The sequence below is a fragment of the Micromonospora sp. DT53 genome (genome assembly GCF_049841535.1).
Taxonomy (GTDB): domain Bacteria; phylum Actinomycetota; class Actinomycetes; order Mycobacteriales; family Micromonosporaceae; genus Micromonospora.
Genome location: NZ_JBNCKM010000003.1, coordinates 170763 through 228199, shown reverse-complemented (window position 1 = coordinate 228199; position 57437 = coordinate 170763). Strand labels below are relative to the sequence as shown.

Here is a 57437-nt window from a genome sequence, read left to right as displayed (position 1 = left end):
TGACGACCGGGCCACCGCCCTTGCCGTCGTTGCCGACCCAGCCGCTCCACATGTGGTAGCGGTTCGGGTCGGTCGGCCCCATCAGCGAGCAGTGGTAACTGTCGCAGACGGTGAACGCGTCGGCGAGCGCGTAGTGGTACGGCAGGTCCTGGCGGGTGTGGTAGGTCATCGCCGTGACGCCCTTGTTCGGCACCCACTTGTCGAACCGGCCGTCGTTCCAGGCGGCGTGCCCGTCGTTCCAACCGTGCGGCGGGTCCGGCAGGAAGGTCTGACCGAGATCCTTCACCTCGGGGCGGAAGGGCAGCAGCTCGTCGGTCCCGTTGGGCTGGTGCCACACGTCCTTGCCGGACGGCAGTGTCGCCGGATGGGGGTCACCGAATCCGCGTACGCCGCGCATGGTGCCGAAGTAGTGATCGAAGGATCGGTTCTCCTGCATCAGGATGATGACGTGCTCGACGTCCTTGATCGAGCCGGTCCGGTTGTTCGCCGGGATGGCGAGCGCCTTGCTGAGGTCCATCGGGAGCGCCGCGCCGATCGCGGGAACTCCCATCGCCTTGAGGAACGTACGACGATCCACCGTGCCCATAATTCCGCCTTTTGTGCGACCTGGTCGGGAAACTGGCGACCGGACGCTACCGACGACGGGTTGACGGCAGATGACCGTAGATCATTGGTTTTGCGACCACTCGTCGACCGGCTCTGGGCCCTGAAGAGCACCGGTCAGGCCGCCGGAGCGTCGACCCGGGTGAGTCGTCGATGTCCGCTCGGGCTCATGCCGTGCACACGTTTGAAGGCCGCGCTGAAGCCGAACGCGTCCGCGTACCCGAGGTGACGCGCGACGGCGGCGACCGTCGCGGTCGATTCGGCAAGCATGTCGGCGGCCAGGGTCATCCGCCAGTCGGTCAGGTAGGTGAGCGGCGGTTCGCCCACCAACGCGGTGAACCGTTTGGCCAGTGTGGACCGGGAGACTTCGGCCTGCGCGGCCAGGCTGGCCAGGGTCCACGGCCGCCCGGGCCGACCCGCGTCGAGCTGGGCGTCCAGGTAGTCGCGCAGCGCGGCGCAGTCCTGGTCTTCGGGCACGACGAGCACCGGCGGCAGCGCGCCCAGCAGTCGCTGCGGCACCCGACCCCGGACGTGGTAGGCCCCGACCAGCAGCACGAGGCGCGCTCACCTTCGCCACGGCGCTGAACGGCTGTTCGCCGGGATGCGGGCGGGTCACCTCGCCGCGCCGACCGACGGGGTACGTCGGGTTCTCGGACGGGACCCGCTCGACTTCGACACCTACGTCACCCAGGCCGCGGCGGCGGGCGCGTGGTCGTAATCGGCACGGCGGGTGGCACGAGGCGCGGCGTGAGAGCGGCGTAACAGGTGATCTGCCCGCAGACCGCGCGTACCCCGACGTACCGTGAGATCGTGCCGACGAGAGAGACACTCACCAAGGCTGACCTCGCCGAACTTCGCCGCTCGGCGCTCGGGACGGCCGATCCGCTCGGCGTCGCCGCCGACCTCGCGGAGGCCGCCGAGCAGGGCCGGCTGGAAGATCCGGACGACGCCGGCGACGCGCTGACGCTGGCCGCCGAGATCGCGGAGATCCGAGCCCGGCCCGAGGCCGCGCTGCGGTACGCGGAGCAGGCCCTGGCGGCGTACCCGTCCGGCGATGACCCCCGGGCCGGGTTCGCCCGCGCGCTGCGGGCCCGCGCCCTGTTCCGGGCCGGCGGGCGCGACGACGAGGCGATGGCGGAGTTGACCGCGTTGCGCCCGTTGCTGAGCGTGCAGCCCGACGCCCCCGCCTACGTCAGTGCCGCGCTGGACGCCGGTGGGCGTTCGTCGACCGCCGAGACGTGGCTGAGTGAGGCTGTCGACACCCTGCTCAGCGACCGCGCGACCGCCGCGTCCGGGCCGGCCAGCACCGCGATCGACCCGGTGGTCGATCTCGGTCCGCCGGACGCGCCCGGTGTCACCTTCTTCCTGTTGCAACAACGGCATCGGGTACGCCGGAATCTGAACCTGCCGCACGACCGGCAGGACGACCTGGCGGACCGGCTGGAGACCCAGCTCGTGCGTCGGGCCGGGGAGCGCAGGGACGCCGGGTCGGATCTGCTCTTCTGGCCGCGGGCCGAGTTCGATCGCCTGCTCGCCGAGCATCCCGCCCTCACCGAGGTGTACGGGCCGGACTGGGACGCGCACCGGGGCCGGTTGGAGACGGAGTTGGTTCGGCTGCGGGGTGCCGGTCAGGCCGGGTTGGGCGTGTTCGGCGCGACAGTGGCCGGGTTGACGGCGTTCGCCGGTCGACGTGGCGGCGATCCCGCCGACGCGGCGGTGCGGGCGGGCTACGCGGCCGAGGTGTCGGCCCGGCCCAGCGCACGGATCGCCTGGCCACCGGAGCGCAACGACCCCTGCTGGTGCGGCTCCGGTCTCAAGTACAAGAAGGACTGCCTGCCGCGCTCCCGGTAGCCGGTTGGCCTGGCGAGGATTCGCGCTCGGCCGGACGACAAGGGCGTGCGGGCGATGGCGGACGCCGTCGACCTTGCCGCGCTGGGTTGCGGAAGGTGAGCGATCGACGGGGATGACAGGCCAGCGCGGTACCGATAACGTCCCTCCGTGGACGATCAACGTCCAGACCGATGTCACCAGAGGAGACGCCGATGTTCGAGGAGTTCATGGGCATCCCGGCCCACCCTCTGCTGCTGCACGCCGCGGTCGTGTTCGTGCCGTTGCTGGCCCTGCTGACTGTCGGTTACGCGTTCGTCCCGCTGATCCGGCCGCACACCCGGTGGGTGCTGGGGCTGCTCGCCGTGGGCACGCCGCTCGCCGCCCTGCTGACGAAGCTCTCCGGCGACGCCTTCCTCGAGCGGATGCGCGCCGCCAACCGGGTCACCCCCGAGTTCCTCCCGACGTTGGAGGCGCACCAGGAGTTCGGCGACATCACGTTCTGGGCCAGTATCGGGTTGGGGATTGTGGCCCTGGCGCTGGTGCGGCTCGTCCCGCCGCGACCCGCCGAGGGTGCGCGCCCCCGACTGCTGACCCCGGCGTTGCAGGTGTTGTCGTTGGTGGCCGCCGCCGTCACCGTGTATTACGTGTATCGCACGGGCGACTCCGGCGCGAAGGCGGTCTGGGAGGGCCAGTGATGGTCAGGCCACCTCGTCGCGCGCCCGCCAGGAGAGCGCCACGAGCCACCCCGAGATGAGCGGATCGACACCGCGACACGAAACGGTGGTGCGACCCGGCCGGAGCCGGGCCGCACCACCGCGTCGACCGTCAGCCGGCGTGGTACGCCCGGATGATGGTCTGGTCGATTCCGCTACCGCCGTTGGCGGCGGCCTTCACCCGCAACGACACGGCCTGCCCGGCGGCGGCCGTCGGCAACGCGACCCGGTAGCTGTCGCCGCTCCCGGTGACCCGGGCCGACTTCCAGGTGCCACCGTCGTCCGTCGAGGTCCAGACCTGGAACGACGTCACCTTCTGCGTCTTCACACCGTGCGCCTGCCGGACGGTCAGCTCGGCCGTGCCGTCGACCGGGTGGTTGTCGTGGTCCATCGGCAGGGCGTAGTCGACCGCGAGCAGCGGCAACGGCACGCTTCCGGTTCCGTCCGGGCCGGCGGACCGGAACGTCCACGACGTGTTGAGCTTGGTCGAGATCGGCAGGATCAGGCTCGTGTCGACGTCGAGGGTCACCCGGTAGTCGGCCATCGACTGCGGGACGGTGAAGTCGCCGAACGGGCCGGACCGCTCGTCGACGAGCTTGCCGTCGCGGAACACCGACAGCTTGCGCTTCACGCCGATCGCCTCGCCCTGCAGACAGTCGGCCCGCTGGTGCTTGTCGGTCAGCGACACCAGGTCGAGGTGGAGGTTGCCCCGGGTCCGTGACGGCGCGGTGGCGCAGCTCCAGTCGGCGCCGGCCGGGTCGTCGTACCAGTCGGAGTGCAGGGGCTGACGCGCCCAGATCTTGGTCTGCCGGCTACCCGGCTGGTAGCTGCGGGGCGCCTCGTCCGCGGCCAGCCCACCGTAGACGCCCTGGTCGGCCCAGAGGATGTCGGGCGAGAGGTAGTCGGTCCGGTGCGGCGGCAGGTTCCCCTCGTGGGTCTGGGTCACCGCCACCCCGTCGCGGGTCATCCCGGTCCGGACCAGCTGGGTGAACATATCCGGTGAGTCAGTCTTGTGGAACCGCTCGTCGATCCGGGCCAGCTTCGCCTGCTCGGTCTTGTTCACCCGGAAGGCGGGGTCGGCCGGTACGCCGCCCGCGTACTCGTGCACCAGGTTGTAGCGGTACGGCTCGGCGGTGCCGGCCGGCGAGTCCAGGTTGACGGCCGCCCAGGTGCGGCGGGAGCCGATGGTGGGCTTGGTCAGCGCGGTGGTGCGGACTGTCGTCTTGGTCCCGTACCCGCTGATCTGGTGCCACCAGGACAGACCGTTCGCCGCGGTCTGCACGTTTGTGAAGTCGGTCCGGGTGGGCGTGGTGGGCACCCCGTCGACAGTCGCCGTCACCGGCTTGGCCCGCGCCGGGTCGAGCGTCACGCTCCGGGCGCCGCGCACGTCCAGGTCGGCCTCGGCGGCGAGCGTCGTCTCCAACACGTCACTGTCGACGTAGTACGCGACGGAGGAGCCGAGGATCGCGTACCGGCCGGCCGGCACCCGCAGGGTGAAGGTGTCACCGGGCGTGCCGCCCGCACCGCCGTAGTAGATCAGCGGGTCGGCGAGGTTGGTGACCATCAGGTTGATCCAGCTCTCCGCCCCGTCCTTCAGGCCCGGCAGTGGCTTCGTCTGGATCGTCAGGTCGTAGCTGGGCTGCTCGACGTAGAAGCTCACCGGAGTCGTCGCGACCAGCTTGCGGCCGCTGCGGGCGGTGACGGTGGCGAGGTAGAAGCCCGGCCGGGTTGCCAGGGCCGCACGGTTGACCCGGAGGGTGGCCCCGGCGGTGGTGCCGTGCTTGAGCGTCAGCCGGCTGGTCGAGAGCGTCGCCGCGCCGCGCGGCACCGGCTGGCCGTCGTGGTTGACGATCGACACGTCGAGGTCGAGAACCGCATTCGACTCACCGGTCCAGCTCAGCTTCGTCTCGCTGGTCCCGGACTGCGGGTAGGCGAAGGTGCCGAGGTTGACCACCGGCTGGTTGCTGGTCGGGCCGCCGAGGGCCCGGGCCGCGTTGAGCCGGCCGGCGCCGACGGCGTACGGGTCGATGCCGGCGAGCGGGTCGGCGGCGCCGACGAGGGCGGCCTTGAGCCGCTCACCGGTCCAGTCCGGGTGGCGCTGGGCGAGCAGCGCGGCGGCGCCCGCCACGTGCGGGCTGGCCATCGAGGTGCCACTGATCGCCTCGTAGTACCTGTCGATCGGGGCCTGGAGGTTGGTGCCGGCGGCCCGGGCGGCGACGATGTCGACACCGGGGGCGACCACCTCCGGCTTGGCCGCGTTGCTGGTGACCAGCGGCCCACGGCTGGAGAAGTCGGCGAGCTTGTCGTTGCGGTCGACCGCGCCGACGGTCAGCGCGCTGGCGGCGGACCCGGGCGAGGAGATGGCGGCGCCGCTGTTGCCGGCGGCGATGACGAACAGCGTGCCGGTGGACTTGCTCAGCCCGTCGACGGCGAGCGACAGCGGGTCGGTGCCGTCGTCCGGGTCGCTGCCGCCGAGGCTCATGTTGATGACGTCGGCCCGGGTGGCGGCCCACTCCATGGCGGCGATGATGCCGGAATCGTCGCCGTAGCCGTGGTCGTCGAGGACCTTGCCGATCACCAGCTTGGCGTCCGGCGCCACGCCGCGACGCTGACCGTGGGCGGCCGCGCCGGTGCCGGCGATGGTGGAGGCGACGTGCGTACCGTGGCCGTTGTGGTCGACGGCGTCACCGCCCTCGACGGTGAAGTCGGCCCGCTCGGCGACCCGGCCGACCAGGTCCGGGTGGGTGAAGTCGGCGCCGGTGTCGAGCACCGCGACCCGGACGCCCTTGCCGGTGTAGCCGGCCTTCCAGGCGTCCGGCGCGGCGATCTGACCGAGGTTGCGGTCCAGGCCGGCGGGTCGCCCAGCGCCGGTCAGGGCGGTGGCCCGGACCTTGCGGTCGAGCCAGACCTTCTTCGCGCCGGCGAGCAGCGAGTTGGTGGCGAGCTTCGCGGTGGCCGGGCTCTTCTTGGGTACGCGGCCGGCGACCGCACCGATGCTGGGCAGCGACAGTACGTCACCGAGCGCGGCCACCCGGGCGGACGCGGTGGCGGGCTGCACGATGAGCGGCAGCTCGGCGGAGTTGTCGTCGTCATAGCCGTCGGCGATCAGCGTCGTGACGTCGAACAGGTCGGGGTCCAGGACCGGGCCGATCTGGGACGCGACGTGGGCGGGGATGACGTGCAGATGACCGTCGGGGCCACAGCTTTGGCGGATCACCGCGTTCTCGTCGGCCGGCCGCACCGTGGCCTGTGGGCAGCCCGATCCGGTGTCCCGTACGGTCACCACGTCCCCGGTCAGCAGGGTGACGGTGTGCGTCTTCCCGTCGGCCGTGGCTGCGGGTGAGCCGGTCTGACCGATGCCGTTGGGGCCGGCCGTGGCAGCGCCGCCCGGTAGGGCGGTCAGCGTCGTGGCCGTGACGGCGACGGCCAACAGCCACCGCGTTTTCCTGAGCATGTTGCTCCTCGTCTAATGTGGACGAAACCGCCTCTTCGGACGACTTCGGCAAGATCATATGCAGGTAACGGATCATCAGGGCACCCCTTGACGAGGGGTTTTCCCCGCCCCCGCGCCGAGGATTTCGGCGTTGTTTCGCCTCGGGGCTCGGTTCGATGTCGTTTCGATTGCCGCCCGGCGGACCGGCGGACGACAGATGCCTGCCCGACCCAAGGGATCGACGGGACGCCGACCCGGACCTAGCATGGCGACGAATGGATCTTCGAGATCGACCCTGCCGACCCCCGGCGACCAGCCCAACCGAAGGGAGACGCGCATGCGTCGACCCCGTCATCTGGCACTCCTGAGCGTCGGCGTGTCCGGCGCTCTGGTCCTCAGCGCAGCCCCACCAGCGGCCGCGGCTCCGCCCACGCCCACCACGCCCACAGGCATCGTGGTCAGCGACGGCATGACCCAACCGGTTTTCTCGCTCGCCGACGCCATCGAGGAGCGGGTGTTCGTCCAGACCCCGGTGGACACCGACCACGACGGTCGACTCGACCGGGTGGCGATCGACATCTCCCGTCCCCGGGAAACCGCAACGCAGGGCTTCAAGGTGCCCGTCATCTTCGAGCACAGCCCGTACCGCAAGGGCACCTGGGGTGACGTGCCGTACCCGAGCGTGCTGGTCGACGACCTGCCGCAGAACGGCCTGACCGACCGCTCCGGGCGTCGCGCGCTCGACGCCGGCGCACAGCGAGCACAGGCGAAGGCCAACCTGCCGGGCTCCCTGGACGACTACTACGTGCCCCGCGGTTACGCGGTGGTGCTCGGCCAGAGCGTCGGCACCGGCGACTCGGACGGCTGCCCGACCAGCGGAGACCAGGCCGAGACGCTCGGCACCAAGGCGGTCATCGACTGGCTCAACGGCCGGGCGAAGGCGTACGACGCGAACGGCGCACCGATCACCGCCGGCTGGACCACAGGCGCGGTCGGCATGACCGGTGTCTCCTACAACGGGACGCTGCCCAACCAGGTGGCCACCACGGGCGTCAAGGGCCTCAAGACCATCGTGCCGGTCTCCGCGATCAGCAGCTGGTACGACTACTACCGGGCCAACGGCCTGGTGGTCGCGCCCGGGACGTTCCAGGGCGAGGACCTCGACATCCTGGCCCAATACACCGCCGGGCAGGCACGCGCCGAGGGGCCCTGCGCCGACGAGCTCGCGGAGATCACCGCGGAGCAGGACCGGGTCACCGGCGACTACTCCCCATTCTGGCGCGACCGCGACTATCTCGACGCCCGCGACGTCAAGGCCAGCGTCTTCGTCGTGCACGGCCTCAACGACTGGAACGTGAAGACCGAACACTTCGCCGGCTGGTGGGACCAGCTCGCCAAGCGCCACGTGCCGCGCAAGATCTGGCTGCACCAGGGCGGCCACGGCGGCCCGGGCAGCAGCGCGTCGGTGACCCTGCCGAGCGGTCAGACGTGGACCTACAAGCAGACCGAGAACCGCTGGTTCGACTTCTGGCTGTGGAACGTCCGCAACGGCATCATGGACGAGCCGACGGCGGTGCTCCAGCGCGAGGACCGCGCCTACACCACGTACACCAACTGGCCCGACCCGGCGGCGCGGGAGGTCGGCCTGCGGCTCGCGGCCACCGACACCACCGCACCCGGCGCGCTCACCACCGGCAAACCGCCGAAGGCCAAGGTCGAGCAGAGCTTCGTCGACGAGGGCCGGACCATCCACCCGGACACCCTGGTATCCAACCCGGACACCGCGAGCGCCAACCGACTCGCCTACCGCTCCCCCGAGCTGACGCAGAGCGTACGCATCTCCGGCCGTCCCGAGATGCGGCTGCGGATGGCGATCGACAACAAGCCGGACGCGAACCTCACCGCGTACCTGGTCGACTACGGCCCGGCCGGGTCGACCGCCGCCCCGACCGTGGTCACGCGAGGCTGGATGGACCCGCAGAACCGCAAGAGCGCCGCGCGCACCGAACCGGTGAAGCAGGGCAAGCTGTACGACTACCGGTGGACCATGGAACCGAAGGACTACATCTTCCCTGTGGGGCACCGAATCGGCGTGGTCGTCTTCTCCAGCGACCAGGAGTACACCCTGCTGCCGCTGGGCGGCACCGAACTGCGGGTCGCGCCGAACGACAGCGAACTGCGGCTGCCGGTGGTCGGCGGTCGGGCCGTCCTCGGGTTCTGATTTCCTCCCAGTACGCCCCCGGGTGGGGCAGTCCGACGCGTTCGGGCTGCCCCACCCGCCGATCGAGGCCCGGCTCCGCCACTGCGGATCCGCGCAGGGGCGCCTGATCCACTCGACTTCCTTTGATGTCGGGGTATCCCCAGCACCAAGACACCGCGACTTCAATGAACCCGAGTCGATCACGCCGTTCGTCCGCCGCGCCCGACCCACACGGGCACACCGACCCCGCGTCTGACCAAGCGCGTCCAACGCTCAGCCCCTCGGACCAAGCGCGTCCAACGCTCAGCCCTCCTCGGACCAGCGCCCAACGCTCAGCCGCCTCGGACCAGCGCGCCCAACCGCTCAGCCCTCCTCGGACCAGCGCGCCCGACGCTCGGCCTCGCCCCAGGCCGGGCCGAGGCGCGCGAACGGCGCGGACGGGCATGATCCACTCGCGTTTCAGGAAGTCGGGCCATCCCCGGCACCAGGACACCGCGACTTCAAAGAACCCGAGTCGATCACCCCGTTCGTCCGCCATGCCAGGGCCGGCAGCGGGCGGGTTGTCCGGTTTCGGCTCGGATGTCGGGTGGTCGGGGCCACCCCGGCGGCGGAATCGGCGCCCGGCCCGGGTCGTTATACCTGGCAGGCCACCGCAGTCATCGAAGTGGCAGGCCACCGTGGCCATCGAGTCGCGGTGCGCGGCAGCCGCCGGGAACACCCGCCACGCCGCCCCGGTTACACCCCCCCGCACCGCCGAGGACCACAACCCGGCCGCCCCGGGAACACCCGGCAGGCCACCCCGGTTACATCCCCCGCACGGCCGAGCACCACAACCGGCCGCTCACGGGTTGGCGGAATGACCCGCCACCGCAGCCCGTTACACCCTGCCCCCGACGCGACCCCGTTCGCGGGTCACCGGGCAGAACCCCCTCGAACTTTCCCGCACCACCACCACACCCCCGAGGTGGTGCGGGCACACCCCCGAATGCAGAGGAGCACGCCATCATGCGTACCGATCTGATCCGTAAGACCGCCCTGACCGCCGCTGGCCTCGCCTTCACCGGCGGCGCCATCGCCGGCCCCGTCACCACCGCCTTCGCCGCACCCACCACCGGCAAGCCGACCACGCAAACCCAGACCGACCGCAAGGGCCACGGCGAGCGCGAACTGGGTGTGCGCTACGAAGCCCAGCCGAACTTCTACTACTGCGGCCCCGCCGCCACCCGCAACGCCCTGTCCGTGCAGGGCAAGAACATCAACGTCGACGACATGGCCAAGGAAATGGGCACCACCGAAGCCGGCACCAACTCCATCAACGACATCACCCCCGTCCTCAACAAGGAAACCGGCAAGACCGACGCCTACCGGTCGGTCGAGATCAGCAACCCCGACGCCGACGCCAAGCAGACCGACACCCTGCGCGCCGACATCGTCAAGACCGTCGACGACGGCCGGGCCGTGGTCGCGAACATCGCCGGGACCAGCACCGACACCGACGGCGTGAGCCACTCCTACGAAGGCGGGCACTACATCAGCGTCGTCGGCTACCACGACAACGGCAACACGGTGAAGATCGCCGACTCCGCCGACCCGAACACCGCCTCCTACTGGATCAGCGTCGAGCACCTCGCCGACTGGATCGCCACCCGCGGCTACGCCACCAGCTGACCCCACACCGCACGAAGCGAAGGGCCGGACCCCCACCACGGGGCCCGGCCCTTCGTCGTCATTTCCACCAACTGCGGCACGTATTGACAATTGTCGACTTCGGGATGAAGCTGGGTCGGTGAGAGCGCTCTCTCGCATTGGCCCAAATCGGCCACCACCCAGTCTGGCCAGGCACAACTCCGATGCCTTCGGCGGCGGCGCCGGAGCTGTCCCTGACCCGTCCCCGACAGGAGTCACGATGGACAGGGCCGCACCCCTCTCCGGCATCCCCCGCCGACTGCGCCTCGTCACGGCGATCGGCGCGCTGCTGGTGCTACTCGGCACGTACCTGGTGTCGACCACGAACCGGGCCGACGCCGCCCCCGGCCGAGCCGGCGCCGACTTCGGCGTCAACGTCATTCGGGTCGCCGAGTTCCCCGCGGACTGCACCTACAGCCACCGGCTGCCGGACGACCCGATCGTCTTCCCCGGGCTGCCGGGGGCGTCGCACATGCACAGCTTCTTCGGCAGCACGGTGACGAACGCCAAGACCACCCTTCCCGACCTGGTCAACTCGCCCACCACCTGCAACCCGCTGGTGGACGTCTCGTCGTACTGGGTGCCGACCCTGTACCGGGACAACGTCGCGGTGGAGCCGGCGATCGCCACGTTCTACTACCTGGGCGAGGGCGTACGCGCCGACGTCGTCGCGAACACCCAGCCGTTCCCGCAGGGGTTGCGACTCGTCGCCGGCAACGCGAAGGCCACCGGGCCGAACGACAGCATCGCCCGCTGGTCCTGCCTGCACGCCGGGCAGGTGCCGCCGTCGAAGGACTTCGTCAACTGCCCGTCGGGCACGATGCTGGAGTCGTACCTGGACTTCCCGCAGTGCTGGAACGGCCGGGACCTCGACTCGCCGGACCACAAGAGCCACCTGGCGTACCCGGTGAACCAGGCCTGCCCGAGCACCCACCCGGTGCACGTGCCGAAGTTGCGGCAGGTGCTGCGGTACCCGGTGACCGGCGACCCGTCGCGGTTCCGGCTGGCCTCCGGGCCGGGCTACACGATGCACGGTGACTTCTTCAACGCCTGGCCGGTGGCGGAGCTCGCCCGTCGCGTCCAGGACTGCATCCGCCCCGTCATCAAGTGCGGTCACGACGGCCGACCGATCTGAGCGACTGGTTCACACCACGGCGGCGGGTCCGGTCACGCCGGGCCCGCCGCCCTGGGCGGAAGGGAGGTCGGATGCGCCAGCCCATGGCGTCCACCCTGCTCGTCGCCGTGCTGCTCGTCGCCGGCTGCGGCGCCGGGCCACGGGGCGCGGCCAGCACCGCCACACCACCCGCTGCCGCGCCGTCGGCGACGACCGCACCGACAGCCATGGGTACGGCGGGATCGTTCAACCCCACCGACATCGCCTGGCTGCAACTGACGGTGGCGATGACCGAACGCCTGTTGCCCGTACTCGATCTGGTGCCGACGCGGACCACCGACCCGGCCTGGCGGCGGGCGGCCGCCCAACTCGCGAGCGCCCGGCGCGCCGAGCTGGACCGCGCCCGCCGGCTACTGGCCGAGGCTGCCGCGCCGACGACGAATCCGCACGAGGGGCATGACATGCCGGGCATGGTCACCCCGACGGAGATGACCGCGCTGCGGTCGGCCACCGGGACACCGTTTCATCGCCTGCTCGCCGGGCACCTGCGGGCGCATCTCGCACAGTCGGTCCGGATCGCCGAGGCCGAGCAGCAGAGCGGAGTCCAACCGGCGACTGTCGCGCTGGCGGCGGCTGTGGCCCGGAACGGCACCGTCGACCTCACCCGAGTCGATCACCTCGACCCCGCGTAGCGGCAGGGCGGACAGCGCGCTCAGCCCCGAGCGCTGACGATCTGGTCGAGCAACGCGGCCAGCTCGACCGGACGGGACAGCAACGGTGAGCGACGATCACGCTGCCGGCGTAGATCTTGAGATCTTCCGCCGGAACGGCGGAGACAGGGTCCGCCGTGACGACGAGGAGCGCGCCTGCGGCACCCATCGCAGCGAGCCACCGCCGGGCGGATTGCGTGAGCATTACTGGAGTCTCCCCGACGGTCGGCCGGTGGCGAGCCCGCGGATCTTATCGACCTGCGCGGCTCTGCCGCTGCCCCCATCGGCCCTCCGCAGGGGAGAGAACGACCACCCGGCCGGGCAGATCCTGACCCGGTCAGGCCGTCCGGGCACCCGATCGCAGCGAGTCGATGGTGAGGTCGAGGACGGCTTCGAGGTGGTCGATCTTTCCGGTGGAGAGCAGCAGCAGCACACCGCCCTGGATGCCGGCGAGCAGTGCCGCCGCGGCCCGGTCGGCGTCGAGGTCGGGGGCGATGTCGCCGGTCGACTGCATGTGCCGGATGCCCTCGGTGATCGCCTTCTGCCAGCGCCACATGAGCCCGGTCGTGATCGCCTGCGCGCCGGGCGACCGCCGGCCCGCCTGGCCGAGCAGTCCGTTGAGGGGGCACTTCACCCCCTGCGCGAGGTATCGCTCGATCAGTCGGTCGCGCCAGGCGAGCCAGGCCGGCCACGATGTCAGGTTGCTGAGCATGGGCTCCTGGTCGATGAGCACCTGGTCCGCCTCGTGCTGGGCCACCGCGAGCAGCAACCCCTCCTTCCCCTCGGGGAAGTAGTGAAAGAGCTGACCCTTGCTGGTGCCGGTGTGGGCCATCACATCCTCGAGGCGTACCTCGTCGACGCCGCGCTCGCGGATCTCGGCGGCCGCGCCGGCGACGATCCGCGCCCGGGTCGCCTCGCCCTTGCGGGTCAGAGCCCGTGTCATGAAACCTCCTGCTCGGGACCTGCGGTCCGACTGCTCGGGACCTGCGGTCCGACCCTACCTCGGCTTCTGGACTTGCGGGTCCATTTTTCCCGAGCAAAGGTCTGGAACGCGCGGCCCGCAGCGGGCCGACACCACGATCGGGAGGACGCAACGATGAACCACTACTACCTGCTCGGGCGGTCCGGTCTGCGGGTGAGCCGGCTGGCGCTCGGCACGATGAACTTCGGCGTCGACGGCTTCCACGCCGCGTACGGCAAGACCGAGGAGGAGGCCGAGCCGATCTTCCGGCAGTACCTGGAGGCGGGCGGGAACTTCATCGACACCGCGGACTTCTACACCGCCGGGGAGAGCGAGAAGATCCTCGGCCGCCTGATCGACCGGGCCGGCGTACGCGAACGGCTCGTGCTCACCAGCAAGTTCACCAACACCGTCGACCCGACCGACCCGAACGCCAGCGGCAACGGTCGCAAGCACATCATGCGGGCCGTGGAGGCGTCGCTGCGCCGGCTCGGCACCGACTACATCGACCTGTACCTCCTGCATACCTGGGACCGGATCACCCCGGTCGAGGAGGTCGTGCACACCTTCGACGACCTGGTGCGCTCCGGCAAGATCCGGTACGCCGGGCTCTCCGACGTGCCGGCCTGGTACGCGGCTCGGGCCCAGAGCTACGCCGAGGCGCACGGGCTGGCCCCGATGATCAACGTTCAGCTGCCGTACTCCCTGGTCACGCGGGACATCGAGGCGGAGCACGTGGCGATGGCACAGAGCCTGGGCATGGGGCTCACCGCGTGGAGCCCGATCGGCGGGGGTCTGCTCAGCGGCAAGTACCGGCGGACCGGCGAGGGCATGAGCGGGACCGGCCGCTTGACGAACCCCGACGCCGCGGGTCGGGAGATCAGCCCCAGCGACTGGCAGGTGATCGAGGCGCTGGAGAGCGTGGCCGCCGAGTTGGGGCGCAGCATGGCGCAGGTGGCGATCAACTGGGTGGCCACCCAGCCCGCCGTCGGTTCGGTGGTCATCGGGGCGAGCAGCCCGGAACAGCTCGCCAGCAACTTCGGTGCGCTCGACTTCGAGATCCCGGCCGACGCCCGCCGCCGGCTCGACGAGGCGAGCGCCCCGAAGGTCCCGCTGCTCTACTCCATGTTCACCCCGCAGTATCAGTCCTGGGTGGTGAGCCCCGGCCTCGGCATCGGCGACAAGCCGGCCGGCTACGCCCCTCCGGTGTCCAACAGCAAGTAGGACCTCTCGCCAGGCAAGATCGCGCTCGATCAGGGGAACAGTGGGCTCCGAGCACGCAGGGGCCACTACCTCCAGGATCGAGCGCGATCTTGGCCGTGCGGGCCTTGCTCAGGCGAGGGATACGGCGACCAGGGCGACGGCGGAACCACCGAAGACCGCCGTGTTGCGCAGGTGGGTCTGGGCGCGCACCCAGCCGGGAAAGGCGTTTTCGGCGGCCCTGAGGAACGATGCGACCTCGACGCGAGCCAGCTCCGGGTCGCCCTTGCGCTGGAAGGCGGCCTCGACGGACTTCACAGCGGTGCGGTTGCTGTAGACGATCACGACGTTCATCAGCACGACCAGCGAGGAGAAGATCCAGGTGAGCAACTGGGCAGGGCCAGCACCCGCGAGGTTCAGCGCCGCGACGGCGGTCATCACCACGGCGACCGTGACCGGGGCGGCGGTCTCGTGGCCGCTGGCGTCGAGCCGGAGGTTGTTCTCCTGGAGCACCTCGGGGCGGACGGCCTGACGGCGCAGCTCGGCCTCGGCGGCGGCCTTCGCGGCCGGGCCGAAGCGATGGCGGATCATCGGGATGCTGACGAAGGCGACGGCGACGAGGAGCTGCATGACGGCGGCGAGCGTGTTCATCGGGCTCTCCTTCTATTGCACTTAGTGCAAGTGCTTCATGGAGATGACCGTAGCCGAGGACTTGAACAGCGTGCAAGAGGGTTCTTGAACTTTGTTCAAGCGGGGACGTACCGTGAGGGTATGCCGCGCGACTCCCTCACCCGAGACCAGATCGTCCGCACCGCCGTCGACCTCCTCGACGCCGAGGGCCTTGAGGGCCTGAACATGCGCGCTCTGGGCAAACGCCTCGACTCGGCCGCCACGGCGGTGTACTGGCACGTCAAGAACAAGGACAATCTCGTCCTGCTCGCGACCGACCAGGTCTGGGGCGAGCTCACGCTGCCCGACATGGACGCGCTCGACTGGCGCGCGGCGGCCACCGAGATGGCCATCGACCTGTACAGGATGTTCGTCCGGCACCCGTGGCTGATACAGGCTTTCGCCGCCCACGTCCTCTACGGGGAGAGCAAGGCTCGACATGACGACCACAGCCTCGCGGTCTACGAAGCCGCTGGCTTCGACGGCGCGCGGGCCGACCAGGCCGTCTCCGTTGTCTTCACTTACGTTCTCGGCAACGCGGCGGGTGCCGCCGCGACCGCCTCGCTCACCCGGAAACTCAGCCGGGACGACGTCACCGCCGACGAACAGTTTCAGGACGCCATGGTCAAGGCCAAGGAGATCGGCATGCGCTACCCACGGCTGCGCGCCCGTCTGGAGACCCCTGCGGCGGCCGACTACGCCGCCGGGCCCGACAACTCGTTCGAGTTCGGCCTCCAGGTCGTCCTCGACGGTCTGGAGCGACAGCTTGCCGCAAAGTCCGCTGCCGGCGCCGCCGCACCCTCGTAGAGCGCGACGTACCGCCGACGCCACTCGTCGCCGTCGGGGCCGAGGTTGAGGGTGTTGTGTGCGACGCCCAACGCCTCCGGCAGGGCGTACACCCGCAGCGGCACCCCGTTCGCGTCGGCGATCCGACGCGGCACCTGGACCGCCGCCCTGAGGTCCACCACACCGTCGAGAGGGCTGATCACGACCGCCGCGGTCCGCAGACCGGTCCGCCGGGGTGGATGCGGCAGCGTACGCGCGATCGTCAGGTACTGGGTGACGGCGGCGAGGGAGTATCCGCGCGACGTGACGCGGTCGGGGAGGACGCGGCGCCCGTACAACACGATGAGCGGCTTGACCGCGTAGGCCGGCGCCTGCCGCGGGTTCGGGCCGAAGAACGGCGACAGCAACAGCAGATGCCGTACGACGTTGCCGGGCACCTGGGCCAGCCAGGCGGCCAGCACGGCACCGCCGGAGATCCCCACGACGCCTACCTCGTCGCCCAGAGCCGCGGTCACGGCCCAGCCCTGCGCGGCGTACGTCGTCAGCTCGCCGGCCTCGACCCGGTGGTGGGCCCTCCGGTCGACGGTCCCGTGCTGGGGAGCCCGGGGAATCCAGACGTTGTAGCCCCGGTCGAAGAACTCCTCGGCCAGCCCCGCGTACTGCTCGGGCGCGAGGGTGTATCCGTGCAGCAGCAGCACGGCCCGGCCGGTACGGGAACCGTGGCTCAGCAGGCGGCTGCGCGACTCTGGCCGGATCTCCGGATCTGCGGCCTCGGCGGCGATGACGGCCTCGACGGCACGGGTGGCCGTGTCGAAGTCGAGCGGCCGGGCCGGCGCGACCCGTAGCCCTCGGCGGTCCACCGGCCAGAGATAGAGCCCGGCGACCGACGCCGCGACCAGCGCCAACCCGCCGACCAGAAGCGCGATGATCTCCGGCATGGTCAGATGCTGACAGGGGCCGCGCTCGGCGCTGGCCGAGGGGGTGCGCCCGGGTGACCGGGCGCACCCGGTCAGCTATTCCTGGCCGTTCGGCGGCGCGAAGACGACCCGGGAGCGCAACTGCCGAAAGCCGGTCCGCTCCAACTCTGCCAGCACCGCCACCCGGTGGGATTCCACGTCGGCGATGACCTCGCGGGCACCACCGGCGGCGAGCACCCGGACCGCCTCGGCCAGCAGCTCGGGCCGGGCCGCCTCGTCGAGGAGGCCGAGATAGGCGAGCAGGGGGTAGCAGGCGTCTCCGGCCGTGCCGACCAACCCGACCGGGTTGCCGGCCTCCAGGGCGATGCGCCAACCCTCGGTGGTGTCTCCCAGCCAGGCCAGCGGGTCGGTGGCGAGGTCGACACCACCGACCACCCGCGCGATCTCGACGCCGGTCAGCACGTCCGGCTCGGCGACCCTGGCGACCAGGGCGTTGATCTCGGCCACGTCGGCGGGCGGACGGAAGTCGTACCGACCTGAGGACGCCGGCAGGGGTGTGCCGGTCCAGGAGCACCGGAGCCGCTCGCCCCGCTCGACCAGGCCGGCGAGCCGGGCGGCCTTCATGGGCGCCCGCACCACGGCCAGCACCTCGGGTCGGCGTCGCCAGTGCGCCGGCAGCGCGGCGTAGTACAGACCGGGACCGCCCAGCGTCTCGTGGGCGACGCGCAGCAGCTCGGCACCCACCTCCGGCTCGGCGTCCAGGTCGAACCGGTCCAGCCAGGGGGCACCGACGGCACCTGGGGGAAGGAGCCAGGCGGCCCGGCCCACCAAGCGGCCGGCGCGCAACGCGACCCAGGTGGTCTCGGGCCGGTAGCCGCCGCCGGCGATCCCATCGGCGTACGCGACCTGGCGCAGTTGGGGCAGCGGATCGGGCATGGAGTCGAACAGGTTTTCCTCGCCCGCGACGAGCGGACGGATGACCAGATCAGTCATGGGTTGGTCCTCCGGGAAGCGAGCGCCCCGGATCAGATCCGCGCGGACGCCGGAGCGCGGAGGGGGCGCAGAACATCGGACATTGTTCTGACCTCCTTCCAGCTCGACGGCGTGCCCGACGACCATACGCGGACTGGTCGCCGGCTCGCAACGGATCGTCACAGCGTCGGGTTGGTCTCCGATCCACGCTTGTGTGCCCGCTGGTCGTACACGGTGATGCCGGCCAGGATCACCGCCGCGAGGGCCGCCACGGCTACCGGCGGGAGCAGCACCATCGCCGGGGCCACCACGACCAGCGCCAGGACGCCGAAGTACAGCACCCGGCACCGGGGCGTGGTGTTGCTCGCCCGCTCCAGGGTGCTGCGTCCGATCAGGAACAGCACCGGGCCGCCGAAGATGATGGCCACCAGAGCCCAGTCGATCGGCGGGTGCGGATCCTCGATGACCTGCCCGAAGCCGACGGCGGTGCAGATGATGCCACCGACGATCAACAGCAGGCTGTAGCTCGCCCATCGCGACAGCTGGATCCCCTCACCGCTCGGGGTCGAGGCCCGGCCGGATCTGACGTGGTAGAAGTAGAGCCGCCAGAACGAGACGACCGCCACGAACGAGGCGACGAGGGCGATGGTTCCCTCGGTGGTGAAACCCGGGAAGCTGACCGCGGCGCCGGCTTCGAGCACGACCTCGGCGAGGGCGATCATGAAGAACTGGTTGTACCGCTCGGCGAGATGCTCCTGCGAGACGGTGACCCCCAGACTGGTGAGCTGTCGCTTGCCCATGCGGGGCAGGGGGTAGGTGGTGGCGGCGCCGATCAGCTCGATGGCGAGAGCGATGGTCCAGAAGACGCCCCGACCGAGACCACCGCTGATGCCGCCACTGATCCAGAGCACGCTGGACGCCAGGTGCCAGGTCAGCACCCGGAGCGAGAACGCCTGACCCGCGTGACCCCGCAGGGCGAACACCAGGAAGAGCGGTCGGCCGACCTGGATGACGACGTAGGTGCAGGCGAAGGTGACGCCGCGTTGGCCGAAGGCCTGCGGCAGCGTGACAGCCAGCACCAGCGTGCCGAACATCGTCGCCAGCAGGACGGCCTGCAGATCGGGGCGCCGAGGGTCGTAGGTGCTCGCCAGCAGGGCGTTGAGCGACCAGATCATCCACATCGCAGTGAAGAACAGGACGGTCTGACCAGCCTCGGACAGCAGCGTGTGCCGGACGATGGTCAGGTCGTCCGCGACCCGCCCGGCGAGGCGGGCGAGCGCGAAGACGTAGACGATGTCGAACAGCAGTTCCAGGACGGTCGCCGAGCGAGGGCTCTTGCTGTCCCCTAGCCCGCGAAAGTACTCGGTGCGCCTCAGCACGGACGGCGGGACAGCTCAGCCGGCCAGAGCCGCCGGCACGGGCACACCACGGTGGTGACGCTGTTGCGCTGCCATCGTCCCCGAGCCTCCTTCACCGACCGACCCCGCCTGATCCCCTGTCTGCGTACTTTATCCATCTTTATCGGGCGCTCGTCGTTGATGGCGGATACCGGGTCGGCGGTGCACCGAATGCGTCGCTGGCGAGCGGTCAGACCGCGGTGCCGAGGCTCGGCGATGATCCAGCGGGTGCCGTTCCGGCCGACGAAACCGTTATCCGGGTACGGCCGGCGAGTCTCCTGAGGTGAGGCGTTGGCGGGTTCCCCCGCCACCGCAGCATTGAGTAGTGCTGCGACCACACACGAGGAGTCGACACAATGCGCGCAACCGGCCAGGGTGAAGCGGACGCCGCGAGGGGAAACCGAGGCGTCCACGCGGAGCCCCGACGCGTGATGCTCGGCCGCCTCCCGAACGGTGCGAGGCGGCTGCTGTGGCCACTCCTGGTGGCCGCCGCGGTCGCCGTACTGGTGACGGGCGTGATCGTCGTGGTGCAACCGACCGGGCCGACGCCCGCCCCGGCGGCGACGCAGGCACTCGACACGCCGCCGCCCGCGAGCCCGCAGCCCGGCACGCCCAGCCCGACCACGCCCGCCGCCACGACGAGCCCGGCGGGGGCGACCCCGACGCCGACGCCGACGGCGAAGCCGACAACCGGGCGTCCGGTCGCTCCGGCGGCCCCGGCGGTGACCTCGAAGCGCAAGGGCGTCGGGGTGTGGACCTTCGACGGCGTCAGCCAGGCGCTGGCCAACTCCGGGGCGAGCTGGTACTACACCTGGGACGTGGCCCACTCGGGCGTCACCAGCCCGACGGGCGCCGAGTTCGTCCCGATGATCTGGGGGGCGAAGAGCGTCACCGCCGCCAACCTGCAACAGGCCAAGAAGAACGGCCGCTACCTGCTCGGATTCAACGAGCCGGACCTGAAGGGTCAGGCGGAGATGACCGTCGAGCAGGCGTTGGAGCTGTGGCCGCAGTTGCAGGCCACCGGGCTTCCGCTGGGCAGCCCGGCAGTGGCCTGGGGCGGCGACCGGCCGGGCGAATGGCTCGACCGGTTCATGGCCGGGGCGAAGCAGCGCGGCTACCGCGTCGACTTCATCGCCCTGCACTGGTACGGCGGCGACTTCAACACCGCGAACGCGGTCAACCAGCTCAAGTCGTACCTGCAGGCGGTGCACGACCGGTACCGGCTGCCGATCTGGCTCACCGAGTTCGCCCTGATCGACTTCTCCAACGGCGTCCGCTTCCCCACCCAGGCACAGCAGGCCGCGTTCCTCACCGCGGCGACCCGGATGCTGGGCGGCCTGTCCTGGCTACAGCGGTACGCGTGGTTCGGCCTGCCCGCCACGGACAAGGACCAGACCGGCCTGTTCCGCACCGGCGGCACCGCCACCGCCGTCGGCCGCGCCTACCAGGCGGCGCGCTGACCTACAGCACGTCGACGTGGTCCCGCCAGGAGTGCTGCGGCTCGTACCCCAGCACCCGGCGGGCCTTGTCGATGCTGAGCAACGTCTCGTGCTCACCCAGCTCCTTGTGGATCTCGACGCCCGGGTACACCTCGGCCATCAGGCTGGCGCTGGACCGGGTCATGACGGTGTCGCCGTTGGCGATGATGAAGACGTCGGCGCCGGGCTGGTCGTGCGCGAGCGCGCGCTCGACCGCCTGGGCACCGTCGCGAGCGTCGATGTAGCCCCACAGGTTCCACCGGCGCAGTTGCGGGTCGGCGTCGAACGAGGGGAACGGCGCGTAGTCCTCGACGTCCATGACGTTGGAGAAGCGCAGACCGACCATGACCAGCTCCGGGTCCCACCGGCAGAAGTGCCGCGCCATCTCCTCCTCCAGGGCCTTGTTCAGCGAGTACGTCGACTCGGGCCGTGGCGCGTACTCCTCGTCGACAGGCGCGTACGGCGGCGGGGTGTCGAACGGCAGCCCGAGCACCGTCTCGCTCGACGCCCACACGACCCGCTTGATTCCGGCGGCCCGGGCGGCGGCGAACACGTTGTACGTCGCGGCCGAGTTGTTCGCGAAGGTGGTCGCGTTCGACATCAGCCCAGGGGCCGGGACCGCCGCCAGGTGCACGACCGCGTCGACGCCGCCCGCGTGCTCGTCGGCGCCCCCGGTGAACGCCTCCACCACCTGCCCGTAGTCGGTCAGGTCGACAAGCAGGAACTCGCCGTTCACGTCGCGCGGATCGCGGCCACCGGCGCGGTCCACCGCCAGCACGTCGACGCCCACGGAGCGCAGGTGGGCGACCACGGCACGGCCGAGCTTGCCGGTGGCGCCGGTGACGACAACACGCCTGGGCAGTGCGGAATTGCTCATGACCACATCTTCGCCGCAGGCCGCGTCAGCCCGGCAGCCGGGTGGGCTTGGCCCGCCGCGCCGTGATCGTGATCCGAGCGCGATCGGGCGGGTGGGTGCGTAACGTGCAGGGGTAAACGTTGTCGCGACGAGGAGACCTCATGTCCAAGCCACCGCTTCCCGAGGCCGCGGTCGCCATGCTCCAGAAGCCGAACCCCGCCGTCATGACCACCCTTCGCAACGGTGGCCAGCCGGTGTCCGCCGCCACCTGGTACCTGTGGGAGGACGGCCGGATCCTGGTGAACATGGACGAGAGCCGCCGGCGGCTGGAGCACGTCCGCAACGACCCCCGGGTGTCTCTCACAGTGCTCGACGAGGCTGGTTGGTACACCCACGTCAGCATCATCGGGCACGTCGCCGAACTGCGTGCCGACGAGGGCCTCGCGGACATCGACAGGTTGTCGAAGCACTACACGGGCAACGCGTACCCACGCCGGGAACGTGCCCGGGTCAGTGCCCTGATCGAGATCGACCGCTGGCACGGTTGGGGCGCGCAGAAGGACAACAACCAGGTCGGCTGACCGCTGCCGTCCGCCGTGGCGTCCTGACGGCGACATGTCAGGGCGCCACGGCGTCAGCCGTCAGGGTGTCAGGGGGTGGCGGACCGGGCGCCGACGCGGGTCACCAGGTAGCCGAAGGCCGCCGCGGTGAAGAACATGACGATGCCGTAGACGGCGCCCGGGATCGCCATCTGGGTGTTGTCGAGTAGCGCCGGGCTGAGCGCGATCGTGATGGCCAGGGTGCTGTTGTGGATGCCGATCTCGAAACCGGCGGCCGTGGCGGCGCTCCGGTCGACACCGGCGAGCCGCGGCACCCCGTACCCGATGGCGAGGCTGAGCAGGTTGAAGGCGAGCACGGCCAGGCCGACCGAGACGAAGTAGTCGGCGATGTTCTCCCGCTCGCCGAGCACCGCGCCGGCGATCACCGCGACGAGCACGACGACGGAGAGGATCCGGACCGGGCGGTTCAGCCGCTCGGCCACGTGCGGCATCCGCGCCCGGATGAGCATGCCGATCGCGACCGGGACGAGCACGATGGCGAAGACCTGGAGCACCTTGTCGAACTGCAGGCCGATGCTCCTCCCGTCGGGGAGGAAGTACGCCGCCGACAGGTTGACCAGGATCGGCAGGGTGACCACGGCGAGCACCGAGTTGAGGGCGGTCAGGGTGATGTTCAGGGCCACGTGCCCGCCGAACAGGTGGCTGTAGAGGTTGGCCGTGGTGCCGCCCGGTGAGGCGGCGAGCAGCATCATGCCGACGGCCAACTCGGGTGCGAGGTCGAACGCGAGGACGAGGCAGAAGCAGAGCGCCGGCAGCACCAGCACCTGGCACACCAGTGCGATGACGGCGGCTCGGGGATGATGGGCCACCCGGCGGAAGTCCGCCATGGTCAGTCCGAGACCGAGACCGAGCATGATGATGCCGAGGGCGACGGGTAGTCCGATCAGAGTCACGGCGGAGTCCATGGCACAACATGGTTACCACCCGGTAACGGCGTCACAATCCCCCATCTGGCTGGGTGACTCTTGACCCCGGGCGGTGATCGGCTTAACTTCATCAATCAGATAAGTCTCTTTACTAATTCTGCTTGTTGTCTCGTGGGAGTGTGCCGATGCGACCATTCCGCCACCGCCGTCTCACCGCCGTCGTCGCCCTGGCGACCCTGCTGGTCACCGCCGCGCCACCCACCGCCGCCAGCGCCGGTGACAACCACAAGCGCCGCACCGGTTACCACCGGGTCGGCTACTTCACCCAGTGGGGCATCTACGGCCGGGCCTTCCCGGTCAAGAAGCTCGAAACCTCCGGGGCGGCGAGCCGCCTCACCCACCTCAACTACGCCTTCGGCAACGTCAGCGAGGACGGCCGGTGCTACGTGGACGGCGGGCCGGGCGAGGGCGACGCCTGGGCCGACTACCAGCGTCCCGTTCCGGCCGAGGAGAGCGTCGACGGTGTCGCGGACGCACCGGGCCAGGCGCTCAACGGCAACTTCGGCCAGCTCGCCAAGCTCAAGGCCAAGCACCCCGAACTGAAGGTGCTGATCTCGCTGGGCGGCTGGAGTTGGTCGACGTACTTCTCGAACGCGGCCCGCACCGACGCCTCCCGCAAGGCGTTCGTCGCGTCCTGCATCGACCTCTACCTCAAGGGGAACCTGCCCGGCGGTGACGGGGTCGCCGGCGGCCCGGGTGCCGCGGCCGGCGTCTTCGACGGCGTCGACCTCGACTGGGAGTGGCCCAACTGGGAGGGTGAGCCCGGCAACGTCATCCGCCCGGAGGACCGGGAGAACTTCACCAAACTGCTCGCCGAGTTCCGCCGGCAGCTCGACGCGTACGGGCGCACGACCCGTGCGCACCACCCGCTGACCGCGTTCCTGCCGGCCAGCCCGGCCACCATGGACGCCGGCTACGAGGGTCGCAAGATCTTCAAGTACCTGGACTTCGCCACCGTGCAGGGGTACGACTTCCACGGCGGCTGGGACGCGCGGGCCAACCAGCAGTCGGCGCTTCGCGTCCCGGCAGGCGCACCGGACAACCCGGACTTCTCCGTCGAGGTGGCCATCGACGGGTGGATCGCCCGGGGCGCGCCACGGGACAAGCTCGTGCTCGGCATCCCCTACTACGGTCGCGGCTGGACCGGCATCACCGGCGGCGGCAACGGCCTGTTCCAGCCGGCCACCGGGCCCGCACCGGCCACCTTCGAGGCCGGGTACGAGGACTACAAGGTGCTCAAGACCCTGGCCGGCCACGGCTACAGCGTGCACCGCGACCTGCGTGCCGGGCACGCCTGGTTGTTCGACGGTACGACGCTGTGGACGTACGACGATCCGGCTGTCGTGTTGCAGAAGACGCTCTACATCCGACGGGCCGGCCTGGCCGGCGCCATGATCTGGTCGCTCGACGGCGACGACGACAACGCCACGCTGACCAAGACGATCGGCCTGGGCCTGACGACCTGGTAGTCGAACGTGTGCCACCCGGCCCGTCGCCGGCCGACCTCGGCTGGCGGCGGGCCGTCTACTTCCCCGAAGGTGTCACCGCGCGCACCGCGGCCTCGATGAGCGCGGTCACCTGGTCCATGTCCCGAGCCCGGTGCACGTCCAACTCCGCCGACCAGCCGTCGGGCCGGCTGAGCGTGACCGTCACATCGTCGCGGCGGTGGGTCAGCCAACCGGCGATCGCCTGCACCAGCACCATGGCGGTGCCCGCGTCGCCGGCCGCCACTTGCAGTACGTCGGTGCGGTCCGCCGACATCCCCTCGGGGGACGTCGTGGTCACCCCCTTCCGCAGCCGCTCCTCGGCGCGCAGCCAGGACGCCAGTGACCGCCGAGCATCGGCGGACGGAAGATCCGGATCGACCGAGAGCGTGATCATCTCCGGCACGTCTCCTCCTCCCAACGACGACAAGCCCACGCCACCATCCTGCCAGTCCGCGTCGGAACCGGCACGCGGCGTAGTCAACTTTGTCGATCAACCCTTGACCGCCATGACGGCCGGTTCATAGGCTCCGGCCACTGCGAGGTTGTTCCCGAGAGGGGAAACACGACTCATGGCCCCATCGATGCGCCCGTTCCGGATGACCCCCGCCAGGCGGCTGGCGAGTGCCGCCACGATCACGCTCCTGCTCGGCATGACTCCCCTGCTCGGCGGCACACCGGCCGCGAGCGCCGCCCAGCCCTCCCGGTGCAGCGACGACCCGACCGCCCGGTTGGGCACGGTGCCCACTCCGGAGAACGTGCTCGGCTTCCCGCTCGGCGCGGGGCAGGAGCGGGTCGTCACCAACGACGAGGTCCGGACCTACCTCGGGGCCGTCGATCGCGCCTCCAACCGGGTCGTCACCGGCGTGATGACCACGAGCGTGCTCGGCCAGCCGTTGCCGTACGCGGTGGTGTCCAATGAGCGCCACGTGCGGCCCGCCGCGCTGCGCGAGATCGCCGACGACGTCCGCGATCTACGCGACCCGCGCCGGACCAGCGCGCGGACGGCCGCCCGCACGGCGAAGGACAGCCCGGCCATCGTCTGGGTCACCGCGAACGTGCACGGCGGCGAGAAGAGCGGCGCCGACGCGGCGCTCAAGACGCTGTACGAGTTGGCGGCGGGCCTGTCCTGCGCGGTCGCCCAACGCAACGACAACCTGGTCACCATCATCGTCCCCACCCAGAACCCGGACGGCCGCGACGCGACCCGCCGGCAGAACGAGTTCGGTTTCGACCTGAACCGGGACTGGTTCGCCCGCACCCAGCAGGAAACCGACGGCAAACTCGAACTGCTGCGCCGTTACCCGCCGCAGGTCTTCATCGACGCGCACGAGATGGGCGGCCGGCAGTACTTCTTCCCGCCCAACGCCGACCCGATCCACCACGAGATCGCCGGTGAGGCGGTGGACTGGATCAACCGGATCGGCGCGGCCAACAAGGCCGGCTTCGGCTTCAACGGCGCCTGCGACGACACCGCCTTCACCGAGTGCTACTTCAACTACGACACGTACGACATGTTCTTCATGGGTTACGGCGACACGGTGCCGACCACCGGCTTCGGCGCGGCCGGCATGACGTACGAGAAGGGCAGCGCGTCGGCCGTGGCCGACCGGGTCCAGCAGCAGTTCCACACCCAGTGGTCGACGCTCGGCTGGGCCGCCGCGAACAAGCGCGAGGTGCTGGACGGCTACTTCGACATCTGGACCGACGCGCTCGCCCAGGGCAGGGCCGGCACGTTGGAGCCGAACGAGGTGGTGCAGCCCACCAACGAGGTCCAGTTCCCGGTGCCCGACCTCACCATCCGCTCGTACTTCCTGCTGCCTGACCGGCAACTCGCCGACGTCCGCCAACTCGTCGAGCGGCTACGCCGGATGGACGTCGAGGTGTACGAGGTGCAGAAGGCCACCCAGGTGCCCACCGCCCGGGTCTTCGGCGGTCGCAGCGCCACAAACGTGACGGTGCCCGAGGGCGCGTACTGGATTCCGATGGACCAACCGCAGAAGCACTGGATCCAGGCCATCATGGGCGAGGACCCGTACGTCCCGTTCCCGTACTTCTACGACGTGTCGTCCTGGAGCAACCCGCTGCTGATGGGCATCAACACCATCTACACCGGAGACACCGTCCGGCCGAGGGCGGAACTGGTCCGCAAGCTCTCCGGCGGTCGCACCGGTGCGGCGTGGCCCTGGGGCTCGTACACGTACCCGCTCGACTCGGCCGCCGCCGCGGAGTTCACCTTCAGCCTGCTCGGCCGTGGCGTCCCCCTGGTCCGCGACCTCGCGACCAGCAGGGTCGCCATCCCGGCGGCCAAGGTGAACCGGACCGTGGACGGGCTGGCCGCATCCCTCGGGGTCACCCTCACCCCGGGCGGTCGACCCGCCGGCAGCCGCCTCGACCTGCCCGACGTGGGGTTGTTCCAGGGCACCGGCATCTCCACCACCTCCGGCTCGCACGGCGAGGCCCGCTACGTGCTCGGCAAGCGGTGGGGGCTCGACCTCACACCGGTCACCACTGCCGACATCAACGACAACACCGAAGCCTTCACCGGGCGCACCGTGCTGCTGGTGCCGGACGGCAGCAGCGCCACCGGCGGCCTGACCGCCGCCGGGCAGGCCAACCTGCGTGACTGGATCGGCCAGGGCCACACCTACCTCGGGCTGCGCAACGAGGGCACCCGGGTGGCCCGCGCCGCCGGGCTCACCTCCACCACCGAGAAGACCAAACCGGCGGACTACCTGGTGATCGGCTCGCACCTGCGGGTCGACGTCGACCAGGACAGCCCGGTGGCGCTGGGTCGCCCGGCGGAGGACTTCGAGTTCAACAACAGCGACCCGATCCTCACCCCGAGCACCACCGGGACGAACGTGCTCACCTACCCGACGGGTGACACGTTCTGGGCCAACGGTTACACAGTCGGGGCGGAGACGCTGAAGGGCACGGCGGCCGTCGTCGACGAGCCGACCGGCGCCGGTCGGGCGGTGCTGTTCGCGTTCAATCCGCTCTTCCGCGCGTACAACGAAAATGGTCTGCACCTGGTCGCCAACGCGCTGCTCTACCCGGCGAACCCGCCGGGCGCCCGACGCGCGCCGGGCACCGACGCGGCGCGCGCCAGCGCCGCCGCCGCGCCGGTGACGCCGGACCTGGGCAGCGGGTGGCGGCCGATCACCATCCAGGTGGCCGCCGGTGACCTACCCCGCACCCGGGCGATCGTCGAACGCTTCACCACCGACGCGCAGGCGTCCGCGAAGAACGGCTCGGCGTACGTCGTGATCCCGAACCCCCAGGGACTCCAGGTCGACGAGCACCCGTTCGCAAGAGATCTGGTACGCGCGCTGAATGCCGCCAAGGTGCCACTGCGGTCGGTGGTGGGCTGACGCGGCCCCGCACAGCGAAAGCGCCCGTCCCCTCGGCTGGGGGCGGGCGCTTCCGTTCGTGCTTCCGGCTATGACTTCCCGGCGACCTCCAGCCTGACGGCGGATGGTCGAGTCTGAACGTTCTTGAACGTCTCTGTCCGTTCCTGGCAACTCTAGATCCGGATGGTATAAATATGAATCGATGTGATCGGACGACGACGTGCCACCTCTGGACACCGCAGGCCGGCGAGTCCGAGGCGTCGCCTGCCACACCTTGACCGGTTGACTGGAGATCTCATGACCAGCCCTCGATCCGCTCCGCCTCGGCAGACTCCGGGAATAGCCCGCCCGCGCCGTGCCCGCGTCAGGCCCACCGCGCTGAGCATGCTGTCGGTCGCAGCGCTTGCCCTGACGTACGTGGTAGCCATGCCGGTCGCACCCACGCCAGTGGGCCTGACCATGGAAGTAGCCGCCGCCTACGTCAAACTGGGCAACCGGACCACCGGCAAGTTCATCGACGGCATGGGCCGGACCACCAACGGCGCCGCAGTCGGCCAATATTCCTCGTCGTCCAGCGACAACCAGCAGTGGACGATCGATGCCGTCGGCGACTACGTCCGGATCAAGAATCGGGCCACCGGCCTCTACCTGGACGGGATGGGCCGCACGACGGGCGGATCCATCTGCGGCCAGTGGAGTGGCAGCGGCAGCACCAACCAGCAGTGGACCCGGGAGGACTCCGGCGGCTACGCCAAGTTCAGGAACCGGGCCAACGGGCTGTACCTGGATGGCGGGGGCAGCACGTCCGACGGCGCCAACCTCGTCCAGTACGCGAACAGCGGCAGCACCAACCAGCAGTGGATCGTCACCGACGTGTCGACTCCGGGATCGGGCACGATCACGGTGGACGGCAACAACATCCGCGCTGGCAACGTCAACGGCCTGACGTTCAAGGGCTTCGGTGCGCTCAGCGCCAACAGCACCAGCGAGTTGCTGATGGATTACAAGGCCCAGAGCCCGACCGCGTACGCACAGCTGCTGCGGGTCCTCTTCGGTGGGGAGAGTCCGGTCTTCACCAACGTGAAGATCGAGATGGGCAACGACCGCAACAACTCCACCGGACCGGACCCCTCGACCATGCGTTGGGAGTCCGAGACCCCCAACGTCAAGCGTGCGCAGGGCTTCCAACTCGCGGCCGACGCGAAGAAGGTCAACCCCAACGTCAAGGTGTCCCTGCTGCGCTGGAACTCCCCCGGCTGGGTGAACAGCAACGACAAGGTCTACACCTGGTTCAAGAAGACCATCCTGAGCGCGTACCGGACCTACGGGTTCATGGTCGACTACGTCAACCCGGGTCTCAACGAGCGTGGGGCGGACCTGAACTGGACCAAGACCTACGCCAACCGGGTCAGGACCGACAGCGCCGATTTCGCCAACTCGACAGAGCAATCCCGGTACAACCAGCTCAAGGTCGTCATCTCCGACGAGGTCGGTGTCGGGTCGTTCGGCGGCAGCATGATCGGCGACGCCGGCCTGCGCGACGTGGTGGCGGCGGCCGGCTACCACTACAGCCCGGACGACGACAGCGCCGGCAACTTCAAGCGCCTGGCGATGGACTACGACAAGGAGATCTGGAACAGCGAAGCACAGGCGACGTTCGGCAACTCCGCCTTGCGCCCCAACAACAACATGCGGTCCCCGTCGGTGGTCGGAACCGGCATCGGCGGCACCAACAGCGCCCTGGAGATGGGAAACACCATCATCAAGGGATTCGTCAACTCGCGCCGGACCAACTTCATCTACCAACCGGCCATCGGGTCCTTCTACGAGGGTGGGCAGTACTCCTACAAGGAGGTCGTCAGCGCCCGTGATCCCTGGTCGGGCTGGCTGCACTACGACGCCGCCATCGACGTGCTGCGGCACTTCAGCTGGTTCGCCAAGACCGGCTGGGAGAACTCCAGCAACACGGCCGGTATCTGGCGCGCCGTCCCCGAATCCAGCTATACCGGAGCGACCGGGACGAACCCGGTGGTCGGACGCAACGGCACGCCCAGCTATCTCACGCTCGCCGCGCCCGACAGGCGCAACTTCTCCACCGTCTTCATGAACGACAGCGAGTACACCCAGTCGTACCGCCTCCAGCCGGTGAACATGGCCTACTCCGGCACGCCGGCCCTACAGCTGTGGGAAACCCGCGCGGCCGACCCCGGCCAGGCGTTCAACGCCAACTACCTGAAGCACCTCGGCAGCGTCCCGGCCGGTGACGGCGGGGTGTACTCCGTGACGGTCCGGCCGAACTCGGTCGTCACCGTGACGACGCTGGCCAACCACACCAAGCCCGATTACCTGGAACCCCTGCCGGTGGAGGGCCAGCGCACCGTGCTGGACACCGACATCTCCGGCGACGTGCAGAGCACCAGCGACAACATCCTCTACGCCGACGGCTTCGACTACTCCGGCAAGACGGTCCCGGTGATCGGCAGTGGCGGCACCATCACCGGCACGGAGGACTTCATCACGTCGCGTGGCGGCGCCAGGAGCGTCATCCCGCGCTACGCCAGCGACCGCAACGGCGCCTTCGAGGCGTACCAGCCGGACGGATCGACCAATTACGTGCTGCGCCAGCAGCTGGACGGCCCGAGCCAGGGCCTGGGCGGTGCGTGGAACGGCGGGGACGCGGTCACCAGGATCGGTGACAGCCGGTGGCTCAACTACAAGGCCAGTGTCGACGTCTCCTTCGAGAACAGCAGCACCCAGAACGGCGCCAACCACGCCCGGCTGGGCATCCGCGAGCAGCACGGTGACAACGGTGCGCCGTACTCGGTGAGGTTCACCTTCGACGGGGGCTGGCAGTTGCTGGTCAACAACAGCGCGGTCGCCAGCGGCAACGTGGTCAGCGGCGCCGGCGGCGTGCGGATCGGTGGGTTCAACACCGCTCACAACGCGTGGCACAACATCGCGCTGAGGGGCGTCGGAAACACGGTGACCGCCTACCTCGACGGCGTCACACTGGCCACCTACACCGACCCGAATCCCAAGCTGTCCGGCCGGATCACGCTGGGCAGCGGCTACTACTTCACCCGGTTTGACAACCTCCGGGTGGAGACGGTCGACGGAAGCCCGCCGTACTACTCCGAGGTGCTGGACAACCTGGAGATGTCCGACCTGGCCAACCCGCCCGCCAGGAAGCTGGTGTACGGCGGGTCCTGGGCGCACGAAAACGGTAAGAGTATGTACAACATTCAGCGGAGCCTCTCAACCAGCCAGGGAAGCGGCTCGACGCTGACCTACACCTTCGCCGGCACCGGACTGGACATCATCGGGCCGAACAACGGCTCGGCCGTCCTGCAGGTCAGGGTCGACGGCACGGTGGTCAACTCCGCAGCGAGCACGCTCGCCTCTCCCGAGTTCTATCCGACGTACGCCCTGCGCAACCTCGGCGCCGGCACGCACACCGTGGAGATCATGGTGCGCAGCGGCAGTCTCGTCGTGGATGCCGTCGGGGCCGTCCGGCCGTGATGCCGGTCGCGCCGGACGGCCAATAGGTACCGCATCGTCCCGTCCCCGTCCCCGTCCCCCAACAGAAAGGACGACGCATATGCGACCTGCCATGTTCAGCCGCCCCCTGTCGCGAATGGCCAGGCTCGTGGCCACCAGTGCGGTGATGGCGACCACGGCTGCCGCGGCGGCAATCGCCATCACCGCTACCGCCGGCCCAGCCGCTGCCGCCACCAGCCAGTTCAGAGGCATGAACTGGGCTCAACTGGGTGACAACTTCAGCACCAGCCCGCTCGTCGTGCAGGGCCTGAGCCAATCCGACAGCTACGCGACGGTGCAGGCCAAGGCCAATGCCCTCTACGACGACATGGCCTCCACCATGGGGATCAACACCGTCCGGCTGCCCATCAACACTCAGACAGTGGCCAACACCACCTGGTGGAACGCCTACCGGGGCGCCATTGACGCCGCCACTGCCCGTGGATTCAAGGTCATCCTCGCCTTTTGGACGGACCATAACTCTGGCGCGAGGATCGCGAACCTCGCCGCGTGGAACACGATGTGGTCCAGCGTGACCAGCGCCTACGGCTCGAACACCAACGTGTACTTCGAGCCAATGAACGAGCCGGGCGGTTACAGCTCGGCACAGTGGCGCGACATCGCAGCCAACTGGCTCAGCACCCACTACTCGGCGGTGCCCAGCCGGGTGCTCATCGGCGGCACTGGCGCAAGCCAGGACCTGCGCGACGTCTGCAACGACAGCCGCTTCAACGGCACGCTGCTGTCCTTCCACCACTACGCTTTCTTCTACGGCTCGATGACCTACGACGCCTGGCGAAGTCACATGCAGACGCGTCTGGGCAACTGTGCCTCCCGGGCGGTCGCGACCGAGTTCGGCGGGCCCATGGACAACGGTCTCAACTACGCCGACGCGAACAGCACCGACAACTTCGTGCGCCACATCCGCGCCATGGCTCAGGTCATGCGCGACAACCAGATGGGCGGCACCTACTGGCCCGCCCTCGGCGGCAAGAACTCCGGCTCCGGTCACGACTGGTATTCGATGTTCGCCCTCAGTGGCAGCGGCACCAATCTCAACTTGACCATCCGCAACACTTCTGGCGCCGACCGGATCCGCTATGCCTATGGCGACACCGTCGGCGACGGCTCCACGACGCCCCCGCCCTCGGGAACCCATTACCGGATCAACAACGTCAACAGCGGCAAGGTGATGGACGTGACCGGGCGGTCCACGGCCGACAGCGCCGAGATCAAGCAATGGAGCTACCTGGGCGGCAGCAACCAGAAGTGGCGCTTCGAGGACGCCGGTAGCGGCTACTTCCGCATTGTCAACCAGAACAGCGGCAAGTGCCTCGACGTCGCCTCCGCCTCCACCGCAGACGGCGCGAACATCGTCCAGTGGACGTGCGGCAACGGCCAAAACCAGCAGTGGCAATGGCAGTCCCAGGGTGGCAACTTCCGGCTCGTGGCCCGGCACAGCGGCAAGTGTCTGGACGTGTACCAGTCAGGAACCGGAGACGGCGTGGACATCCAGCAGTGGACCTGCGGAAGCACCAACAACCAGCGCTGGACAAGGACCGGAGTCTGACCGGGGCGGGGTGGCAGACCGTGCGGCACGGTCTGCCACACCCGCCGCCGCGTGCTTCAACGCCTCGGGGCGGGCGGCTCGGGGAGGGTGCGGAACAGCAGCCAACCCAGCGCGGGCATCAGGATCAGCGGGGCCAGGGCCACCTGGAGGGTGGTCGCGTCGGCGACACTGCCGATGAGCGGACTGACCAGGCCACCGACGCTGACGGTCAGGCCCAGGGTGATGCCACTCGCGGTGCCCACGCGGGTAGGGAGGTAGTCCTGGCCAAGGGTGATCTGGAGCGAGAACGGGATGTAGAGCCCGGCTGAGGTGAGCGCCACGAACAGATAGAACGCCGGCCCGGGGACGAACACGACCCCCGCGACGGCGGCGACGCTCAGCAGGTACGACCAGCGCACGACGGTGACCCGGTCCCAGCGGCCGGCCAGGTTGCCCCCCAGCACCGTACCCACCGCTCCACCGAGGTAGAGCACCACCAGCGCCGCCGTTCCCGCAAAGGTCCCTCCGCCGGTGCGCTGCGGTGCGTAGAGCGCCAGGAATGTGCCCAGACCGGCGAAGGCGATGGAGCGGCAGATTACGGCCAGCGACAGCCGGCCGAACGAGGCTCTGTCGTCGGTCCCGACCCAGCGGGGGGTATCGGAGCCGGCCCCCGTCGTCGCTCGCAGTGCGCGAAGGACGGGCAGGCACAGCACGCTGCCCGCGAGGGCCGGCACCACGAGCAGCGGAGTGAGTCGCAGACCGCCGCTGGCGACGACGGCGGCGACCAGAATGGGCGCGACGGCGAAGCCGAGATTGCCGCCGAGGGAGAACCAACTCATCCCGGTGTGGCTTCCGCCGCTGGCGATCCGCGCGACCCGGGCGGACTCGGGATGGTACGCCGCGACTCCGATCCCGGAGACGGCCACGAACGCCAGCGTCAACGGGTACGAACCGGTGAGGCCGCTGCACGCGATTCCCAGTCCGCCCAGGATCGTGCTCAGTGGCAACAGCCAGGGCATTGCCCACCGGTCCGTCAGCGCACCGAACAGCGGCTGCGCCACCGAGGAGAGCAGCGAGGCGGCGAGCACCACGCCGGAGGCAGCCGCGTAGGTGTAGGCACGCTCGGCGATGAAGAACGGTACGAGCGCGGCCACGGCGCCCTGGTAGACGTCCACGCAACCATGCCCGACGGACAGCAAGATGATCGTTCTGTTCCTCCGCACGCCGCCATGCTCGCCGCTTCCCGACCTGTCGGGCTTCCGATAACCTGCCAACCAATGACGATAATCCGCCACCGGCCGGTGGCACCGACTCGCGCCCAGCAGTTGGCGTCCGGGTCGGTGATCGACGTGCACCGCCACGACGACCATCAGATCGTCTACGCCGCTCGTGGCGTGCTGGCCATCACCACCGACGCGGGTGCCTGGGTCGTCCCGGCCAGCCGCGCCATCTGGGTGCCCGCCGGGACCGCGCACGCACACCAGGCCCACGGCGCACTCGAACTGCACCTGATCGGCCTGCCCGCGACTGAGGACCCGCTGAATCTGACGGAGCCGACCGTGCTGGCCGTCGGGCCGCTGCTGCGCGAGCTGATCCTCGCCTACACCCGCGCCCCCCGAGACGACAGCCCCGCACGTGCGCGGCTGCGGGCCGTCCTTCTCGACCAGTTGCGGTCCTCGGCAACGCAGCCCGTGCACCTGCCCACGCCCACCGAGCCCCGATTGAGGGCGCTCTGCGCGATCCTGTCCGCCGACCCGGCCGACAACCGCACCCTGGCCGCGCTCGGTAGGCAGGTGGGCGGAAGTGACCGTACGCTGTCGCGCCTGTTCCGTTCCGACCTCGGCATGACGTTCCCGCAGTGGCGTACCCAACTGCGGCTGCACCGCGCCCTGGTGATGCTGGCCGAGGGCGTACCGGTCACCGCCGTGGCGTACCAGTGTGGATGGTCCTCCGCCAGCGCGTTCATCGACGTCTTCCGGCGCGCCTTCGGGCACACGCCGGGCAGACACGAGCGCCGGTAACAGGACGGCTCGGCCACGGTCAGCGTCCGCCAGGGGCGCTGACTGCGGCCGCTGTTGTGGGGGCCGGCTCCTCCCGGACGAGCGTGATGCCTGTGAGTCATTTTGATGACCCACAGGCATCACACACATCGGGGATTGCATCAGGGGCCAACCCGAGCCGCCCTGACCATCGACGCCCCTGGCCAATCAATCAGCCGGCCGCGCAGACGGTGCCGTTGAGCGTGAAGGCCATGGGTGGCGCTCCACCCGCTGCTCACCTGCTGCCAGCCGGTGGGCCACGCCCAGGTGAGCGTCCAGCCGTCGATCGGGGTGGTCCAGTTGTTGATGATCTCGACGCCGCCGATGTAGCCGTTGCCCAGTCGTTGCCGGTTCGACAATCTCAAGGTGTGTCAGGCGTCGTCTTCGCCGCGCTCACCACGGGACCACACCGAGCGCCACCGATTGCTACCGTGGCGATGACCAGGCGGTGATGGCCGCCGATGTCACCGGGGGTCGCCATGTGGGCTGACGAAGCCGCGTTGGACGCCGCAGGGCGCCGCCTCGATGAGTGGGAAGCATCGATGGCTGACCGGGCGGCCCGAGCGAAGACCCTCGCCGCCCAGGTGCAGACGCTCACCGGCACCGCGACCAGCCCGGACCGCTCGGTGCGGGTGACCGTCGACTCGAGCGGCCTGCTGATCGATCTGCGGCTCGATGAACGGATCCGGCAATATTCCTCGGCCCAGACCGCCCGCCAGATCATGGCAACCACCAGAGCCGCCCACGTCGACCTGCTGCAACGGCTCACCGAGGCGACCAGCGAAACCATCGGTGACGGTGACCCGACCGGCCAGGCCGTCATCGACTCCTACCAGCGCCGCCTGGGCCCGGACGAGAGCCGACCAGATGTCGGAGGTTAGCGCGATGGGGATGATGGTGGCGGCACAGACGTCATACGTTACGGCTTGACGAACGGCATGTTATCGCTCACAGTCGATGCGAGGCGATCAGCGTCCGTGGCCCACCGGGAGGGCCGTCGTTGGTCTGACCTCGGTGGTCAGGGCGTCCCAGGGCATGCGGACGTCGCATCAGGATCTGTCAGCAGCCGCCGGTGACGCGCGGCGGGCGTCGCGCGCCTCGGGACCGCCCAGGCGCCGTCGTGGACCGCTCGCGCCGGACCGCCGCACTGCCGCTGGGTCCCCGACTCACGACAAGAGGAACCGCCGATGAGATCAAGGATCGCACTGTTGGCCGCCGCGCTGGCGACGGCCCTGGCGACGATGACGGCCGTGGTCACGGTCGCCACCCCGGCGTCGGCCGCGACGCTCACCCAGGTGACCAACTTCGGCACCAACCCGACGAACCTGCAGATGCACCTGTACGTGCCGGACCGGGTCGCGGCGCAGCCGGCCCTGCTCCTCGCCCTGCACTACTGCACCGGCAGTGGTCCGGCGGTGCACAGCGGCTTCGGGCTCAGCACCCTCGCCGACCGTTACGGCTTCATCGTGATCTACCCGTCGGTGACCCGGAGCAGCAAGTGTTGGGACGTGTCGTCGCCGCAGGCCCTCCGACGTGACGGCGGCAGCGACCCGGTCGGCCTCAAGTCCATGGTCGACTATGTTCGGAGCCGCTACCCGGTCGACGCCAACCGGATCGGCGTGGGCGGGTTCTCCTCCGGCGCCATGATGACCAACGTGATGGTGGGCCTCTACCCGGACCTGTTCCACGCCGGCTTCAGCTCCTCCGGGGTGCCGTTCGGGTGCTTCGCCACCACCAACGGCGCGGAGTGGAACAGCGAGTGCTCCGGCGGACGAATCGTCAGGACCGCGCAGCAGTGGGGTGACCTGGTCCGCAACGCCTACCCCGGCTACTCCGGCAAGCGTCCCCGGTTCCAGATCTGGCACGGCACCACGGACACCACGCTCAGCTACGTCAACTTCGGTGAGCAGATCAAGCAGTGGACCAACGTGCTGGGTGTGTCGCAGACCCCCAGCTTCACCGACTCTCCGCAGACCAGCGCCACCCGCACCCGATACGGGGGCACCGGCGGCACGGCGCCCGTCGAAGCGATCAGCTTCCAGGGGTACGGCCACTCCATCCCGTTCGACGCCGCCCAGGCCGTCCGGTTCCTCGGCTTCGACACCACGAGTCCCACCACCCCACCGCCCGGCGGCACGGCGGCGCCGCTGCGAAACACCGGCGCGAACCGCTGCCTGGACGTCCCGTCCCGGTCGCAGACCAACGGCACGCAACTGACGTTGTGGGACTGCAACGGCGGCACCAACCAGCAGTGGACGTCGACCGGCACGAAACAACTCCAGGTGTACGGCACGAAGTGCCTGGACGCCGAGGGCGCCGGGACCTCGCCGGGCACCCGGGTGATCATCTGGGACTGCAACGGCGGCACCAACCAGCAGTGGAACGTCAACACCGATGGCACGGTCACCGGCGCGCAGTCCGGCCTGTGCCTGACGCCCAACGCCGCCGGCACCGCCAACGGCACCCCAGCGGTCCTGGCGAGCTGCAACGGCACGAACAGCCAACGGTGGACCCGAAGCTGACCCGCTGACCGACGTCGGCGTCGCCTCGGCGTACCCCGTCGGTTGCTCGTGCGGCGTGTGGCCCGGCTCGGGATCCTTCCCGAGCCGGGCCACCGGTCTGATCGTGGCCGTCGCCCGGCGCCGGCCGGCAACCACGCGGGTTCGGCGGTAGCCGGCGGGGGGTGATGTCGCTGCCATGGATGACGGCGCCCCGGCTCGGACCGGGTGGCGTCCCGCTGCTCGGGCCCGGACTCCGAACAGCGGGACGCGACCCGGCGGCCAGGGCTGGGGCCGACGGTCCCAGCAGGGCGCCCCAGGTGTGGGCTCCTGCTCAGCGGCGTGCACTGGGCAGGCGAGCGGACCGGTTGTCGTCACACGACTGTCCCGGTTGCTGCGGTGCCCTGGAATTCCGGTGGCCGTTCATGCCTCGGCCGCGTGGCGCGCGGGTCGCCCGATGGTGGTCTCGGGCCGTCTCGCGCCGGCCACGTGCCACCCGCCCCACGCCACGATCGTCGTCGATCTGGCCTCGGGCCGATGGCGACAGCTCCGTCACATATGCCCCAGGTCGTTCGAGTATCGACGACTGTCCGTCACGTTAGCGCTAACAGTAAGCGATTGTCCATAGACAATGGTCTCCGTTTGCTGGTCGGGATGGTGCGGGTACGCCGACGACAGTCGTGAGCGCGGGCGGAATAGCCTTGCGGCATGCGGGGACGATTCGGTGCGGCCAGACGCTGGTACGGGGAGCACAGATTGGTCCGCCGTACGGTCCTCGCGCTCGCGGTGGGGATCGTGGTGCTGACCGGCGGCACGGTGGCCAGCGTGACGTGGATCCGCGACACCGCGGAGGGCCACCTCTACGGCGAGGCCGAGGTGCCGGACGCCCCGGTCGCCCTGGTCCTGGGCACCAAAGTGGACGCCGACGGCACGCCCTCACCCGTCCTCGCCGCCCGGCTGGAGATCGCGCGGCGGCTCTTCGACGCCGGCAAGGTGCGGGCGATCCTCGTATCGGGCGACAACATGAACGCCGACTACAACGAGCCCGCCGCGATGCGGGACTGGCTGGTGCAGCGGGGTGTACCAGCGCACAAGGTGGTGCCGGACTACGCCGGCTTCGACACGTACGACTCGTGCGCGCGCGCTGAGCGGATCTTCGGGGTGCGGCAAGCCACTGTGGTGACCCAGACCTTCCACCTTCCGCGCGCCGTGGCGCTGTGCCGGCGCCTCGGCATCGACGCCAACGGCGTGGGCGACGACAGCGCGAAGCAGTACGCCCAGACGTGGTGGTTCAGTTCGTCGCGGGAGAAAGGCGCGTGCCTGAAGGCGGCGCTGGAGCTGCTCTCCGGTCGAGACCCGGCGCACCTCGGCCGCCGGGAGACGGGTGTCGACGACGCGTTGCGTGTCAACTGAGGAGGATCACGACCGTGGCGGGCCGGCGCTGTCGCGGACGATGAGCTCGGTGGCGAGTTCGACCCGAGGGCTCTCGGTCCTCTCGCCGCTGGCGAGGCGCAGCACGGTACGTGCGGCCAGCATGCCCATCTCGGCCAGGGGTTGACGGACGGTGGTCAGCGGTGGGGAGCACCACCGCACCTCCGGCAGGTCGTCGAAGCCCACCACGCTGACGTCGTCGGGCACCCGCAGGCCCCGTTTGCGGACCGCCTCGTAGACGCCGAGGGCCATCTGATCGCTGGAGGCGAAGATGGCGGTGGGTGGGTGGGGCAGGGCCAGTAGCTGGGTACCCGCGGTGAAGCCGGCCTCGTGGTAGAAGTTGCCGGGACGGATCAGGGCGTCGTCGATGGGGATGCCGGCGGCGCCGAGGGCGGCGCGGTAGCCGTCCATCCGGGCCCGGCTGCACATCAGATGCGGCGGGCCGGCGATGAAGCCGATGCGGCGGTGGCCGAGGCTGATCAGGTACTGGTTGGCGCTGAGGCTGCCCGCCCAGTTGGTGGCGCCGATGGTGGGCGACTCCTGCGGGTCGACCCCGGCCGGGTCGATGATGACGACCGGCAGGTGGAGCCGGCGCAGCTCGGCCTGCAACGGGGGGTTCACCATCGAGGTCACGAAGATGATTCCCTCGGTGGAGCGCGTACGCATGTTGTCGAGCCACTGCTTGGCCGAGGAGATGCGCCAGTGGATGGCCGAGACGACGGTGCCCACGCCGCTGGTCTGGCCGACGTCCTCCACCCCACGGATGATCTCCACGGCCCACGGGCTGTCCAGGTCGTTGAAGACCAGGTCGATGAGGGCCGCGTCGGTGCGCCGGGTCGGTGACCGGCGGCGGTAGCCGTGTCGGTTGAGTAGCGCCTCGACGCGTTCCCGGGTGTCGGCGGCCACGTCGGAGCGTCCGTTGATGACCCGGGAGACGGTGGGCACGGAGACTCCGGCCAACCGCGCGATCATGGCGATGGTGACGTTTCGGCCGTTCTCCGTGCCCACGGTCCCCCCTGCGTCCTGCTGGAAAACTTCAGGTCTGCTCGCGGTGGCGCTCGTCATCCGGCTGGGCCGGCGGGTGGAGAAGCTCTGGATCTCCGAAACTTTCAATGCTTCGCCGGTAATACCGATCGATGGCCGGCACGCTACGAGTTGTCGTCGCAGCGGTCAATACCTCTGTCCTATTGCGAAAAGACCGGCTAGCGTAAGCGCAACCTTCAATGGCCGGGGACCGTGAGTTTCCGGAAGTTCCAGCCAGCCCGCCCAGAGGAGCGCTCGTGTCGACCGACATCGCTAACGTGGCGACCGCTACCCGGTCGATCCGCAATCCCGTCCTCGCCGGATTCCACCCGGACCCGTCCATCCTGCGCGTCGGCGACGACTACTACCTGGCCACCTCGACCTTCGAGTGGTATCCAGGCGTGCTCGTCCACCACTCACGTGATCTCGTGAACTGGCGCAGCCTGGGCGGGATCATCACCGACCGACGGCTGCTCGATCTGCGCGGATGCGGCGACTCCAACGGAGTGTGGGCGCCCGACCTGACGTACCACGACGGCCAGTTCCACCTCGTCTACAGCGACGTGGCCAGCTTCGCCAGCGGTTACTGGGATCCCCAGAACTTCCTGGTCACCGCCGAGAACATCACCGGCCCGTGGTCCGATCCGGTGAAGCTGCACGGGCGCGGGTTCGACGCGTCGCTGTTCCACGACGACGACGGCACCACGTGGCTGCTGGGCATGAGCGCGGACTGGCGACCCGGCCGCGATCGCTTCGGCGGCATCGAGATCCAGCAGTACGACCGGGCCGCGCGCCGTCTGGTCGGCAGCCCGCGCATCCTGTTCACCGGCTCCCCGGCCGGCGTCACCGAGGGTCCGCACCTGTACCGCCACGACGGTTGGTACTGGCTGATAACCGCCGAGGGCGGCACCAGCTGGGAGCACCAGGTCACCGTGGCGCGGTCCCGGGAGCTGTTCGGGCCGTACGAGGTGGCCCCGGACGGGCCGCTGCTCACCTCCTTCGGGCGGCCCGACCTGCGGTTGCAGAAGGCGGGTCACGGCAGCCTGGTCCGCACCCAGAACGACGAGTGGTACCTGGCCCACCTGGTTGGCCGCCCGTACTCGCCGCTGGGCAACTGCGTGCTGGGCCGGGAGACCGCGATCCAGCGGGTCGAGTGGCCGTCGGGCGGCTGGCCGCGGATCGCCGGAGGGGTGCCCGCGGACGAGGTCGTCGCACCCGACCTGCCCGCGCACCCGTGGCCGGCGGAGGCCGAGACGGACCACTTCGACGCCCCGGAGTTGGGTCGGTGCTGGTCGACGCTCCGTCGGCCGGCCACCACCGACTGGGTCGACCTGCACACCCGCCCGTCGTACCTGCGGGTGCACGGCGGGCAGTCGCCGGTCGGTCGGCAGGCGCCCAGCCTGGTCGGGCGACGCGTCGGCGCGATGGAGTGCTCGCTGGAGACCGTGGTGGAGTTCGAACCGGCCGATCACCGTCAGCTCGCCGGGATCACCGCGTACTACAACACCCTCAACTGGCACCACCTCTACCTGACCCGCGCCGACGACGGGCGGACGGTGCTGGAGCTGCTCAGCTCCGACAACGGGCGGCGCACCGCGTACCCCGATCTGACCGTCGATGTCGGCGGCGTCACCCGGGTCGGCCTGCGGGCCGTCTTCGACGGGCCGGCGGTGCGCTTCGACCACGACCTCGGCGGCGGTTGGCAGCGACTACCGATCGAGCTGGACGCGACAATCCTGTCCGACGAACACGCCGCGCTGATCATCGACGGTGAGCCGGCGGCGTGGGGCTTCACCGGGGCCTTCCTCGGCCTGTGGGTGCAGGACCTGGGCGGCGACGGTGTGTACGCCGACTTCGACATGGCCACCTACCGGGAGCGGTGACCACGCGGACGGCACGTCGGTGGGTGCCGTCCGCGTTCCACTCGCCCTACTTCACCTGGGCGGCGACGGTGCGCAGTTGCCCGAGAGTGGTACGGAAACCGTGACCGGACGCGGCCGGGTCCTCGGCGTTCAGGCCGCTGACCGCCATGGTCTGCGAGCGGGTCGTGGCGACGGCCTCCGCGCCGGAGCCGCTCAGGTCGAACACGCCGAAGTCGCCGCTGAGCGTCCGGAACGTCGGGGCCGCCGGGTCCCCGGCGAGGTAGAGCACCACGACCTGGCCCGCCTCGAGCTTCGACATGTGCGCCATGTCCGGCACACCGGTGGGCAATGCGGCGAGGGTGATCCTCGCCCCAGGCCGCACGGTCGATCCGGTCGCCGCGCGCAGCACCTCGTCGACCCGGAACCCGACCGCCTCGACCTCACCGCGTACGACCAGGTCCGCGGTCTCGCTGAGCTGTCGCACGCTGACGTACCCGCGCAGCTTGCCCTTGACCGGCGGGGGCGCGGCGTCGGTCGGCGCGGCGGCGCTGCTCGGGGCGGCGCTGCTCGGGGCCGGCGCGGCGGCCGGATCGGCGCCGCCGCAGGCGGCCAACGCCGCAGCGGCGAGCACGGCGGTGGCCGTGACCCACAGAGGCCGGGTACGGCGACTGTCGACTGCCATGGAACGCTCCTCGCGTCTCGGTGCCGTCCCGGGTCGTCTCGCTCGGAACGCGGCACTGCTTACGCCTTCTATCTGTGCGTCCCGGGCACCGAGTTCCATTTTTTCTCTCCGGGTCCAGCTTTTCCGGGCTCAGCGTTTCCGGGCTCAGCGCCGCTCGTCGGCGAGTTGCCGAAGCTCGGCCAGCGTGGTGACGAACGCGCGACCCGCCCCGGCGGCGTCCTCGGTGCGCAGACCGGTCACCGACCTCGCCGGTGACCGGCTGGTGGCCGTCTCCCCCACGAGGTCGAAGATCCCGAACTCACCGCCGAGCGGGCGGTAGACGCGCGCGGCCGGGTCCGCGAGGCCCAGGTAGAGGACGGTCGGACCGCCGGGGGTCCCGGCTACCTCCACCGTGATCTCGGTGGGCACCGGAGCGTCCGGGGCGCGGTAGAGCACCTCCGCTACCCGGTAGACCGCCCGCCCGTCGGCCACCGACGCCACCTCGCCGCGGACCACCAGGTCGGCCGTGTCGGTGAGTTGGCGCACCGTGCCGTACCCACGGTTCTTGGCGGCCGTGCCCGGCAGCGCCGGCCGAGCGGCCGGGTGGCTCGCCTCGGGGGACGGAAGCGCCGCCGGGGGCGCGTCGCCGGACCGGGCCGCGAGACCTCCGCCGATCCCCGCCGCGACCAGGACCAACGCGGCCGCCGCGAGCGCGGGCCGCAGCGGCACGAAAGCCCTCCTTCGGGTACGCGGCTCCTGCGCGATCGCCGTCAGCAGGCGCCTGCGGTGCAGCTCGTGTCGACCCGCCGGCAGGTCGTGATCACCGGGGTGGGGTGCGATCTGCGCCCATTCGGACGGGTCGGGCCCGCTCACTGGCTGCCCTCCCGCACGAACGAGGCGTCCACGACGGGGGGCCGGGCGGCGCGTGGCGGGGCGTCGACGAGGGTACGGAGCCGGGCGCGCGCCCGCGACAGCCTGGATCGCACCGTGCCGACCGGAACCCCCAGCGCCTCCGCCGCGGACTCGTAGTCGAGGCCCTCCCACAGGCACAGGGTCAGCACCTCGCGCTCGGCGCGTCGCAGCCGGGCCAGCGCGTCGATCGCGGCGGCGATGCGTCGGCTGTCGTCGAGTCGGCCGGCGACCTCGTCGGCGTGGTCGGGCAGAGTGAAGTCGGAGGCGAGCAGCGCGGCGGCCACCCTGCGGTAGCGGCGGTTGCTGCGGGTGTGGTTGCGCGCCTCGTTGGTGGCGATGCCGAGCAGCCAGGGTCGGAGCGACCCGCCCTCCTCGGTGACCCGCTCCCGGGAACGCCAGGCCTGCAGGTAGGTGGCGGCCATGACGTCCTCGGCGGTGGCCCAGTCGGCGGTGAGCCGAAACGCATGGTTGTACACCGAGCGCGCGTACTCGTCGAACAGCTCGGCGAACGCACCGGGGTCACCGGCTCGCACCCGAGCGCGCAGACTCGACTCCATGACCATCTTCTGTCCGTCGGACGGTGCTGGTTCCGATGGACCGGCCCGTTGATCAGTTACGGCCCGACGATAGCCACCGGCACGTACGGCCCGCCAACGACGGGATGAACAGGCGCCGTCACGCCGCGCGGTCGTCGATTGACGACGAATCGACGTACTGGTATCTGTTAATACAGTTTCCTGATTCTTGGCCCGGCGCGGCACTTCGGCCCCGGCGGGCACCGCGAACCGACCGGCTGGCGGCACGCCGCCCCTTCCCCGAGGAACACCATGGTTCACAAGAGAACAGCCGCCTACGTCGTGGGCACCCTGCTGGTCGGCGTCGCCGCCGTCGGCTACGGCCTGCCGTCGGCGAGCGCCGCGACCGCCGGCCCGATCACCGGCCTCGGCGGCAAGTGCATCGACGTCGCCGGCGCCAACTCGGCCAACGGCACGCCCGTCCAGCTCTACGACTGCAACGGCAGCGCGGCCCAGACGTGGACCGTCGGCAACACCGACAACTCGATCCGAGCACTCGGCAAGTGCCTCGACGTCACCGCCGCGTCGACCGCCAACGGCGCCAAGGTGCAACTGTACGACTGCAACAACACCGCCGCGCAGAAGTGGACCGCCAGCAACGGCGCGCTCGTCAACTCCGGTTCCGGCAAGTGCCTCGACGTCACCGACCGGAGCACCGCCAACGGCGCCCGGTTGCAGATCTGGACCTGCGGCGGCACCACGAACCAGCGGTGGACCCTGCCGGGCGGCGGCACCTCCACCCCCACGCCCACCACCCCGACCGGCACCAACCTCGACGACCCGGCGAAGAAGGACGTCGCCATGCAACTCGTCTCGACCGCCGAGAACTCCTCGCTCGACTGGCGCGCGCAGTTCTCCTACATCGAGGACATCGGCGACGGGCGCGGCTACACCGCCGGCATCATCGGCTTCTGCTCCGGCACCGGCGACATGCTCGAACTGGTCGAGGCGTACACCCGCACCAAGCCGGGCAACGTGCTGGCCGGCTACCTGCCGGCGCTGCGCAACGTCAACGGCACCCCGTCGCACGCCGGCCTCGACCCCAACTTCCCCCGCGACTGGCGGACCGCAGCCAACGACTCGGTGTTCCGGGCCGCCCAGGAGGCCGAACGCGACCGGGTCTACTTCAACCCATCGGTACGCGACGGCAAGAACGACCAGGTCCGGGCGCTCGGTCAGTTCGCCTACTACGACGCTGCGGTCATGCACGGGTACGAGGGCATGCGCCAGATCCGCAGCCGTGCCCTGAATCGGGCCAAGCCGCCAGCCCAGGGCGGCGACGAGCGGACCTGGCTCAACGCCTTCCTCGATGAGCGGGTCATCGAGATGAAGAAGGAGGAGGCCCACTCGGACACCTCCCGTGTCGACACCGCCCAGCGGGTGTTCCTCAACAACGGCAACTTCAACCTGAACACCCCACTGGTGTTCGCCGTCTACGGCGAACAGTTCCGCATCGGCTGAGCGGTTGGTGTGGTGGCGGGTCGTCGGCATCGGCACGGAGTTTCCGTTCGCCGACGGCCCGCCGCCTGGCCTTTGCCCGGCCGGTCCTGACAGTCGCGCCCTGGCCGCTGACCTGTCTCGCGGTCATCACCCTGTTGATCACCGTCGAGCCGACCATCGGTCTCACCCGCGACTCCATCGATCACGTCATAGCCTGGGCCAAGGCTCTTCGACGCCCATTGGCTAATCCCTAGAGCGACGCGCCCAGCCCTCGCTGATCCCTGGCGACGCGCCCAGCCCTCGCTTCACACCGGGCACCTGGCAGCGCCGTCGACAGCCAGCCCTCGTTCAGACCGGCGCAGACAGCGCCGCTGACACCAGCCTTACTCATGCCAGGCACCAGGCGGCGTTATCGAACCAGCTCCCGGCACCGCCGGGCAGCGCGCCCACCCCGGTCGCCACCAGGGAGGAGTCCAGCACCGGCGAGCCCTCCGGCGACCAGTCGCTCAAATCGATCATGACGACTGGAATTGTCGTACACCCGTTCTAGTCTCGGGTCATGGTCGAGGAGTTGGCGCAGGCAGACGACGCGGTCGCCGCCTGCGTCGATGCCGCCGCCTGGGCCCTGCCGGAGCACGATCTGGTCGCCGCACTCGATGCCGCTCACCGCTTGGAGCAACGGCTCGCCGCCGTCAAACTCGCTCTGGTCCGCGAGCTGGACGGCCGCGGCACGCCCCGGGCGCAGGGGGCCTCCTGCACTACGGTCTGGCTCCGCGAGCGACTGCGGCTGACCGTGCCCGCCGCCCGCCGCCTCGTCGACCTCGCCACCGCGCTGGACACCGGCAACCCCGGCATCCGACAAGCGCTGGCTGACGGCGCCATCAGCTTGGACCAGGCCCGGGTCATCGCCGACACCGTCAACACCGTGAACACGTCGACCGACGCCGAGACCGCCGACAAAGCGGTAGGTGTGCTCGTTGACTGGGCCGCACAGTTCGACCCCACCCACCTGCGCAAACTCGGCACCCGCATCCTCGACCACGTCGCCCCCGACATCGCCGACGCCGCCGCCCAGGCCACCCTCGACGCCGATGCACGCCGCGCCGCCCGCGACCGGCACCTCACGTTGTCCGAGCAGGCCGACGGTCGACTGCGACTCAGCGGCATCCTCGACGCCGAAACCGCAGGCCTGCTCCGGGCCACCATCGACCCACTGACCGCCCCGTCCGGACCGGACGACACCCGCTCCTCTGGGCAACGCCGCCACGACGCCCTCGCCGAGGTGTGCCGACTCGCCCTCCGGACCGGCGAGCTGCCTGACAGCGGTGGCGATTCCGCTCAGATCGTCGTCACCACCAGCTACGACGGGCTGACCCGGCGGCTGGCCACCGGCGCGCTCGACATCGGCCTAGAGCTCACCCCGGACACGGTGCGCCGCCTCGCCTGCGACGCAGCCATCCTGCCCGCCGTCCTCGGCGGCACCGGCCAGGTCCTCGACGTCGGCCGACAACGCCGCCTCATCACCGGCCCGCTACGCCGCGCCCTCGTGCTCCGCGACCGCGGCTGCGCCTTCCCCGGCTGCGACCGCCCACCCCGCTGGTGCGACGCCCACCACATCCACCACTGGGCCGACGGCGGCTCCACCAACCTGGCCAACGCCGTCCTCCTCTGCGGCCACCACCACCGACACCTCCACCAGGCCGACTGGGTCGTCCGGCTCGGCGACGACGGCCACCCGGAGTTCGTTCCACCCGCCTGGCTGGACCCCGAACAGCTCCCCCGCCGCAACCACTACCACCGACGGACGTAGGAGCAAGCGGCGAGTTCAGTGAGAGGAGCCGTCCCGGAGCTGATGATCGACAAGCCCCTGCTCGTCCTGCGGGATGCGTACGGTGAAGGTGGTGCCCTCGCCCGGCACCGAGCTCACCTCGGCCGTGCCACCGTGCGCCTCGGCGATCGCCGCCACGATGGCAAGGCCGATGCCGGAGCCCTCCCGCTGCCGACTGCGCGAGGTCGCGCTGCGGTAGAAGCGTTCGAAGACTCGCCGGCTGTCCTCCTCGGTCAGGCCCGGGCCGTCGTCGGCCACCTCGATCACCGCGGCACCGTCCGAGGTGAAGATCCGGACCTCGGCGGCGGTCCCCGGTGGAGTGTGCCGGCGTACGTTGGACAACAGGTTGGCCAGCAACTGCCGCAAGCGCAACTCGTCGCCGGAGATCACGAGCGATCCCGGCGCCCGCACGCTCAGCGGGCGGCCGGGCGCGATGGCTCGGGCGTCCGCCGCCGCCTCGGTGGCCAGATGGGCCAGATCCACCTGGTCCCGGTCCAGCGGGCGACCCTCGTCCAGCTTCACCAGCACCAACAGCTCGTTGACCAGTTGGCCCATCCGGGTCGCCTCGGACTCGATGCGTCGCATCGCGACCTCGAGGTCGGCCGGCCGGGCGCCGGCACCGTGCCGGAACAGCTCCGCGTACCCGCGGATGGTCGCCACCGGAGTGTTGAGCTCGTGCGAGGCGTCGGCGACGAACCGTCGCAGCCGATCCTCCGAAGTCTGCCTTTCCTTGAAGGCGGTCTGGATCTGCACCAGCATCGCGTTGAGCGCCGCGCTGAGCCGTCCGATCTCGGTGTTCGGCCGGCCCGGGCGCACCCGCCGGTCCAGGTGCCCGGCGCCGATGTCCGCGGCCACCTCGGCGATCCGGTCCAGCGGACGGGTGCCCAGGCCGATCAGCCACCACGCGATCAGCACCATGGCGGCCAGGATGACCACAGTGGCGACCGCCTGGGTACGGATGAGCTGGCGGTTCGCCACGTCGTAGTCGGTGAGCGGGAGGCCGACCTGCAGGATCGTCCGCCTGTCGGGCAGCCAGCTGGATCGCACCCGCCACTGGTTCGGCCGCTGATCTGTCAGCGTGACGGTCGCGTACACCGCGCCGTCCGGTTTACTCGTGCTGGGCTCCTTCGGTTGCAGCCGGATCGCGGCCGCCTGCCCGCCCGGATTCTGCAGGTCCAGCATCGGGGTGCCGTCCGGCGACAGGATCCGTAAGAGCACGAACGGCTGGCCGCCCGCGCTGGCCAGCCGGCCGGTGCCGGCGCCGGACGGGCTCAGTCCGGTGCCGTTGTTCACCTGCGCCACGACCGCCGTGCTCAGCTGATCGAGCTGGGTGTCGGTGCGGGTCACCAGGAAATACCGCAGCGCGGCCAGGGTGGCCAGCGCGGCCACGCTCATCCCGGCCGCCAGCAGCACCGCGACCAGGACGATGAGCCGGCCCCGCAGGCCCATCCCGCTCACTCGGCCGGCAGGCGCAGCGTGTAGCCGACTCGGGGGATGGTCTGGATCAGCGGTGGATCGAACTGGTCGATCTTGCGGCGCAGATAGCTGATGTACGTCGAGACCACGCCGTGGTTGCCGCCGAAGTCGTACTCCCACACCTGGTCGACTATCTGCTGCTTGGACATCACTCGGCCGGCGTTCTGTACCAGATAACGCAGCAGGTTGAACTCGGTGGGGCTCAGGTCGATCACCACGTTCTGCCGGCGCACCACGTACGCCTCCTGGTCGATCACCAGGTCGGCGTAGCGCAACCCGCCGGTCTCCTCCGGCGGCGGCAGCGCGGGCGCGGCCAACTGCGACCGGCGCAGGATCGCCCGGGCCCGGGCGACCAACTCGTCCAGGCTGAACGGCTTGGTCAGGTAGTCGTCGCCGCCGACGCTCAGCCCTTCGACCTTGTCGGCGACCGTCCGACGCGCGGTCAGGAAGATCACCGGAGCGAGGACGCCCTTCTCCCGTAGCCGCCGGCACAGGTCAATGCCGGAGCCGTCCGGCAGCAGCACGTCCAGGATGATCAGATCGGGCCGCTCCCGCGCCACGGTGGCCTCCGCCTCCGCGCAGTCCCCGGCCGTGGTCGAGGCGAAGCCCGCGTAGCGCAGAGCGGAAGCGACCAGGTCCGCCAGGAAGAGTTCGTCATCGACGACCAGGACCCGTGGTACGGGTTCAGTGGTCGCGGAGCCGTCGGCCGTCCGATCCGCCGTTACCACAACACGTCCCCCTGAACGGTTCGATGCTCGCTGGCACGTCCCATTCTGCCCGTGTCGTGCGCCTCCGAGACCCGGCGCCGTTGTGAGTTCGTTGGGAAAACTTTGTGAAGCCACTACGGATGCCGTACCTGTCATCCGAACTCTCACCGAACCTGAAAGGCCAGCACACGGCCGCTTCAACTCGTCGTGATCGGCTGAATAACGCACCGGCAGACGGTGTGGTGGCCGGCCGCGGGGTGGGAGAGGACGAGACTGATGTACGCAACGTTGGCACGAGGTGTGGTCCGCCACCCATGGTGGACGATTGGCGCCTGGCTGGTCGTCGCTGCCATCGTCGGGTTTTTCGGACCGGGTCTGTCCGCCAGCAGTGATCAGGCCGACTTCCTGCCCTCCCACTACGAATCCGTTCAGGCCGGCAAGGTGCAGGAAACCGCCTTCACGGAAAGCGAGGGCGGCAGCGCCGCGACGTTCGTGGTGCGGCGCCGCGACGGCGCCGCGCTGACCAGCGCCGATCAGCAATTCGTCGAGCAGGTCGCCGGACAACTTCGGGACAAGGCCATCCCGCACGTCATCGAGGTGCAGTCGAGCACGGCGACGGTGTCGGAGAATGCCCTCGTCCAGCTCCTCCAGGTCACCGTCGACGGCCCGCAGAGCGATCCTGGCACAGAGGAGGCCGGCCGGGCGCTGCGGGCCGCCGCCGGGCCGTTGTTCGAGAACACCGATCTGACAGCGGGCATGACCGGCGACGTCGGCATCGTGATCGACGCGCAGGACGCCTTCGCCTCAGCCGAGCAGGTCATCGCCCTGGCGACGGTCGTCCTGATCATCGTGCTGCAGCTGCTGATCTTCCGGAGCCCGGTTGCCGCACTGCTTCCCATGGTGACCATCGGTGTCCTGGTCTTCGTCTCGGTGAAGCTGATCGGCATCGCCCAGCGGATCTTCGACCTGACCGCGGAAAAGTCGGTCACGGTCTGGGTGACAGTCGTGCTGTTCGGCGTCGGCACCGACTACATCCTCTTTCTGCTCTTCCGATACCGGGAACAGTTGCGCACCGGCGAGGACCCGCGTACCGCGCTGATCCACGCGACCGCCCGGGTGGCCAAGGTGATCACCTCGGCCGGCGCGGCGATCGTGATCGCGTTCAGCACCCTGGCGTTCTCCTCGTTCGGCTCGTTCAAGGCGCAGGGTCCGGCACTGGCCATCGCGGTCGCCGCCACGGTGGTCACCGCGCTCACCCTGATCCCGGCAATCGTGTCGCTGCTCGGGCCGAAGGTGTTCTGGCCGTCCTTGAGCTGGCAACGGCAGCCCCGGGCGCGGTGGTCGACCAAGCTCAGCGACCTGATCGTGAACCGTGCCGGCCTGCTGGCCGCCGCCGCGGCCATCGTCCTCGCGCTGCTCTCCCTGGGCGCGCTGCGCTTCCAGGCCAGCTACGACTACAACGCCGGCCTTCCGCAGGACACCGAGTCGGCGATCGCCCTACGGGACCTGCAGCGCGGCTTTCCGGTCGGCGCCCTCAACCCGACCTCCGTGCTGCTGGTCAGCGACACCGGGCAGCCGCTGGATGAGGCAGGCGTTGACAGCTTCCGGTCGCAGCTGTCCGGCGTCGACGGGGTCGGCCGCGCCGGCCCCGCGGAGTACAGCCCGGACCGTACTGTCGCCAAGATCAGCATGCTGCTCGACCACGACTCCGGCAGCACCGAGGCGGTGGACACGGTCGCCGACACGCTGCGGCCGACCGCGCACGACGTGGCCCCGACCGGCACCCACGCCCTGGTGGGCGGCCCGACCGCGACATTCGCCGACATCCGCAGCGCGGTCAATCAGGACTACTCGCTGGTCTTCCCCCTCGCCGCCGGGCTCACCGCGCTCGTTCTGCTCGCCCTGCTGCGCAGCATCGTCGCCGCGGTGCTGCTGATGGTCCTGGTCGGGCTCAGCTATCTGGCCACGCTCGGCGCATCGGTGTTCGTGATGCAGGACGGGCTGGGCAAGGCCGGGATCATCTTCAACGTCCCGATCTTCATGTATCTGTTCGTGGTCGCCATCGGCACCGACTACAACATCCTGGTGGTGGACCGGCTGCGCGAGGAGACGCGCGAGGGCCACACCCCAGGCGCGGCCGCGCGCCTGGCCCTCCGGCACACCGGCCCGACGGCGGTGGCCGCTGCCGTCATCCTGGCCGGCACGTTCTCCTCACTCACGCTCGCCGGCGTCGCCCTGCTCGCCCAGATGGGCTTCGCGGTCGCCGCCGGCATCCTGATCTCCGCACTGCTGGTGTCGTCACTGCTGGTGCCGACGCTCACGGTGCTGATGGGCCGCCGGTTCTGGTGGCCCGCCCGGCTCACCCCGACCGGCCCGGCCGCCGACCGGCCGGCAGAGGAGACCACGGTGGACGCCGGGGACCGCCGATGATCCGATGGCCTACCTCGCCGACGTGTGCCGGCTCGCCCCACGCACCGGTGAGCTGACCCGCATGGTCTGTTCGGTCAGATCCGCGCCGAACTGGAACTCCCAGCGCGGTGACTTGACCTCAAGCTCGGGTGAGGTCCTAACCTCCGACATTGGAGGTAATGCATGAGCATGGAAGTTACCGCGTGGATGTCCCTGCACCACGCGATGAACGCGCAGGATGAGCGACCGCTGTCCCGCGCGACCCTGAAGCGCATCGCGCGGTTCGCGCAGCCGCACCGCACCCTGATCATCAGGTTCCTGTTGCTGAGTGTGGTGACGGCGGTTCTCACGGTGGCGGCACCCGTTCTCGCCGGTCGGGTGGTCGATGCGATCGTCGACGGCGCCGACAGCGGTGTCGTGATCCGGTTGGCCGCACTGATCGCCGTGATCGCCCTCGCCGAGGCCGGACTGGGTCTGGTGACGCGATTTCTCTCCGCCAGCATCGGTGAGGGGTTGATCGTCCAACTGCGGACGGCCGTCTTCGACCACGTTCAGCGCATGCCTGTGGCGTTCTTCACGCGCACGCGCACGGGTGCGCTGGTCAGCCGCCTGAACAACGACGTGATCGGTGCGCAGCGGGCGTTCAGCGACACCCTGTCGAGTGTGGTCGGCAACGCCGTCACGCTGATGCTGACGTTGGCCGTGATGCTCACCTTCTCCTGGCAGATCACGCTGCTGGCGCTCGTCCTGCTGCCCATCTTCGTCCTCCCGGCCCGCCGGATGGGTTCGAAGCTCGCCCAGTTGCAGCGTGAGGCGGCCGAGCACAACGCAGCCATGAGCACACGGATGACCGAACGTTTCTCCGCGCCCGGCGCGACCCTGGTCAAGCTGTACGGGCGCCCGGCCGAGGAGTCCGCCGAGTTCGCGGCGCGGGCGCGTCGGGTCCGGGACATCGGCATCCGTGCCGCGATGCTGCAGTGGGTCTTCATCACCGCGCTCACCGTCGTCGGGTCACTGGCGCTGGCCCTGGTCTACGGACTGGGCGGTCTCTACGCCCTGCGAGGCAGCCTCGATGCCGGCACGGTTGTCGCCCTCGCGCTGCTCCTGTCGCGCCTCTACGCACCGTTGACATCGCTGGCCAGTGCTCGGGTCGAGGTGATGAGCGCGTTGGTGAGTTTCGAGCGGGTGTTCGAAGTTCTCGACCTCAAGCCGCTGATCCTCGACAGGTCCGATGCCCGGCCTCTGCCGGAGGGACCGGTCGCGGTCGAGTTCAACGGAGTCCGGTTCGGCTATCCCTCAGCGGACAAGGTGTCGCTCGCATCCCTTGAGGACGTGGCGAAGCTCGATACGCGCGGCGGTGAGGAGGTGCTGCACGGGGTGTCGTTCCGCGCCGAAGCGGGGCAGATGGTGGCGCTCGTCGGCTCCTCCGGGGCGGGCAAGTCGACGATCGCGCAGCTCGTTCCTCGCCTGTACGACGTCGAGGACGGCGCGGTGAAGCTCGGTGACGTCGACGTACGCGACCTGTCCGCCGAGTCGATCCGGACGGCGTTGGGCGTGGTGACCCAGGACGGGCACCTCTTCCACGAGAGCATCCGCGCGAACTTGGCGTTCGCCCAGCCGGACGCGACCGAGGACGAGATGTGGGAGGTGCTCCGACGGGCCCGACTCGACGACCTGATCCGCACCCTTCCCGATGGGCTCGACACCGTGGTCGGCGAACGCGGATACCGCCTGTCCGGCGGGGAACGGCAACGGCTCACCATCGCGCGACTGCTGCTGGCTCGCCCCCGCGTGGTGATTCTCGACGAAGCCACCGCGCATCTCGACTCCACCTCGGAGGCGGCGGTCCAGGACGCCCTCGCCGAGGCCCTGACCGGCCGGACGAGCGTGGTCATCGCGCACCGGCTCTCCACCATCCGGGCGGCCGACCAGATCCTCGTCGTGGAGGCCGGGCGCATCGTGGAACGCGGGCGACACGGTGACCTACTCGCGGCTGGCGGCCGCTACCACGAGTTGTACCGCACCCAGTTCGCCCAGGACCCGCCGACGGTCCAGGAGCAACGCGTCGCCATCTGACGGCTCCCGCCCGGCACGCCTGCGAGTTCACCTCGCTCCACCCACCCACGGCGAACGGACGCGGTGGCCGGGCCGTCCCTCGAAGGACGGTCCGACCACCGCGTCACGGCCGCAGGTCAGTCGTTGTCGTCGTCCTTGTCGTCGGCGTCGTTGTCATCGTCGGCGTCGTTGTCATCGTCGTCGACCGGCTCCTGCTCGGCCTTGACCACCGACCCGTTGTCCCGGTCGACGTCCACCTCGTGCTCGGTGTCGCCGGCGACGATCTCGACGCTCCAGACCGGCCGGCCGTTCTCCTGCTCGGCTTCGACCTCGACGATCTGACCGCCACCGGCCTTGGCGAGCGCGATCTCACCGGCCCGCTTCTCGTCGACCGCGCCGCCCGCGGGCGCGCCGCCGGTCGACGGCGTACCGGACGGCGTGCCGCTCGACGGCGTACCCGATGGGGTGCCGGCCGACGGCGATCCGGTGGTTTCCGGCGCGACGGTGGCCGTCGGCGCGACCGTAGCCGCGGCGAGTGCCGTGCCGCCGGCGCGCGAGCCGTTCGCGGCGGTGACGCCGAGCGCGACCCCGGCCACCGCCAGCACCGCCGACCCGCCGACCGACGCCAGGAGCAGATTGGTGCGCTTCATCGTGGTGTCCACCTTTCCTCGGTTGTCGACTCCGAGGATCGGCCAGATCGGGATAGCACCGCGCTGTCCGGACGCTAAGGCCGGGTTAAGGCGGCCCAGGGCCGGGTCGGTCAGCCGCGCCTGCTGAGTTCCGCTTCCAGCCGCTGGACGAGCGTCTTGCGGTCCTTGCTGGCACGCTCGTTACGCAGCGCGGTCCTGAGCTGTCGCGTGTCGAGGCCACGGACCAGCTTGGCCGCCTCCGCGACCGACATCTCCGACATCCGTCCGGCCGTGGTGGCATCCCGACGCGCTCGTTTGGCCGGCCCGGTGTTGGCCACGTACTGCTTGCCGGATCGGGACGCTTCGCGCTTCTTCGTGTCGGTCGCGCGCCGCTGGCTCTCCGACATCTCCTCCCAGGCCTTCTTGGGCAGGTAGCGACTCGTCGTGCCGCCCTTGCGCGCACGGGTGTCGCCCTCTTTCGTCTGCCATTTCTCGTTGCCCCAGCGCTGGAGAGACTTCTGCCGCTCGTCCTTTTCGCCCAGGAATCCGCCACCGCGCTTCTTGTACTCCTGAGTGACGAGCTGTGACTTGCGCGCCGACCACTGCCCGGGCCTGCCGCCCTTGTCGGAGGCCTTGACCTCTTCCTTGATCTGCTCTCTGAGCTCGGGTTTCGTATACCGCGCCATGACTGGCAGCTACCCGGCACCGCAGCGCCTATGCGTCCCGCGCCGACGTGGGAGGCCCGAGCCGGAGCAGCACCTGCGCACCGCCTCCCGGGCCGGCCCGCAACTCCAGTCGGCCGCCGGCGGTCTGCGCGGCACGCCTGGCGATGTCCAGGCCGAGGCCTGTGGACCCGGCCGCGCTGGCGCCCCGCCGGATCGCTCCGGCGGGCATGCCCGGGCCCTCGTCGGCGACCGTGAGGACCACCTCGCCAGCCTCGTCAGCCTCGCGGACGAGCCGGACGGTGAACGGCGTGCCGTCGGGGGTGTGCGCGAAGACGTTGCCGAGCAGGGCGTCCACGGCCGCCGTCAGGTTGTCGGCGGCCACACCGACCGGAAGGGGGCCGGGTGCGAGGTCGAGGGTGACGGCGCGGCCGGTGTCCTCGGCCAGCACCGACCAGAACGCGACCCGTTCGGCGACGATCGACGCCGCGTCCGCGGAGGCCGGCTGCGCCGGTACGTGTCGCCACCGGGCCTGCCGGATCAGCCCGGTGACCGCGCGTTCCAGCCCGTCGGCGGCGGCGGTGATCCGGGCGGCGTCGTCCGGGTCACGCAACGACTCCGCTTCCAACCGCAACGCCGTCAGCGGCGTCCGCAGCTGGTGCGACAGGTCGGCGACCTGTTCGCGCTCCTGCACCAGGAGCACCTGGATCCGGGTGGCGAGATGGTTGAGCGCGCCGGCCACCTCGCGCAGTTCGGGCGGGCCGGCCGGTGTGACCCGAGCGTCCAGTTCGGCGTTGGCCAGCCGGTGTGAGACGGCCGAGAGGTCGCTGATCGGCCGGACCAGGGTGCGCGCCAGCCGGTCGGCGACCAGCAGCCCGATCAGCACGAGGATCACGCCGAGCAGCGCCAGCACCAGCCAGGCCCGGGTGACCCCGGCGGTCAGCTCGCGTTGCGGCACCGCGATCCGGATCACCCCGGTGCCGTCCGCCCGACCCTGCACGGCGATGACCACCTCCCGGCCGGCCGCCGACTCCCCGGTGAGGCTCTGTCCGCGCGTGGCGAGGGCCACCGCTGGCGTACGGGGTGTCTGGGCGCCGAGCACCGTGCCGTCCGGCAGGAAGACGCTCACCGGTCGACCGGACTCCGCGGCGAGTTGCTCGACGGTGAGCCGGATGGTCGCCGTGTCGGCGGTGCCGACCACCGGCACCAGGCTCTGCGCGTCGGCGGTGGCCCGAACGGTGGCCCGGTCCTCGGCGACGGTACGGACCAGCAGCGCCAACGGCACCAGGAACGCGATGAGGGTGAGGACGCTGACCGCGGCGACCAGCAACGTGAGACGGGCCCTCACGGCTGTGCCGCCGGGGCTTCGAGACGCACCCCGACACCACGCACGGTGTGCAGGTAGCGAGGCTGCTGGGCGTTCTCCCCCAACTTGCGACGCAACCAGGACAGGTGCACGTCGACGGTCTTGTCGGCGCCGCCGTACGGGATCTGCCACACCTCGGTGAGCAGCTCACGTTTGGTGACCACCTGGCCGGGTCGGCCGGCGAGATGATGCAGCAGGTCGAACTCGCGGGGCGTCAGCTCGACCGCGACCCCGTCGAGGGTGACCTGCCGGGCCCGAGGATCGACCCGGAGCCCACCGACGACGAGTGTCGGATCCTGCCCGTCGGCGCCGGCGGGGCCGCGCCGCAGCACCGCCCGGACGCGGGCGTCGAGCTGCGCAGCGGTGAACGGCTTGGCCACGTAGTCGTCGGCGCCCGCGTCGAGCACCCGCACGATCTCGGCCTCGTCGTCGCGCGCGGTGGCCACGATGACCGGCACCGAACTGACCGCGCGCAGCATCCGCAGCAGCTCGCGGCCGTCCAGGTCGGGCAGGCCCAGGTCGAGCACGACGAGGTCGGGTCGGTCCTCCAACGCGTCGCGGAGCCCGGCCATCGCGGTCGAGGCCGCGGCCACCGCGTGGCCGCGTTCGCGCAGGGCCCGGATCAGCGGGGTACGGATCGTCAGGTCGTCCTCGATGAGCAGTAGACGCGGCACACCTGGCAGGCTAGCGGCTCACCGCCTAGGACCACGCGATCTCACCGTGGCGGTCGACGAAGCGGCCCGAGCCGTGTCCCGGACCTTCCGTCGCGAGGGCGACGATGGCGTCGGTGCCCTCGGTGACGGTCTGCGGACCGCTGTTTCCGTTGAGTTCCGTGGCCGTGTATCCGGGGTCGGCGGCGTTGATCCGGAC

The 57437-nt window shown here is 70.2% G+C and carries 48 protein-coding genes (2 of these 48 cut by a window edge); 23 read left to right on the top strand and 25 right to left on the bottom strand.

Annotation, left to right across the window (positions count from 1 at the left end):
* Together ACLQ3B_RS12400 and ACLQ3B_RS12395 are read right to left on the bottom strand one after the other, a co-directional pair.
* Window positions 1-586, bottom strand: partial view of a phosphocholine-specific phospholipase C gene (locus ACLQ3B_RS12400; protein WP_425780247.1) — the start only. It extends 1484 nt beyond the left edge of the window; only the first 586 of its 2070 coding nucleotides appear in the window; it begins with the start codon at window positions 584-586; its stop codon lies off the left edge, out of view.
* Between the two features lie 134 nt (window positions 587-720).
* A complete protein-coding gene (locus tag ACLQ3B_RS12395) occupies window positions 721-1158 on the bottom strand; it encodes an AraC family transcriptional regulator (RefSeq protein WP_425780245.1) in 438 nt (145 codons plus the stop codon).
* 255 nt (window positions 1159-1413) lie between these two features.
* On the opposite strand from ACLQ3B_RS12395, the gene ACLQ3B_RS12390 reads away from it, so the two are divergent.
* Both ACLQ3B_RS12390 and ACLQ3B_RS12385 read left to right on the top strand, forming a co-directional pair.
* Entirely contained in the window at window positions 1414-2454 is a 1041-nt protein-coding gene (locus ACLQ3B_RS12390; protein ID WP_425780244.1) for an SEC-C metal-binding domain-containing protein, read from the top strand.
* Between the two features lie 191 nt (window positions 2455-2645).
* Window positions 2646-3128, top strand: a complete 483-nt coding sequence (locus ACLQ3B_RS12385) for a DUF2231 domain-containing protein (RefSeq protein ID WP_425780242.1) — start codon at window positions 2646-2648, stop codon at window positions 3126-3128.
* A 130-nt stretch (window positions 3129-3258) separates the two neighbouring features.
* Here ACLQ3B_RS12385 and ACLQ3B_RS12380 read toward each other — a convergent pair whose 3' ends face one another.
* Window positions 3259-6600, bottom strand: coding sequence for a S8 family peptidase (locus ACLQ3B_RS12380; RefSeq protein ID WP_425780240.1), 3342 nt, complete (start codon window positions 6598-6600; stop codon window positions 3259-3261).
* A 316-nt stretch (window positions 6601-6916) separates the two neighbouring features.
* Here ACLQ3B_RS12380 and ACLQ3B_RS12375 point away from each other — a divergent pair, with 316 nt between their 5' ends.
* The 4 genes from ACLQ3B_RS12375 (at window position 6917) to ACLQ3B_RS12360 (ending at window position 12271) form a co-directional block, all read left to right on the top strand.
* Complete coding sequence (locus ACLQ3B_RS12375) at window positions 6917-8800, top strand: Xaa-Pro dipeptidyl-peptidase (protein WP_425780238.1); 1884 nt, start codon at window positions 6917-6919, stop codon at window positions 8798-8800.
* Window positions 8801-9784: 984 nt separating this feature from the next.
* Entirely contained in the window at window positions 9785-10447 is a 663-nt protein-coding gene (locus ACLQ3B_RS12370) for a C39 family peptidase (RefSeq protein ID WP_425780236.1), read from the top strand.
* A 238-nt stretch (window positions 10448-10685) separates the two neighbouring features.
* Window positions 10686-11600, top strand: a complete 915-nt coding sequence (locus ACLQ3B_RS12365) for a DUF1996 domain-containing protein (protein WP_425780234.1) — start codon at window positions 10686-10688, stop codon at window positions 11598-11600.
* A gap of 71 nt (window positions 11601-11671) precedes the next feature.
* Entirely contained in the window at window positions 11672-12271 is a 600-nt protein-coding gene (locus ACLQ3B_RS12360; RefSeq protein WP_425780233.1) for a DUF305 domain-containing protein, read from the top strand.
* 355 nt (window positions 12272-12626) lie between these two features.
* On the opposite strand, the gene ACLQ3B_RS12355 is transcribed toward ACLQ3B_RS12360, so the two are convergent.
* Window positions 12627-13232 (bottom strand): TetR/AcrR family transcriptional regulator, encoded by a 606-nt coding sequence (locus ACLQ3B_RS12355; RefSeq protein WP_425780231.1) that lies wholly within the window; start codon window positions 13230-13232, stop codon window positions 12627-12629.
* A 153-nt stretch (window positions 13233-13385) separates the two neighbouring features.
* On the opposite strand from ACLQ3B_RS12355, the gene ACLQ3B_RS12350 reads away from it, so the two are divergent.
* Window positions 13386-14474 carry an aldo/keto reductase gene (locus ACLQ3B_RS12350; RefSeq protein ID WP_425780229.1) on the top strand — a complete coding sequence of 363 codons (1089 nt, stop codon included), beginning with the start codon at window positions 13386-13388 and terminating at the stop codon, window positions 14472-14474.
* Window positions 14475-14582: 108 nt separating this feature from the next.
* Here ACLQ3B_RS12350 and ACLQ3B_RS12345 read toward each other — a convergent pair whose 3' ends face one another.
* The gene (locus ACLQ3B_RS12345) at window positions 14583-15101 is read right to left on the bottom strand and encodes a hypothetical protein (protein WP_425780227.1); all 519 of its coding nucleotides are present in this window, start codon (window positions 15099-15101) and stop codon (window positions 14583-14585) included.
* 120 nt (window positions 15102-15221) lie between these two features.
* Here ACLQ3B_RS12345 and ACLQ3B_RS12340 point away from each other — a divergent pair, with 120 nt between their 5' ends.
* Window positions 15222-15926 carry a TetR/AcrR family transcriptional regulator C-terminal domain-containing protein gene (locus ACLQ3B_RS12340; RefSeq protein ID WP_425780225.1) on the top strand — a complete coding sequence of 235 codons (705 nt, stop codon included), beginning with the start codon at window positions 15222-15224 and terminating at the stop codon, window positions 15924-15926.
* Here the strand turns inward: ACLQ3B_RS12340 and ACLQ3B_RS12335 are convergent.
* The 3 genes from ACLQ3B_RS12335 to ACLQ3B_RS12325 all read right to left on the bottom strand — a co-directional run bounded on the left by ACLQ3B_RS12335 (window position 15815) and on the right by ACLQ3B_RS12325 (window position 19173).
* Entirely contained in the window at window positions 15815-16843 is a 1029-nt protein-coding gene (locus tag ACLQ3B_RS12335; RefSeq protein ID WP_425780223.1) for an alpha/beta hydrolase, read from the bottom strand. The genes ACLQ3B_RS12340 and ACLQ3B_RS12335 overlap by 112 nt on opposite strands.
* 75 nt (window positions 16844-16918) lie before the next feature.
* Window positions 16919-17815: an acetyltransferase gene (locus ACLQ3B_RS12330; RefSeq protein WP_425780221.1), complete on the bottom strand. Its 897-nt coding sequence runs from the start codon at window positions 17813-17815 to the stop codon at window positions 16919-16921.
* Between the two features lie 158 nt (window positions 17816-17973).
* Window positions 17974-19173 (bottom strand): low temperature requirement protein A, encoded by a 1200-nt coding sequence (locus ACLQ3B_RS12325; RefSeq protein ID WP_425780219.1) that lies wholly within the window; start codon window positions 19171-19173, stop codon window positions 17974-17976.
* Between the two features lie 449 nt (window positions 19174-19622).
* Here ACLQ3B_RS12325 and ACLQ3B_RS12320 point away from each other — a divergent pair, with 449 nt between their 5' ends.
* Window positions 19623-20651: a glycosyl hydrolase gene (locus ACLQ3B_RS12320; RefSeq protein ID WP_425780885.1), complete on the top strand. Its 1029-nt coding sequence runs from the start codon at window positions 19623-19625 to the stop codon at window positions 20649-20651.
* A 1-nt stretch (window position 20652) separates the two neighbouring features.
* On the opposite strand, the gene ACLQ3B_RS12315 is transcribed toward ACLQ3B_RS12320, so the two are convergent.
* Window positions 20653-21546, bottom strand: a complete 894-nt coding sequence (locus ACLQ3B_RS12315; RefSeq protein ID WP_425780217.1) for an NAD-dependent epimerase/dehydratase family protein — start codon at window positions 21544-21546, stop codon at window positions 20653-20655.
* A gap of 140 nt (window positions 21547-21686) precedes the next feature.
* Between ACLQ3B_RS12315 and ACLQ3B_RS12310 the strand changes: the two genes are divergently transcribed.
* Entirely contained in the window at window positions 21687-22106 is a 420-nt protein-coding gene (locus ACLQ3B_RS12310) for a PPOX class F420-dependent oxidoreductase (protein WP_238676847.1), read from the top strand.
* Between the two features lie 68 nt (window positions 22107-22174).
* Here ACLQ3B_RS12310 and ACLQ3B_RS12305 read toward each other — a convergent pair whose 3' ends face one another.
* A complete protein-coding gene (locus ACLQ3B_RS12305; protein ID WP_425780215.1) occupies window positions 22175-23050 on the bottom strand; it encodes a bile acid:sodium symporter family protein in 876 nt (291 codons plus the stop codon).
* 146 nt (window positions 23051-23196) lie between these two features.
* Between ACLQ3B_RS12305 and ACLQ3B_RS12300 the strand changes: the two genes are divergently transcribed.
* Window positions 23197-24540 carry a glycoside hydrolase family 18 protein gene (locus ACLQ3B_RS12300; protein ID WP_425780213.1) on the top strand — a complete coding sequence of 448 codons (1344 nt, stop codon included), beginning with the start codon at window positions 23197-23199 and terminating at the stop codon, window positions 24538-24540.
* Between the two features lie 55 nt (window positions 24541-24595).
* Here ACLQ3B_RS12300 and ACLQ3B_RS12295 read toward each other — a convergent pair whose 3' ends face one another.
* On the bottom strand, window positions 24596-24952 hold the full coding sequence (locus tag ACLQ3B_RS12295) for an effector-associated constant component EACC1 (protein WP_425780883.1): 357 nt from the start codon (window positions 24950-24952) through the stop codon (window positions 24596-24598).
* Between the two features lie 175 nt (window positions 24953-25127).
* Between ACLQ3B_RS12295 and ACLQ3B_RS12290 the strand changes: the two genes are divergently transcribed.
* The 3 genes from ACLQ3B_RS12290 to ACLQ3B_RS12280 all read left to right on the top strand — a co-directional run bounded on the left by ACLQ3B_RS12290 (window position 25128) and on the right by ACLQ3B_RS12280 (window position 33015).
* On the top strand, window positions 25128-27929 hold the full coding sequence (locus ACLQ3B_RS12290; protein ID WP_425780211.1) for a M14 family zinc carboxypeptidase: 2802 nt from the start codon (window positions 25128-25130) through the stop codon (window positions 27927-27929).
* Window positions 27930-28292: 363 nt separating this feature from the next.
* Entirely contained in the window at window positions 28293-31427 is a 3135-nt protein-coding gene (locus ACLQ3B_RS12285) for an RICIN domain-containing protein (RefSeq protein WP_425780209.1), read from the top strand.
* Between the two features lie 115 nt (window positions 31428-31542).
* Complete coding sequence (locus ACLQ3B_RS12280) at window positions 31543-33015, top strand: RICIN domain-containing protein (protein WP_425780207.1); 1473 nt, start codon at window positions 31543-31545, stop codon at window positions 33013-33015.
* A gap of 56 nt (window positions 33016-33071) precedes the next feature.
* Here ACLQ3B_RS12280 and ACLQ3B_RS12275 read toward each other — a convergent pair whose 3' ends face one another.
* Window positions 33072-34217: an MFS transporter gene (locus ACLQ3B_RS12275; RefSeq protein WP_425780205.1), complete on the bottom strand. Its 1146-nt coding sequence runs from the start codon at window positions 34215-34217 to the stop codon at window positions 33072-33074.
* A 54-nt stretch (window positions 34218-34271) separates the two neighbouring features.
* On the opposite strand from ACLQ3B_RS12275, the gene ACLQ3B_RS12270 reads away from it, so the two are divergent.
* Window positions 34272-35015 (top strand): AraC family transcriptional regulator, encoded by a 744-nt coding sequence (locus ACLQ3B_RS12270; RefSeq protein ID WP_425780203.1) that lies wholly within the window; start codon window positions 34272-34274, stop codon window positions 35013-35015.
* A gap of 140 nt (window positions 35016-35155) precedes the next feature.
* Here ACLQ3B_RS12270 and ACLQ3B_RS12265 read toward each other — a convergent pair whose 3' ends face one another.
* Complete coding sequence (locus tag ACLQ3B_RS12265) at window positions 35156-35392, bottom strand: cellulose binding domain-containing protein (RefSeq protein WP_425780201.1); 237 nt, start codon at window positions 35390-35392, stop codon at window positions 35156-35158.
* 183 nt (window positions 35393-35575) lie between these two features.
* Here ACLQ3B_RS12265 and ACLQ3B_RS12260 point away from each other — a divergent pair, with 183 nt between their 5' ends.
* The 3 genes from ACLQ3B_RS12260 to ACLQ3B_RS12250 all read left to right on the top strand — a co-directional run bounded on the left by ACLQ3B_RS12260 (window position 35576) and on the right by ACLQ3B_RS12250 (window position 38944).
* Entirely contained in the window at window positions 35576-35914 is a 339-nt protein-coding gene (locus tag ACLQ3B_RS12260; RefSeq protein WP_425780199.1) for a YbaB/EbfC family nucleoid-associated protein, read from the top strand.
* Window positions 35915-36220: 306 nt separating this feature from the next.
* Window positions 36221-37555 (top strand): extracellular catalytic domain type 1 short-chain-length polyhydroxyalkanoate depolymerase, encoded by a 1335-nt coding sequence (locus ACLQ3B_RS12255; RefSeq protein ID WP_425780197.1) that lies wholly within the window; start codon window positions 36221-36223, stop codon window positions 37553-37555.
* Window positions 37556-38239: 684 nt separating this feature from the next.
* Window positions 38240-38944, top strand: a complete 705-nt coding sequence (locus ACLQ3B_RS12250; RefSeq protein ID WP_425780195.1) for a SanA/YdcF family protein — start codon at window positions 38240-38242, stop codon at window positions 38942-38944.
* Window positions 38945-38950: 6 nt separating this feature from the next.
* On the opposite strand, the gene ACLQ3B_RS12245 is transcribed toward ACLQ3B_RS12250, so the two are convergent.
* Window positions 38951-39934: a LacI family DNA-binding transcriptional regulator gene (locus tag ACLQ3B_RS12245; protein ID WP_425780882.1), complete on the bottom strand. Its 984-nt coding sequence runs from the start codon at window positions 39932-39934 to the stop codon at window positions 38951-38953.
* Window positions 39935-40242: 308 nt separating this feature from the next.
* On the opposite strand from ACLQ3B_RS12245, the gene ACLQ3B_RS12240 reads away from it, so the two are divergent.
* A complete protein-coding gene (locus ACLQ3B_RS12240) occupies window positions 40243-41868 on the top strand; it encodes a glycoside hydrolase family 43 protein (RefSeq protein WP_425780193.1) in 1626 nt (541 codons plus the stop codon).
* 46 nt (window positions 41869-41914) lie between these two features.
* Here the strand turns inward: ACLQ3B_RS12240 and ACLQ3B_RS12235 are convergent, their stop codons facing one another.
* The 3 genes from ACLQ3B_RS12235 to ACLQ3B_RS12225 all read right to left on the bottom strand — a co-directional run bounded on the left by ACLQ3B_RS12235 (window position 41915) and on the right by ACLQ3B_RS12225 (window position 43977).
* On the bottom strand, window positions 41915-42529 hold the full coding sequence (locus tag ACLQ3B_RS12235) for a hypothetical protein (RefSeq protein ID WP_425780191.1): 615 nt from the start codon (window positions 42527-42529) through the stop codon (window positions 41915-41917).
* 144 nt (window positions 42530-42673) lie between these two features.
* Window positions 42674-43381, bottom strand: coding sequence for a hypothetical protein (locus ACLQ3B_RS12230; protein ID WP_425780190.1), 708 nt, complete (start codon window positions 43379-43381; stop codon window positions 42674-42676).
* Complete coding sequence (locus tag ACLQ3B_RS12225; protein ID WP_425780188.1) at window positions 43378-43977, bottom strand: RNA polymerase sigma factor; 600 nt, start codon at window positions 43975-43977, stop codon at window positions 43378-43380. Before ACLQ3B_RS12225 ends, ACLQ3B_RS12230 begins: the two co-directional genes overlap by 4 nt.
* 270 nt (window positions 43978-44247) lie before the next feature.
* Here ACLQ3B_RS12225 and ACLQ3B_RS12220 point away from each other — a divergent pair, with 270 nt between their 5' ends.
* Complete coding sequence (locus ACLQ3B_RS12220; RefSeq protein ID WP_425780186.1) at window positions 44248-45456, top strand: chitosanase; 1209 nt, start codon at window positions 44248-44250, stop codon at window positions 45454-45456.
* Window positions 45457-45822: 366 nt separating this feature from the next.
* On the opposite strand, the gene ACLQ3B_RS12215 is transcribed toward ACLQ3B_RS12220, so the two are convergent.
* The gene (locus ACLQ3B_RS12215; protein WP_425780184.1) at window positions 45823-45954 is read right to left on the bottom strand and encodes a hypothetical protein; all 132 of its coding nucleotides are present in this window, start codon (window positions 45952-45954) and stop codon (window positions 45823-45825) included.
* Window positions 45955-45994: 40 nt separating this feature from the next.
* Between ACLQ3B_RS12215 and ACLQ3B_RS12210 the strand changes: the two genes are divergently transcribed.
* Entirely contained in the window at window positions 45995-47245 is a 1251-nt protein-coding gene (locus ACLQ3B_RS12210) for a DUF222 domain-containing protein (RefSeq protein ID WP_425780182.1), read from the top strand.
* Window positions 47246-47260: 15 nt separating this feature from the next.
* On the opposite strand, the gene ACLQ3B_RS12205 is transcribed toward ACLQ3B_RS12210, so the two are convergent.
* Entirely contained in the window at window positions 47261-48712 is a 1452-nt protein-coding gene (locus ACLQ3B_RS12205; RefSeq protein WP_425780180.1) for an ATP-binding protein, read from the bottom strand.
* A gap of 5 nt (window positions 48713-48717) precedes the next feature.
* Window positions 48718-49467: a response regulator transcription factor gene (locus ACLQ3B_RS12200; protein ID WP_425780179.1), complete on the bottom strand. Its 750-nt coding sequence runs from the start codon at window positions 49465-49467 to the stop codon at window positions 48718-48720.
* A 255-nt stretch (window positions 49468-49722) separates the two neighbouring features.
* On the opposite strand from ACLQ3B_RS12200, the gene ACLQ3B_RS12195 reads away from it, so the two are divergent.
* Together ACLQ3B_RS12195 and ACLQ3B_RS12190 are read left to right on the top strand one after the other, a co-directional pair.
* Entirely contained in the window at window positions 49723-51876 is a 2154-nt protein-coding gene (locus ACLQ3B_RS12195; protein WP_425780177.1) for an MMPL family transporter, read from the top strand.
* A gap of 162 nt (window positions 51877-52038) precedes the next feature.
* On the top strand, window positions 52039-53931 hold the full coding sequence (locus ACLQ3B_RS12190) for an ABC transporter ATP-binding protein (protein ID WP_425780175.1): 1893 nt from the start codon (window positions 52039-52041) through the stop codon (window positions 53929-53931).
* 116 nt (window positions 53932-54047) lie between these two features.
* On the opposite strand, the gene ACLQ3B_RS12185 is transcribed toward ACLQ3B_RS12190, so the two are convergent.
* The 5 genes from ACLQ3B_RS12185 to ACLQ3B_RS12165 form a co-directional block, all read right to left on the bottom strand.
* On the bottom strand, window positions 54048-54560 hold the full coding sequence (locus tag ACLQ3B_RS12185) for a PepSY domain-containing protein (RefSeq protein ID WP_425780173.1): 513 nt from the start codon (window positions 54558-54560) through the stop codon (window positions 54048-54050).
* A gap of 110 nt (window positions 54561-54670) precedes the next feature.
* Window positions 54671-55225: a DUF5872 domain-containing protein gene (locus ACLQ3B_RS12180; protein ID WP_425780171.1), complete on the bottom strand. Its 555-nt coding sequence runs from the start codon at window positions 55223-55225 to the stop codon at window positions 54671-54673.
* Window positions 55226-55253: 28 nt separating this feature from the next.
* A complete protein-coding gene (locus ACLQ3B_RS12175; RefSeq protein ID WP_425780169.1) occupies window positions 55254-56549 on the bottom strand; it encodes an ATP-binding protein in 1296 nt (431 codons plus the stop codon).
* Window positions 56546-57241, bottom strand: a complete 696-nt coding sequence (locus ACLQ3B_RS12170) for a response regulator transcription factor (protein WP_425780167.1) — start codon at window positions 57239-57241, stop codon at window positions 56546-56548. Before ACLQ3B_RS12170 ends, ACLQ3B_RS12175 begins: the two co-directional genes overlap by 4 nt.
* A 25-nt stretch (window positions 57242-57266) precedes the next feature.
* On the bottom strand, window positions 57267-57437 hold the 3' portion of the coding sequence (locus ACLQ3B_RS12165; RefSeq protein WP_425780165.1) for an SDR family NAD(P)-dependent oxidoreductase. The gene runs 528 nt beyond the window's last position; 171 of the gene's 699 nt are visible here — the last part of the coding sequence; its start codon lies beyond the right edge, outside the window; the stop codon is at window positions 57267-57269.

Coding starts and splice junctions, on each gene's coding strand:
- ACLQ3B_RS12385 (WP_425780242.1), top strand. CDS start 2,646: ATGTTCGAGGAGTTCATGGGCATCCCGGCCCACCCTCTGCTGCTGCAC.
- ACLQ3B_RS12380 (WP_425780240.1), bottom strand. CDS start 6,600: ATGCTCAGGAAAACGCGGTGGCTGTTGGCCGTCGCCGTCACGGCCACG.
- ACLQ3B_RS12375 (WP_425780238.1), top strand. CDS start 6,917: ATGCGTCGACCCCGTCATCTGGCACTCCTGAGCGTCGGCGTGTCCGGC.
- ACLQ3B_RS12370 (WP_425780236.1), top strand. CDS start 9,785: ATGCGTACCGATCTGATCCGTAAGACCGCCCTGACCGCCGCTGGCCTC.
- ACLQ3B_RS12365 (WP_425780234.1), top strand. CDS start 10,686: ATGGACAGGGCCGCACCCCTCTCCGGCATCCCCCGCCGACTGCGCCTC.
- ACLQ3B_RS12360 (WP_425780233.1), top strand. CDS start 11,672: ATGCGCCAGCCCATGGCGTCCACCCTGCTCGTCGCCGTGCTGCTCGTC.
- ACLQ3B_RS12355 (WP_425780231.1), bottom strand. CDS start 13,232: ATGACACGGGCTCTGACCCGCAAGGGCGAGGCGACCCGGGCGCGGATC.
- ACLQ3B_RS12350 (WP_425780229.1), top strand. CDS start 13,386: ATGAACCACTACTACCTGCTCGGGCGGTCCGGTCTGCGGGTGAGCCGG.
- ACLQ3B_RS12345 (WP_425780227.1), bottom strand. CDS start 15,101: ATGAACACGCTCGCCGCCGTCATGCAGCTCCTCGTCGCCGTCGCCTTC.
- ACLQ3B_RS12340 (WP_425780225.1), top strand. CDS start 15,222: ATGCCGCGCGACTCCCTCACCCGAGACCAGATCGTCCGCACCGCCGTC.
- ACLQ3B_RS12335 (WP_425780223.1), bottom strand. CDS start 16,843: ATGCCGGAGATCATCGCGCTTCTGGTCGGCGGGTTGGCGCTGGTCGCG.
- ACLQ3B_RS12330 (WP_425780221.1), bottom strand. CDS start 17,815: ATGACTGATCTGGTCATCCGTCCGCTCGTCGCGGGCGAGGAAAACCTG.
- ACLQ3B_RS12320 (WP_425780885.1), top strand. CDS start 19,623: ATGCTCGGCCGCCTCCCGAACGGTGCGAGGCGGCTGCTGTGGCCACTC.
- ACLQ3B_RS12315 (WP_425780217.1), bottom strand. CDS start 21,546: ATGAGCAATTCCGCACTGCCCAGGCGTGTTGTCGTCACCGGCGCCACC.
- ACLQ3B_RS12310 (WP_238676847.1), top strand. CDS start 21,687: ATGTCCAAGCCACCGCTTCCCGAGGCCGCGGTCGCCATGCTCCAGAAG.
- ACLQ3B_RS12305 (WP_425780215.1), bottom strand. CDS start 23,050: ATGGACTCCGCCGTGACTCTGATCGGACTACCCGTCGCCCTCGGCATC.
- ACLQ3B_RS12300 (WP_425780213.1), top strand. CDS start 23,197: ATGCGACCATTCCGCCACCGCCGTCTCACCGCCGTCGTCGCCCTGGCG.
- ACLQ3B_RS12295 (WP_425780883.1), bottom strand. CDS start 24,952: ATGATCACGCTCTCGGTCGATCCGGATCTTCCGTCCGCCGATGCTCGG.
- ACLQ3B_RS12290 (WP_425780211.1), top strand. CDS start 25,128: ATGGCCCCATCGATGCGCCCGTTCCGGATGACCCCCGCCAGGCGGCTG.
- ACLQ3B_RS12285 (WP_425780209.1), top strand. CDS start 28,293: ATGCTGTCGGTCGCAGCGCTTGCCCTGACGTACGTGGTAGCCATGCCG.
- ACLQ3B_RS12280 (WP_425780207.1), top strand. CDS start 31,543: ATGGCCAGGCTCGTGGCCACCAGTGCGGTGATGGCGACCACGGCTGCC.
- ACLQ3B_RS12270 (WP_425780203.1), top strand. CDS start 34,272: ATGACGATAATCCGCCACCGGCCGGTGGCACCGACTCGCGCCCAGCAG.
- ACLQ3B_RS12260 (WP_425780199.1), top strand. CDS start 35,576: ATGGCTGACCGGGCGGCCCGAGCGAAGACCCTCGCCGCCCAGGTGCAG.
- ACLQ3B_RS12255 (WP_425780197.1), top strand. CDS start 36,221: ATGAGATCAAGGATCGCACTGTTGGCCGCCGCGCTGGCGACGGCCCTG.
- ACLQ3B_RS12250 (WP_425780195.1), top strand. CDS start 38,240: ATGCGGGGACGATTCGGTGCGGCCAGACGCTGGTACGGGGAGCACAGA.
- ACLQ3B_RS12245 (WP_425780882.1), bottom strand. CDS start 39,934: ATGATCGCGCGGTTGGCCGGAGTCTCCGTGCCCACCGTCTCCCGGGTC.
- ACLQ3B_RS12235 (WP_425780191.1), bottom strand. CDS start 42,529: ATGGCAGTCGACAGTCGCCGTACCCGGCCTCTGTGGGTCACGGCCACC.
- ACLQ3B_RS12225 (WP_425780188.1), bottom strand. CDS start 43,977: ATGGAGTCGAGTCTGCGCGCTCGGGTGCGAGCCGGTGACCCCGGTGCG.
- ACLQ3B_RS12220 (WP_425780186.1), top strand. CDS start 44,248: ATGGTTCACAAGAGAACAGCCGCCTACGTCGTGGGCACCCTGCTGGTC.
- ACLQ3B_RS12215 (WP_425780184.1), bottom strand. CDS start 45,954: ATGATCGATTTGAGCGACTGGTCGCCGGAGGGCTCGCCGGTGCTGGAC.
- ACLQ3B_RS12210 (WP_425780182.1), top strand. CDS start 45,995: ATGGTCGAGGAGTTGGCGCAGGCAGACGACGCGGTCGCCGCCTGCGTC.
- ACLQ3B_RS12205 (WP_425780180.1), bottom strand. CDS start 48,712: ATGGGCCTGCGGGGCCGGCTCATCGTCCTGGTCGCGGTGCTGCTGGCG.
- ACLQ3B_RS12195 (WP_425780177.1), top strand. CDS start 49,723: ATGTACGCAACGTTGGCACGAGGTGTGGTCCGCCACCCATGGTGGACG.
- ACLQ3B_RS12190 (WP_425780175.1), top strand. CDS start 52,039: ATGAGCATGGAAGTTACCGCGTGGATGTCCCTGCACCACGCGATGAAC.
- ACLQ3B_RS12185 (WP_425780173.1), bottom strand. CDS start 54,560: ATGAAGCGCACCAATCTGCTCCTGGCGTCGGTCGGCGGGTCGGCGGTG.
- ACLQ3B_RS12180 (WP_425780171.1), bottom strand. CDS start 55,225: ATGGCGCGGTATACGAAACCCGAGCTCAGAGAGCAGATCAAGGAAGAG.